Source organism: Variovorax sp. DAIF25 (assembly GCF_050711835.1).
Taxonomy (GTDB): Bacteria; Pseudomonadota; Gammaproteobacteria; order Burkholderiales; family Burkholderiaceae_C; genus Variovorax.
Genome location: NZ_CP136636.1, coordinates 5,339,022 through 5,390,861 on the forward strand (window position 1 = coordinate 5,339,022; position 51,840 = coordinate 5,390,861).

General features: G+C 67.1%; 71 protein-coding genes and 1 tRNA gene (2 of these 72 running past the window's edge). 30 read left to right on the forward strand and 42 right to left on the reverse strand.

The annotated features are described in order from the left end of the window. The 3 genes from R0232_RS24625 to R0232_RS24635 form a co-directional block, all read right to left on the reverse strand. A protein-coding gene (locus R0232_RS24625) for an MATE family efflux transporter (protein ID WP_208513011.1) crosses the window boundary here: on the reverse strand, positions 1-106 show its start. Its footprint begins 1,310 nt before the window's first position; the window shows 106 of its 1,416 coding nt (coding positions 1-106); the start codon lies at positions 104-106; its stop codon lies off the left edge, out of view. Positions 107-134: 28 nt separating this feature from the next. After that, positions 135-1,469, reverse strand: coding sequence for an MFS transporter (locus tag R0232_RS24630; protein WP_431509729.1), 1,335 nt, complete (start codon positions 1,467-1,469; stop codon positions 135-137). Between the two features lie 111 nt (positions 1,470-1,580). Further along, on the reverse strand, positions 1,581-2,036 hold the full coding sequence (locus tag R0232_RS24635; protein WP_431509730.1) for a MarR family winged helix-turn-helix transcriptional regulator: 456 nt from the start codon (positions 2,034-2,036) through the stop codon (positions 1,581-1,583). Positions 2,037-2,092: 56 nt separating this feature from the next. Here R0232_RS24635 and R0232_RS24640 point away from each other — a divergent pair, with 56 nt between their 5' ends. Continuing rightward, positions 2,093-2,641: a PaaI family thioesterase gene (locus tag R0232_RS24640; RefSeq protein WP_431509731.1), complete on the forward strand. Its 549-nt coding sequence runs from the start codon at positions 2,093-2,095 to the stop codon at positions 2,639-2,641. A 27-nt stretch (positions 2,642-2,668) separates the two neighbouring features. On the opposite strand, the gene argC is transcribed toward R0232_RS24640, so the two are convergent. Continuing rightward, positions 2,669-3,598 (reverse strand): N-acetyl-gamma-glutamyl-phosphate reductase, encoded by a 930-nt coding sequence (argC, locus tag R0232_RS24645; RefSeq protein ID WP_431509732.1) that lies wholly within the window; start codon positions 3,596-3,598, stop codon positions 2,669-2,671. 82 nt (positions 3,599-3,680) lie between these two features. Between argC and R0232_RS24650 the strand changes: the two genes are divergently transcribed. From R0232_RS24650 to R0232_RS24680, 7 genes are all read left to right on the forward strand, one after another. Continuing rightward, complete coding sequence (locus R0232_RS24650; RefSeq protein ID WP_431509733.1) at positions 3,681-4,580, forward strand: LysR family transcriptional regulator; 900 nt, start codon at positions 3,681-3,683, stop codon at positions 4,578-4,580. Between the two features lie 124 nt (positions 4,581-4,704). Continuing rightward, positions 4,705-5,751, forward strand: a complete 1,047-nt coding sequence (locus R0232_RS24655; RefSeq protein WP_057595618.1) for a Fe(3+) ABC transporter substrate-binding protein — start codon at positions 4,705-4,707, stop codon at positions 5,749-5,751. Between the two features lie 37 nt (positions 5,752-5,788). After that, positions 5,789-7,501 (forward strand): ABC transporter permease, encoded by a 1,713-nt coding sequence (locus R0232_RS24660; protein WP_431509734.1) that lies wholly within the window; start codon positions 5,789-5,791, stop codon positions 7,499-7,501. Further along, a complete protein-coding gene (locus R0232_RS24665; protein ID WP_431509735.1) occupies positions 7,498-8,181 on the forward strand; it encodes an ABC transporter ATP-binding protein in 684 nt (227 codons plus the stop codon). Before R0232_RS24660 ends, R0232_RS24665 begins: the two co-directional genes overlap by 4 nt. Before the next feature lie 90 nt (positions 8,182-8,271). Further along, positions 8,272-8,967 carry a glutathione S-transferase family protein gene (locus tag R0232_RS24670; protein ID WP_431509736.1) on the forward strand — a complete coding sequence of 232 codons (696 nt, stop codon included), beginning with the start codon at positions 8,272-8,274 and terminating at the stop codon, positions 8,965-8,967. Between the two features lie 62 nt (positions 8,968-9,029). Beyond that, positions 9,030-9,476, forward strand: coding sequence for a lactoylglutathione lyase (gloA, locus tag R0232_RS24675; RefSeq protein ID WP_431509737.1), 447 nt, complete (start codon positions 9,030-9,032; stop codon positions 9,474-9,476). 62 nt (positions 9,477-9,538) lie between these two features. Beyond that, positions 9,539-9,862: a hypothetical protein gene (locus tag R0232_RS24680; protein ID WP_431509738.1), complete on the forward strand. Its 324-nt coding sequence runs from the start codon at positions 9,539-9,541 to the stop codon at positions 9,860-9,862. 4 nt (positions 9,863-9,866) lie between these two features. Here R0232_RS24680 and R0232_RS24685 read toward each other — a convergent pair whose 3' ends face one another. The 5 genes from R0232_RS24685 to R0232_RS24705 are packed head-to-tail and all read right to left on the reverse strand — an operon-like array spanning position 9,867 to position 12,412. After that, complete coding sequence (locus tag R0232_RS24685) at positions 9,867-10,388, reverse strand: DUF2514 family protein (protein WP_431509739.1); 522 nt, start codon at positions 10,386-10,388, stop codon at positions 9,867-9,869. A gap of 5 nt (positions 10,389-10,393) precedes the next feature. Then, positions 10,394-10,636 (reverse strand): hypothetical protein, encoded by a 243-nt coding sequence (locus R0232_RS24690; protein WP_431509740.1) that lies wholly within the window; start codon positions 10,634-10,636, stop codon positions 10,394-10,396. Beyond that, positions 10,633-11,145, reverse strand: a complete 513-nt coding sequence (locus tag R0232_RS24695) for a lysozyme (RefSeq protein WP_431509741.1) — start codon at positions 11,143-11,145, stop codon at positions 10,633-10,635. Before R0232_RS24695 ends, R0232_RS24690 begins: the two co-directional genes overlap by 4 nt. Then, on the reverse strand, positions 11,142-11,432 hold the full coding sequence (locus R0232_RS24700) for a hypothetical protein (protein ID WP_431509742.1): 291 nt from the start codon (positions 11,430-11,432) through the stop codon (positions 11,142-11,144). Before R0232_RS24700 ends, R0232_RS24695 begins: the two co-directional genes overlap by 4 nt. Beyond that, a complete protein-coding gene (locus R0232_RS24705) occupies positions 11,429-12,412 on the reverse strand; it encodes a tail fiber domain-containing protein (RefSeq protein ID WP_431509743.1) in 984 nt (327 codons plus the stop codon). Before R0232_RS24705 ends, R0232_RS24700 begins: the two co-directional genes overlap by 4 nt. An 80-nt stretch (positions 12,413-12,492) precedes the next feature. On the opposite strand from R0232_RS24705, the gene R0232_RS24710 reads away from it, so the two are divergent. Continuing rightward, on the forward strand, positions 12,493-12,636 hold the full coding sequence (locus R0232_RS24710) for a hypothetical protein (protein ID WP_431509744.1): 144 nt from the start codon (positions 12,493-12,495) through the stop codon (positions 12,634-12,636). On the opposite strand, the gene R0232_RS24715 is transcribed toward R0232_RS24710, so the two are convergent. From R0232_RS24715 to R0232_RS24865, 31 genes are all read right to left on the reverse strand, one after another. Then, on the reverse strand, positions 12,587-15,217 hold the full coding sequence (locus tag R0232_RS24715; RefSeq protein WP_431509745.1) for a hypothetical protein: 2,631 nt from the start codon (positions 15,215-15,217) through the stop codon (positions 12,587-12,589). The two genes, R0232_RS24710 and R0232_RS24715, sit on opposite strands and share 50 nt — an antisense overlap. Beyond that, complete coding sequence (locus tag R0232_RS24720) at positions 15,217-16,752, reverse strand: hypothetical protein (protein ID WP_431509746.1); 1,536 nt, start codon at positions 16,750-16,752, stop codon at positions 15,217-15,219. Before R0232_RS24720 ends, R0232_RS24715 begins: the two co-directional genes overlap by 1 nt. A 10-nt stretch (positions 16,753-16,762) precedes the next feature. Beyond that, entirely contained in the window at positions 16,763-17,302 is a 540-nt protein-coding gene (locus R0232_RS24725) for a hypothetical protein (RefSeq protein ID WP_431509747.1), read from the reverse strand. A gap of 1 nt (position 17,303) precedes the next feature. Continuing rightward, positions 17,304-17,843 carry an aspartyl/asparaginyl beta-hydroxylase domain-containing protein gene (locus R0232_RS24730; RefSeq protein WP_431509748.1) on the reverse strand — a complete coding sequence of 180 codons (540 nt, stop codon included), beginning with the start codon at positions 17,841-17,843 and terminating at the stop codon, positions 17,304-17,306. Next, on the reverse strand, positions 17,840-18,214 hold the full coding sequence (locus R0232_RS24735; RefSeq protein WP_431509749.1) for a cupin domain-containing protein: 375 nt from the start codon (positions 18,212-18,214) through the stop codon (positions 17,840-17,842). Before R0232_RS24735 ends, R0232_RS24730 begins: the two co-directional genes overlap by 4 nt. 9 nt (positions 18,215-18,223) lie before the next feature. Further along, on the reverse strand, positions 18,224-18,952 hold the full coding sequence (locus R0232_RS24740) for a hypothetical protein (protein ID WP_431509750.1): 729 nt from the start codon (positions 18,950-18,952) through the stop codon (positions 18,224-18,226). A gap of 15 nt (positions 18,953-18,967) precedes the next feature. Continuing rightward, positions 18,968-19,162 (reverse strand): hypothetical protein, encoded by a 195-nt coding sequence (locus R0232_RS24745; RefSeq protein ID WP_431509751.1) that lies wholly within the window; start codon positions 19,160-19,162, stop codon positions 18,968-18,970. Next, complete coding sequence (locus R0232_RS24750; protein WP_431509752.1) at positions 19,159-20,607, reverse strand: hypothetical protein; 1,449 nt, start codon at positions 20,605-20,607, stop codon at positions 19,159-19,161. Before R0232_RS24750 ends, R0232_RS24745 begins: the two co-directional genes overlap by 4 nt. After that, positions 20,604-21,227, reverse strand: coding sequence for a phage adaptor protein (locus R0232_RS24755; protein WP_431509753.1), 624 nt, complete (start codon positions 21,225-21,227; stop codon positions 20,604-20,606). The genes R0232_RS24750 and R0232_RS24755 overlap by 4 nt, the downstream gene beginning before the upstream one ends. Positions 21,228-21,236: 9 nt before the next feature. Beyond that, entirely contained in the window at positions 21,237-24,119 is a 2,883-nt protein-coding gene (locus tag R0232_RS24760) for a hypothetical protein (RefSeq protein ID WP_431509754.1), read from the reverse strand. Further along, positions 24,119-24,406 (reverse strand): hypothetical protein, encoded by a 288-nt coding sequence (locus R0232_RS24765; protein ID WP_431509755.1) that lies wholly within the window; start codon positions 24,404-24,406, stop codon positions 24,119-24,121. The genes R0232_RS24760 and R0232_RS24765 overlap by 1 nt, the downstream gene beginning before the upstream one ends. Positions 24,407-24,492: 86 nt before the next feature. Further along, positions 24,493-25,419: a DUF5309 domain-containing protein gene (locus tag R0232_RS24770; protein ID WP_431509756.1), complete on the reverse strand. Its 927-nt coding sequence runs from the start codon at positions 25,417-25,419 to the stop codon at positions 24,493-24,495. 11 nt (positions 25,420-25,430) lie between these two features. Then, positions 25,431-26,423: a hypothetical protein gene (locus tag R0232_RS24775; RefSeq protein ID WP_431509757.1), complete on the reverse strand. Its 993-nt coding sequence runs from the start codon at positions 26,421-26,423 to the stop codon at positions 25,431-25,433. Positions 26,424-26,518: 95 nt separating this feature from the next. Continuing rightward, positions 26,519-26,698, reverse strand: coding sequence for a hypothetical protein (locus R0232_RS24780; RefSeq protein WP_431509758.1), 180 nt, complete (start codon positions 26,696-26,698; stop codon positions 26,519-26,521). Positions 26,699-26,754: 56 nt separating this feature from the next. Then, on the reverse strand, positions 26,755-27,315 hold the full coding sequence (locus R0232_RS24785) for a hypothetical protein (RefSeq protein ID WP_431509759.1): 561 nt from the start codon (positions 27,313-27,315) through the stop codon (positions 26,755-26,757). Continuing rightward, positions 27,312-29,717: a portal protein gene (locus R0232_RS24790; RefSeq protein ID WP_431509760.1), complete on the reverse strand. Its 2,406-nt coding sequence runs from the start codon at positions 29,715-29,717 to the stop codon at positions 27,312-27,314. Before R0232_RS24790 ends, R0232_RS24785 begins: the two co-directional genes overlap by 4 nt. Before the next feature lies 1 nt (position 29,718). Then, positions 29,719-29,880, reverse strand: a complete 162-nt coding sequence (locus R0232_RS24795) for a hypothetical protein (RefSeq protein WP_431509761.1) — start codon at positions 29,878-29,880, stop codon at positions 29,719-29,721. 2 nt (positions 29,881-29,882) lie between these two features. Next, positions 29,883-30,152: a DUF7681 family protein gene (locus tag R0232_RS24800; RefSeq protein ID WP_431509762.1), complete on the reverse strand. Its 270-nt coding sequence runs from the start codon at positions 30,150-30,152 to the stop codon at positions 29,883-29,885. An 18-nt stretch (positions 30,153-30,170) separates the two neighbouring features. Beyond that, positions 30,171-31,460: a phage terminase large subunit gene (locus R0232_RS24805; RefSeq protein ID WP_431509763.1), complete on the reverse strand. Its 1,290-nt coding sequence runs from the start codon at positions 31,458-31,460 to the stop codon at positions 30,171-30,173. An 11-nt stretch (positions 31,461-31,471) separates the two neighbouring features. Next, positions 31,472-32,011 (reverse strand): terminase small subunit, encoded by a 540-nt coding sequence (locus R0232_RS24810; protein WP_431509764.1) that lies wholly within the window; start codon positions 32,009-32,011, stop codon positions 31,472-31,474. A 181-nt stretch (positions 32,012-32,192) separates the two neighbouring features. Then, positions 32,193-32,270, reverse strand: a tRNA-Gln gene (locus R0232_RS24815). Between the two features lie 88 nt (positions 32,271-32,358). Then, on the reverse strand, positions 32,359-32,856 hold the full coding sequence (locus tag R0232_RS24820) for a hypothetical protein (RefSeq protein ID WP_431509765.1): 498 nt from the start codon (positions 32,854-32,856) through the stop codon (positions 32,359-32,361). 10 nt (positions 32,857-32,866) lie between these two features. Next, positions 32,867-33,205, reverse strand: coding sequence for a DUF1064 domain-containing protein (locus R0232_RS24825; protein ID WP_431509766.1), 339 nt, complete (start codon positions 33,203-33,205; stop codon positions 32,867-32,869). Positions 33,206-33,445: 240 nt separating this feature from the next. Then, entirely contained in the window at positions 33,446-33,928 is a 483-nt protein-coding gene (locus R0232_RS24830) for an HNH endonuclease (protein ID WP_431509767.1), read from the reverse strand. 247 nt (positions 33,929-34,175) lie between these two features. Continuing rightward, positions 34,176-34,928, reverse strand: a complete 753-nt coding sequence (locus R0232_RS24835) for a hypothetical protein (protein WP_431509768.1) — start codon at positions 34,926-34,928, stop codon at positions 34,176-34,178. An 8-nt stretch (positions 34,929-34,936) separates the two neighbouring features. Next, positions 34,937-35,800, reverse strand: a complete 864-nt coding sequence (locus R0232_RS24840) for a ParB/RepB/Spo0J family partition protein (protein WP_431509769.1) — start codon at positions 35,798-35,800, stop codon at positions 34,937-34,939. A 39-nt stretch (positions 35,801-35,839) separates the two neighbouring features. After that, the gene (locus R0232_RS24845) at positions 35,840-36,250 is read right to left on the reverse strand and encodes a hypothetical protein (RefSeq protein WP_431509770.1); all 411 of its coding nucleotides are present in this window, start codon (positions 36,248-36,250) and stop codon (positions 35,840-35,842) included. 256 nt (positions 36,251-36,506) lie between these two features. Further along, positions 36,507-36,701 carry a hypothetical protein gene (locus tag R0232_RS24850; protein ID WP_431509771.1) on the reverse strand — a complete coding sequence of 65 codons (195 nt, stop codon included), beginning with the start codon at positions 36,699-36,701 and terminating at the stop codon, positions 36,507-36,509. A 46-nt stretch (positions 36,702-36,747) separates the two neighbouring features. Further along, complete coding sequence (locus tag R0232_RS24855) at positions 36,748-36,972, reverse strand: hypothetical protein (protein WP_431509772.1); 225 nt, start codon at positions 36,970-36,972, stop codon at positions 36,748-36,750. Between the two features lie 3 nt (positions 36,973-36,975). Continuing rightward, positions 36,976-37,221, reverse strand: a complete 246-nt coding sequence (locus tag R0232_RS24860; protein WP_431509773.1) for a hypothetical protein — start codon at positions 37,219-37,221, stop codon at positions 36,976-36,978. A gap of 3 nt (positions 37,222-37,224) precedes the next feature. Beyond that, a complete protein-coding gene (locus R0232_RS24865) occupies positions 37,225-37,473 on the reverse strand; it encodes a hypothetical protein (RefSeq protein WP_431509774.1) in 249 nt (82 codons plus the stop codon). Here R0232_RS24865 and R0232_RS24870 point away from each other — a divergent pair. The 19 genes from R0232_RS24870 (at position 37,472) to R0232_RS24960 (ending at position 47,005) form a co-directional block, all read left to right on the forward strand. Continuing rightward, positions 37,472-38,017: a hypothetical protein gene (locus R0232_RS24870; protein WP_431509775.1), complete on the forward strand. Its 546-nt coding sequence runs from the start codon at positions 37,472-37,474 to the stop codon at positions 38,015-38,017. The two genes, R0232_RS24865 and R0232_RS24870, sit on opposite strands and share 2 nt — an antisense overlap. Before the next feature lie 158 nt (positions 38,018-38,175). Then, positions 38,176-39,036, forward strand: coding sequence for a hypothetical protein (locus tag R0232_RS24875; RefSeq protein ID WP_431509776.1), 861 nt, complete (start codon positions 38,176-38,178; stop codon positions 39,034-39,036). 142 nt (positions 39,037-39,178) lie between these two features. Further along, the gene (locus R0232_RS24880) at positions 39,179-39,364 is read left to right on the forward strand and encodes a hypothetical protein (protein WP_431509777.1); all 186 of its coding nucleotides are present in this window, start codon (positions 39,179-39,181) and stop codon (positions 39,362-39,364) included. Continuing rightward, positions 39,361-39,606: a hypothetical protein gene (locus tag R0232_RS24885; RefSeq protein WP_431509778.1), complete on the forward strand. Its 246-nt coding sequence runs from the start codon at positions 39,361-39,363 to the stop codon at positions 39,604-39,606. The genes R0232_RS24880 and R0232_RS24885 overlap by 4 nt, the downstream gene beginning before the upstream one ends. A gap of 61 nt (positions 39,607-39,667) precedes the next feature. Continuing rightward, positions 39,668-40,291, forward strand: coding sequence for a VWA domain-containing protein (locus tag R0232_RS24890; protein WP_431509779.1), 624 nt, complete (start codon positions 39,668-39,670; stop codon positions 40,289-40,291). Positions 40,292-40,338: 47 nt separating this feature from the next. Continuing rightward, a complete protein-coding gene (locus R0232_RS24895; RefSeq protein WP_431509780.1) occupies positions 40,339-40,470 on the forward strand; it encodes a hypothetical protein in 132 nt (43 codons plus the stop codon). Positions 40,471-40,479: 9 nt separating this feature from the next. Next, positions 40,480-40,875, forward strand: coding sequence for a DUF7673 family protein (locus R0232_RS24900; RefSeq protein WP_431509781.1), 396 nt, complete (start codon positions 40,480-40,482; stop codon positions 40,873-40,875). 136 nt (positions 40,876-41,011) lie between these two features. Then, the gene (locus tag R0232_RS24905) at positions 41,012-41,542 is read left to right on the forward strand and encodes a nuclease domain-containing protein (protein ID WP_431509782.1); all 531 of its coding nucleotides are present in this window, start codon (positions 41,012-41,014) and stop codon (positions 41,540-41,542) included. Further along, entirely contained in the window at positions 41,539-41,844 is a 306-nt protein-coding gene (locus R0232_RS24910) for a hypothetical protein (protein ID WP_431509783.1), read from the forward strand. The genes R0232_RS24905 and R0232_RS24910 overlap by 4 nt, the downstream gene beginning before the upstream one ends. Then, the gene (locus R0232_RS24915; protein ID WP_431509784.1) at positions 41,837-42,187 is read left to right on the forward strand and encodes a hypothetical protein; all 351 of its coding nucleotides are present in this window, start codon (positions 41,837-41,839) and stop codon (positions 42,185-42,187) included. Before R0232_RS24910 ends, R0232_RS24915 begins: the two co-directional genes overlap by 8 nt. Further along, a complete protein-coding gene (locus R0232_RS24920) occupies positions 42,180-42,476 on the forward strand; it encodes a hypothetical protein (RefSeq protein WP_431509785.1) in 297 nt (98 codons plus the stop codon). The genes R0232_RS24915 and R0232_RS24920 overlap by 8 nt, the downstream gene beginning before the upstream one ends. Continuing rightward, a complete protein-coding gene (locus R0232_RS24925; RefSeq protein WP_431509786.1) occupies positions 42,469-44,040 on the forward strand; it encodes a hypothetical protein in 1,572 nt (523 codons plus the stop codon). Before R0232_RS24920 ends, R0232_RS24925 begins: the two co-directional genes overlap by 8 nt. Next, positions 44,037-44,330 (forward strand): hypothetical protein, encoded by a 294-nt coding sequence (locus R0232_RS24930; RefSeq protein ID WP_431509787.1) that lies wholly within the window; start codon positions 44,037-44,039, stop codon positions 44,328-44,330. The genes R0232_RS24925 and R0232_RS24930 overlap by 4 nt, the downstream gene beginning before the upstream one ends. Beyond that, positions 44,330-44,509: a hypothetical protein gene (locus R0232_RS24935; RefSeq protein ID WP_431509788.1), complete on the forward strand. Its 180-nt coding sequence runs from the start codon at positions 44,330-44,332 to the stop codon at positions 44,507-44,509. Before R0232_RS24930 ends, R0232_RS24935 begins: the two co-directional genes overlap by 1 nt. Then, positions 44,509-45,423 carry a DNA cytosine methyltransferase gene (locus R0232_RS24940; RefSeq protein WP_431509789.1) on the forward strand — a complete coding sequence of 305 codons (915 nt, stop codon included), beginning with the start codon at positions 44,509-44,511 and terminating at the stop codon, positions 45,421-45,423. The genes R0232_RS24935 and R0232_RS24940 overlap by 1 nt, the downstream gene beginning before the upstream one ends. Beyond that, positions 45,420-45,773 carry a hypothetical protein gene (locus tag R0232_RS24945; protein ID WP_431509790.1) on the forward strand — a complete coding sequence of 118 codons (354 nt, stop codon included), beginning with the start codon at positions 45,420-45,422 and terminating at the stop codon, positions 45,771-45,773. Before R0232_RS24940 ends, R0232_RS24945 begins: the two co-directional genes overlap by 4 nt. Beyond that, a complete protein-coding gene (locus R0232_RS24950) occupies positions 45,766-46,026 on the forward strand; it encodes a hypothetical protein (RefSeq protein ID WP_431509791.1) in 261 nt (86 codons plus the stop codon). The genes R0232_RS24945 and R0232_RS24950 overlap by 8 nt, the downstream gene beginning before the upstream one ends. Beyond that, positions 46,016-46,729 carry a hypothetical protein gene (locus R0232_RS24955; RefSeq protein WP_431509792.1) on the forward strand — a complete coding sequence of 238 codons (714 nt, stop codon included), beginning with the start codon at positions 46,016-46,018 and terminating at the stop codon, positions 46,727-46,729. The genes R0232_RS24950 and R0232_RS24955 overlap by 11 nt, the downstream gene beginning before the upstream one ends. Then, the gene (locus R0232_RS24960; protein WP_431509793.1) at positions 46,730-47,005 is read left to right on the forward strand and encodes a helix-turn-helix domain-containing protein; all 276 of its coding nucleotides are present in this window, start codon (positions 46,730-46,732) and stop codon (positions 47,003-47,005) included. Here the strand turns inward: R0232_RS24960 and R0232_RS24965 are convergent. After that, the gene (locus R0232_RS24965) at positions 46,953-48,170 is read right to left on the reverse strand and encodes a site-specific integrase (RefSeq protein WP_431509794.1); all 1,218 of its coding nucleotides are present in this window, start codon (positions 48,168-48,170) and stop codon (positions 46,953-46,955) included. The two genes, R0232_RS24960 and R0232_RS24965, sit on opposite strands and share 53 nt — an antisense overlap. A gap of 241 nt (positions 48,171-48,411) precedes the next feature. Between R0232_RS24965 and R0232_RS24970 the strand changes: the two genes are divergently transcribed. Beyond that, positions 48,412-49,020 carry a DUF1697 domain-containing protein gene (locus R0232_RS24970; RefSeq protein WP_431509795.1) on the forward strand — a complete coding sequence of 203 codons (609 nt, stop codon included), beginning with the start codon at positions 48,412-48,414 and terminating at the stop codon, positions 49,018-49,020. A 109-nt stretch (positions 49,021-49,129) separates the two neighbouring features. Next, a complete protein-coding gene (locus R0232_RS24975) occupies positions 49,130-51,325 on the forward strand; it encodes a gamma-glutamyltransferase family protein (RefSeq protein WP_431509796.1) in 2,196 nt (731 codons plus the stop codon). A gap of 60 nt (positions 51,326-51,385) precedes the next feature. On the opposite strand, the gene R0232_RS24980 is transcribed toward R0232_RS24975, so the two are convergent. After that, positions 51,386-51,840, reverse strand: partial view of a haloacid dehalogenase type II gene (locus R0232_RS24980; protein WP_431509797.1) — the 3' portion only. 277 nt of this gene lie beyond the right edge of the window; the window shows 455 of its 732 coding nt (coding positions 278-732); the start codon falls outside the window, past its right edge; it ends in the stop codon at positions 51,386-51,388.

Here is a 51,840-nt window from a genome sequence, read left to right on the forward strand (position 1 = left end):
CCATCACGAGGACGTTGGGCGCGGCCAGCTTCAGCAGCGTGGGAACGATGGGCGCCTCGAGCAGGCGGCGGGTGCGCGGATCGAGATCGGCGGCGGAAGCGGTCATGGCCGGGGGCTCCGTGGCGTGGGAACGATCAGGCGCGGGCCGTGGCGGGCTGGCCCGCGGCGGAAGGCGTCGCGGGTGCGCCGCCGGCCTTGGGCGCCGCCGGACGGCGGATCGCCATCACCATCAGCGCCGCCAGCAGGCAGGCCGCGCCGGCGACGTAGAGCGCCGGGGTGTAGGTCAAGAGCAGCGTGCGCGCGAAGCCCGCGCCGTAGGCCGCGGTGGCGGCGCCGAGCTGATGGGCGGCGAACACCCAGCCGAACACCATGCCGACCTTGGCCGGGCCGAAGGTGGAGCCAGCGAGCTTGACCGTGGGCGGCACGGTCGCGATCCAGTCGAGGCCGTAGAACATCGCGAACAGGCCCAGGCCGTAGATGGTGAATTCGGAATGCGGCAGCCAGAACAGCGAGAGCCCGCGCAGGCCGTAATACCAGAACAGCAGCTTGCGGTTGTCGTAACGGTCGGACAGCCAGCCCGAGAGGATCGTGCCCACGAAGTCGAAGGCGCCCATCATCGCGAGCACCGAGGCCGCGGGCACCGCGCCCATGCCGTTGTCGCCGCACAGCGAGATGAAGTGGGTCTGCACCAGGCCGTTGGTGCTCAGGCCGCAGATGAAGAAGGTGGCGGCGAGGATCAGGAAGGTGCGGTTGGTCGCGACCTCCTTGAGCACGCGGAACGGCGTGGCGAAGGTGATCGCCGCGGCGGGCGCGGCCGGCGCCTGCGGCGCATCGGGGGCTTCACCGAAGGGGCGCAGGCCGACGTCGGACGGCCGGTTGCGCATCAGGCACAGCGCCAACACGCCGATCAGCAGGCTGCCGACCACGATCGGCACGATGGCCGAGCGCCAGCCCCAGTGCTCGATCATCCAGGCCGCGACCGGCAGGAACGCGAGCTGGCCGGTGGCCGAACTCGCCGTGAGCATGCCCACCACCAGCCCGCGGCGCGCCACGAACCAGCGGTTGGCCACCACCGCGCCGAGCACCAGCGCCGTCATGCCGGTGCCCAGGCCCAGCATCAGGCTCCACAGCACGAACAGCTGCCACAGCTGCGAGGCCATCGTCACCAGCGCCATGCCCAGGCCGACCAGCGCAAGGCCGGTGCAGATCACCGCGCGCAGGCCCCAGCGCTCCATCAGCACCGCGGCGAACGGGCCCATCAGGCCGAACAGCGCGAAGCGCAGCGCGAGCGAGGACGAGATCTGCTCGGTGCTCCAGCCGAACTCCTTGCCGAGCGGCTGCAGCATCGCGCCGGGCAGGCCCAGCGCGGCCGACATCGTCAGCATGGTCAGGAAGGTGATGGCGGCGACGATCCATCCGTAGTGGATGCCGCGGCGCTGCAGCCATGCGGAGACTTGGGTGGCGAACATGGGACCTCTGGAGGAATGGGTATGGAGGAACGGGAGAAAAGAGGGGCCTGGACCGCGGGGCCTGCGGGCGAATGGGGAGTGCGAAGAAAAGGAAGCGGGTGCGGCTGCGCGTCAGTCCAGCTCGCAGGCCTGGTCGTCCGCGCCGAGCAGCTCGAGCGATTCGTCGATCAGCAGGTGCAGCGCGAGCACGCGCTCCACGCCCAGCAGCGCATTGAGCTTCTGCTGCGCCGTCTTCCAGTGGGCCAGCGCCTCGCGGCGCTTGGCCTCGCCGGCCTCGGTGAGCTGCACCAGGCGGCTGCGCGCATCGGCGCCCGCGCCCTGCGCGATCCAGCCCGCGGCGATCAGCGGCTGCAGGTTACGGCTCAGGGTCGAGGGCGTCATCTTGAGTTCGCCCGCCAGGTCGACCGGGCGCGAGGGACCGAGCCGCGCCAGATGCGACAGCAGCGAGTACTGCGTGGTCTTGAGTCCGCTGCGCGACACCTCCGCGTCATAGTGCTGCGAGAGGCGGCGCGAGAGCTGGCGCACCTTGAAACTGGTGCAGCCGCGGGGCTTGGTGGGGGCGTCCATGGGCTATTATTGTAGCTGCAACTATTGCATATGCAACCAATTGGAGGAATGACCGCATGACCGAACCCCAGAACCTGCTCGAGACCTGGCTTGCCGAGGAGCGGGACATCATCGCGAAGCTCGAAGCCGGCCCGGGCCCCGGCGTGGCCCGCCCCGAGCAGGTGAGCGGCAAGACCGGCCTCGAGATCATGCAGGCCATGCTGCGCGGCGACATCCCCTATGCCGCCATCGCCAAGACGCTGGACTTCACCGTCATCTCGGTCAGCCCCGGCGTCGCAATCTTCCAGGGCACCCCGCTGCCGCAGCACCTGAACCCGCTGGGCACCATCCACGGCGGCTGGGTCGCCACCCTGCTCGACTCCGCGCTCGGCTGCTCGGTCCACACGATGATGCCGCCCGGTCGCAGCTACACCACGGCCGAACTCGGCGTGAACTACGTGAAGGGCCTCACGCCCAAGGTGCAGCGCGTGCGCGCCGAGGGCAAGGTGATCCACTGCGGGCGGCAGCTCGCGACGGCGGAAGCGCGGCTGGCGGGCGCCGATGGCACGCTGTATGCGCATGCCACGACGACCTGCTTCGTGTTCGAGATCCCCGCGGGGCGCTGAGCTTCGGGGCCCGGGCGCTCACCGGCCCTACAGCGCGGGCGCCAGCGCCCCCGCCATCAACCGCAGGTTCTGCACCGCCGCCCCCGCCGCCCCCTTGCCCAGGTTGTCGAGCACCGCGCTCAACACGACCTGCCCCGTGCGCTCGTTGAAAGCCACCGCCAGGCTCATGTCGTTCGTCCCGTTGTGGATCTGCGGATCCAGCTCGGTCGAAGGCGCATCGGCAGACATCGGCAGCACCCGCACATGCGCCGCATCCAGATAGCGCTCGGCCAGGCATTCATGGATGCGCGCACCCGACACGCCGGCGGGAAGCAGCCGCGCATGCAGCCCGATCGTCAGCACGATCCCCTGCCGGTAGCTGCCGTAGGCCGGCACGAAGAGGGGCCGCTGCGACAGGCCGGCGTAGGCCTCGATCTCCGGCACATGCTTGTGCTCGAGCCCCAACCCATAGACCGTCAATGAATGCGCGCCCGCCCCGGCCTCGTGCGCTTCGGCGCCCGCCCTGCCCTGGCCCGAATAGCCCGAGACGGCGTGGATGACCAGCGGATAGTCGGCGGGCAGCAGACCCGCATCCGTCAGAGGCCGCAGCAGCGCGATCGCGGCCGTGGGATAGCAGCCGGGATTCGTGACCCGCGATGCCGAGGCGATGCGTTCGCCCTGCCCCGCAGCCAGCTCCGGCAAGCCATAGACCCAGCCGGGGCTGGTGCGATGCGCCGAGCTCGCATCGATGACGCGCACCGAGGAGTTCTCGATCATCGCCACCGCATCGCGCGCCGCGGCATCGGGCAGGCACAGGATCGCGATGTCGGCCTCGTTGAGCGCGGCGCGGCGCGCGGCCGGGTCCTTGCGCAGATGGGTGGGCAGGGTGCGGATGCGGAATTCCCCGCCGCGCAGCCGGTTCTGCAGATCGAGGCCGGTGGTGCCCTGATCGCCGTCGATGAAGAGGTTGAGGTCCATGGAGCGCGATCGTAGGGACGAGGCCGCGATGGCTCCAGCTAAATATATGGAACCCCAGATTCAAAAAAGATAAATTAGCGCGATGCGGGAACTGAGCCTCGACCATCTGCGCACCCTGGTCGCCATCGCCGACCTCGGGTCGCTGGCCAATGCGGCGCGCGCGCTGCACCTGGCGGCCCCCACCGTCACGGTGCAGATCGCGGAACTGGAGTCGCGCCTCGGCGGCCAGCTGCTGGTTCGCGGGCGCGGGCCCGCGCAACCGACGGCCCTGGGCGAGCGCTTCATCGCGCGCGCCCGCCGGCTGCTGGCCGATGCCGACGATGCCGTGGAGGACGTACGGCGCCAGCTCGCGGGGCAGACGGGCCGCGTGCGCGTGGGTGCCTCGACGGGCGCGATCGCGCACCTGCTGCCGCCCGCGCTCGAACGGCTGGCGCGCGACCATCCGGGCATCGAGGTCAACGTGCAGGTGCTGACCTCCAACGACAGCATGGCGCGGCTCGCCGCGGGCAGCCTCGACCTCGCGGTGGTGGCACTGCCGCAGCCGCCGGCGCGCGGCGTGCATGTCACGCCGCTGCGGCGCGAGGCCGTGCTCGCCTTCCTGCCGGCGGCCTGGAAGGCGCCGAAGCGCCTCACGCCGCAGTGGCTGGCCGAGCGGCCGCTGATCATGAACGACGCCTCCACGCGGCTCTACCGGCAGACGGCCGAATGGTTCTCGGCGGCCGGCGTGCATTGCCGGCCGCGCATCGAGCTCAACTACAACGACGCGATCCGCACGCTGGTGGCCGCGGGCTATGGCGCGGCCCTGCTGCCCGAGGAAGCGGACGGGCGCACGCCCGATCCGCGCATCGCGATCCGGCCGCTGAGCCCGGCGCTGTGGCGGCAGCTGGGCCTCGCGGTCGGCGACCGCGACGTCGGCGGCCCGACGCGCTTCGTGCTCGAGGTCCTGCAGGCGTCGAAGGCTCGCGGCGGCCCGGGCGAGTAGGCCTGCGGCTTGTAAGTCCAAACGACGCGCGCCTCCCATCCCTGTTGATAATCGTTCGCATCGGCGCCGCAGGCCGGCCGCCGCATTGCCCCGAGAACACATCACCGACCTGGAGGATCCCGTCATGACCCAACGCATCGGCGCGCGCGCAGCACACGCCCTGATCGGCGCCACCGGCGCCTGGCTCGCCCTCGCCGCCCTGCCCGCGCATGCGGCGGAAGAGCTCACGCTCTACACCACGCGCGAGCCGGCGCTGATCCAGCCGCTGATCGCGGCCTTCAGCGCGCAGAGCAACATCAAGGTCAACACGGTGTTCGTGAAGGACGGCCTGCTCGAGCGCGTGAAGGCCGAGGGCGCGCGCTCGCCGGCCGACGTGCTGATGACGGTGGACATCGGCAACCTGGTCGACCTGGTCGACGGCGGCGTCACGCAGCCCGTGAAGTCGGCCGCGCTCGAATCGGCGATCCCCGCCAACCTGCGCGGCGCCGACGGCCAGTGGTTCGCGCTCTCGATGCGCGCGCGCGTGCTCTACGCCGACAAGGCGCAGCCGCTCACCAATTTCCGCTACGAGGACCTGGCCAATCCCAAGTGGAAGGGCAAGGTCTGCATCCGCGCCGGCCAGCATCCCTACAACACCGCGCTGGTGGCCTCGCTGATCGCGCACGACGGCGAAGCCAAGGCCGAGCAGTGGCTGCGCGGTGTGAAGGCCAACCTGGCGCGCAAGGCCACCGGCGGCGACCGCGACGTGGCGCGCGACATCCTCGGCGGCATCTGCGACGTGGGCTTGGCCAACTCCTACTACGTGGGCCAGATGAAGAGCGCCAAGGAAGGCACCGACGCGCGCAAGTGGGGCGATGCCATCAAGGTGGTGCGCCCGACCTTCGCCAAGAGCGGCGGCACGCACGTCAACATCAGCGGCGCGGCGGTGGCGAAGAACGCGCCGCAGCGCGCCAACGCGGTCAAGCTGCTCGAGTTCCTGGTGTCCGAGCCGGCCCAGTCGCTGTATGCCGACGCCAACTACGAATACCCGGTGCGCAAGGGCGTCGCGCTCGACCCGATCATCGGCCAGACCATCGGCGAGCTGAAGGTCGATCCGCTGCCGCTGACCGAGATCGCGAAGTACCGCAAGCAGGCCAGCGCGCTGGTCGACAAGGTCGGCTTCGACCAGTGAGGGGCACCGCCGGGTGCCCTGAGTCCAGGACATCCGCATGCTGATGAGGGCCTCGCGCGGCCCCCGCACGCTGCAGGCGGTGGGCCCGCTGTGGCGCGGGGCCGCGTTCCTCGTGGCGGCCGGCGTGCTCGCGCCGGTGCTCGCCCTGCTGTGGCTCGCGCTCGGGCCTGGCGCCCAGGGCTTTGAGCACTGGCAATCGCTGTTCGCGCACGTGCTGCCGCAGGCCACGCTCAACACGGCCATGCTGCTGGGCGGCGTCGGCCTGCTGGTGCTGATCGTGGGCACCGGCTGCGCCTGGCTGGTCACGGCCTGCGACTTCCCGGGCCGACGCGTGCTGCACTGGGCGTTGCTGCTGCCGCTGGCCATGCCGACCTACATCGTCGCCTTCGCCTACCTCGACCTGCTGCATCCCATCGGCCCGGTGCAGGGCGCGATCCGCTGGCTGCTGGGCTACGACAGCCCGCGCCAGTTCCGCCTGCCCGACCTGCGCTCGATGGGCGGCGCGGTCTTCGTGCTCGGCTTCGTGCTCTATCCCTACGTCTACATGACGGCGCGCGCGATGTTCATGAGCCAGCCCGCGCACCTGATGGAGGCCGCGCGCATGCTCGGCGAGAACCGGCGCGGCGCCTTCTTCCGCGTCGCGCTGCCGCTGGCGCGCCCGGCGCTGGCCGTGGGCCTGAGCCTGGCGCTGCTCGAGACGCTCAACGACATCGGGGCGTCCGAATTCCTCGGCGTGCAGACGCTCACCGTGGCCGTCTACACGACCTGGATCACGCGCTCCGACCTCGCGGGAGCGGCGCAGATCGCCTGCGCCATGCTCGCCATGGTGATCGCGCTGGTCTGGCTCGAACGCAACGGCCGGCGCCACCAGCGCTACGGCTCGGCGCAGCGCATGCGCGCGCTGCAGCCGCGGCCGCTGCGCGGCGCCACGGCCTGGGCCGCCACGGCGGCGGCCTCGCTGCCGGTGCTGATCGGCTTCGTCGCGCCGGCGCTCTACCTGGTCTGGGAAAGCGCCAAGCGGCTGCGCCAGGGCGGCGGCATCTCGCACGGGCTGCTCGCGAGCCTGGGCAACACCATCGCGCTGGCGGCCGGCGTCACCGTGGCTGCGGTGGCGGCCGGGTTGCTGGTGGCCTGGGCCGCGCGCAACCCGGGCGGCCAGGGCGGCAGCGCGCGGCGCGGCCGCTGGCCCGCGCGCGTGGCCACGCCGGGCTATGCGGTGCCGGGCACGGTGCTGGCCATCGGCCTGCTCACGCCGGCGCTGGCCTTCGATGCCGCGCTCGCCACCGCGTTCGGCTGGCAGGGCCTGCCGCTGATGGGCGCGGGCGTGGTGCTGGTGGCGGCCTGCACCATCCGCTTCCTCGCGATGCCGGTCGGCAGCATCGAGGCCGGGCTCGCGCGCATTCCGCCGGCCATCGAGCAGGCCGCGCGCCTGCTCGGCGAGACCGCCCTCGGCGCGCTGCGGCGCGTGCACCTGCCGCTGCTGCAGCCCTCGATCGCCGCCGGCGCGCTGCTGGTCTTCGTCGACGCGATGAAGGAGCTGCCCGCCACCCTGCTGCTGCGGCCCGCCAACTTCGACACCCTCGCGACCTGGCTCTATGCCGAGGCCGCGCGCGGCACCTACGAGGAAGGCGCGATCGCGGCGCTGCTGATCGTGGCGGCCGGGCTGCTGCCCGTGATGCTGCTGGCGCGCAGCCAGCTCGCGGCCGCGCACGCCGCCGATCCCCTGCCCGTATCCTCCGCCACGCCATGAGCGCCAACCTGCACATCGACGCCCTCCGCCTCGCCTACGACACGCCGCGCGGCCCGCACGTCGTGGTCGACGGCTTCTCGCTCGCGCTCGCGGCCGGCGAGATCGCCTGCCTGTTCGGCCCCTCGGGCTGCGGCAAGACCACGGTGCTGCGCGCCATCGCGGGCTTCGAGCCGCTGCGCGCGGGCGAGATCCGGCTCGGCGAGCGCACGCTGTCCTCGACGCATCAGCATCTGCCGCCCGAGGCGCGGCGCGTGGGCATGATGTTCCAGGAGTACGCGCTGTTCCCGCACCTCGACGCGGCGCGCAACATCGCCTTCGGGCTGCGCCGTTTGCCGCGCGCCCGGCAGCAGGCACGCGTGGCCGAGATGCTGGCGCTGGTCGGGCTGGCCGAGGCCGGCGAGCGCTATCCGCACGAGCTCTCGGGCGGCCAGCAGCAGCGCATCGCGCTGGCCCGCGCGCTGGCGCCCGCGCCGGCGCTGCTGCTGCTCGACGAGCCCTTCTCCAACCTCGACGGCGCCACGCGCGAACGGCTCACGGTGGAGGTGCGCGCGATCCTGCGCCAGGCCGGCCAGACCGCGATCCTCGTGACCCACAACGAGGCCGAGGCGCAGGCCATGGCCGACCGCATCGGCGTGATGCATGGGGGGCGCATCACGCGCTGGATGGACACGTCGGCCTAGCACAAGACGCGCTTTTGCCGAATGGGCTTTTCGGGAAAAGGTTGTTCGCCCCCGGAAGAATCCGGCCCCACCGATTCATCCGGAGCGCCCATGTCCCAGCCCCTCACCCTCGTCAGCCACCTGCTGTGCCCCTACGTGCAACGCGCCGCGATCGCGCTGCACGAAAAGGGCGTGCCCTTCGAGCGCGTCGTGATCGACCTCTCGGCCAAGCCCGACTGGTTCCTCGCGATCTCGCCGCTGGGCAAGGTGCCGCTGCTGCGCGTGCAACGGCCCGGCGGCGGCGAGACCGTGCTGTTCGAGAGCAACGTGATCTGCGAATACCTCGAGGAGACCCAGCCCGGCGTGCGGCTGCATCCCGAGGACCCGCTCGCGCGCGCCGAGCACCGCGCCTGGATGGAGTTCGGCTCGGCGATCCTGGCCGACCTCTGGGGCTACGAGACCACGAAGGACGCCGAGGTGTTCGCGCAGAAGCGCCAGGCCCTGACCGACAAGTTCGCGCGCGTCGAAGCGGCGCTCGGCGACGGCCCCTTCTTCGCGGGCGAGCGCTTCAGCCTGGTCGACGCGGTGTTCGCGCCGGTGTTCCGCTACTTCGAGGTGTTCGACCGCCTCGTCGACTCGAAGCTCTTCGACGCCCTGCCGCGCGTCGATGCCTGGCGCACGGCGCTGGCCGCGCGGCCCAGCGTGCGCGCGGCGGTGGTGCCCGAGTACCCCGAGCACCTGATGGACTTCCTGCGCAAGCACGAGTCGCTGCTGCTCACGCGCGCCGAGGAAGTCCGAGCGGCTTGATCGGGGCGCCGGGAGACCGACAATAGCGGGCTCCCCACGACAACACCCACGGACTCCACGCGATGAGACTCCTCCACACCATGCTGCGCGTCGGCAACCTGCAGCGCTCGATCGACTTCTACACGAAGGTGCTCGGCATGAACCTGCTGCGCACCTCCGAGAACCCCGAGTACAAGTACAGCCTGGCCTTCGTCGGCTACGACGAGGGCAACCCCGGCCAGGCCGAGATCGAGCTGACCTACAACTGGGGCACCGAGAGCTACGAGCTCGGCACCGCCTACGGCCACATCGCTCTCGGCGTGCCCGATGCCTACGCGGCCTGCGAGAAGATCAAGGCCGCGGGCGGCAACGTCACGCGCGAGGCCGGCCCCGTGAAGGGCGGCACCACGGTGATCGCGTTCGTGACGGATCCCGATGGCTACAAGATCGAATTAATAGAAAAGAAATCAACGACTTACGCAGACGGCCGCCAATCGGAAGCCAATTCCGACGCTTTGAGAGCGGCATAGTAATTTTCTCAGGTTGCGTCGCACTGTATGCTCATACAGTGTTCTACGCAGTTGTCACCCCCTTGCTCGCCGAAGACGGCGAGCGCATCCCGCCGAACCAGCGCTTGCAACCGATGCGCGGCATGGTCGTGTTCGGCGAGATGAACCGCATGCACGAGTCCGAGCCCTACGCCGCGGTCGCCGACCTCTGGGAGGCCTACGGCACAGCCAGGATGCGCAGCATGCTCCACATGTCTTCGCCGACCATCCTCCCGAACGGGAAGGCGCCGGGCATGCTCATCTCGGGCATCCAGCGCGAGTGCTGGCACGACGAGGGGAGGCTGCGGATCAAAGAGCACCGCCAGGTCTGGCAGGTCATCCCAACGCAGCGCGACGGCTCCGAGTAGCCCCCTATTCCGCCGTCAGCGCGTCGGCGGCCCGCTCGCAGGTGGCACCGGCCGCGCCCCTTTCGTCAGCGATTCGCGCCAGCTCTCCCGCTCGAGCGTCAGCCCGTCCGAACAGGTCGGCAAGCAGATCGAGGGGGTCGGCGGCTGTCGGGCTTCCTTGGGCAGCGCTGGGCGCCTGGCCGGCTCGGATGGCGGCACGGTAGGCGGCGACTTCGTCACGCAGCCGGCGCTCAGCAGCGCCAGCACGACCAGCGGCATCACGCGCCGCAGCGACTTGGGCTTGTCCATCTCGGGTCACTCCATCGACGCGGTCGCGCCAGGTCTGTTCTTGAGCTCGGGCCGCGCGCTCGGCCAGCCGGCCAGCCTCGGCCACGGAGGCGCGGTAGTCGGCGAGGTCGCGCCGCGCGGTGGCTGCATCAGCCCGTGCGCCGGCCGCGCGCGTGCGCTCGATGCCGGCGGTAGCCAGGGCGGCCACGAGCCCCAGGCCCAGCACCCACAGCAGGGGTGTTTTCAGGTCGGGCAGCATGGCGATCAATCGATGTTGCGGCGGGCGAACTCGTACTTCACTGCCTCGAGGGCGCCGAGAACGGAATACGGACGCACGCCGACGGTCGAGCTCCACCCATCGATGACTTCGCCGCCCCGCGCCTGCGCGACGACGCAGGCGAACACAATCTCCCCCGCCTTCGCTTGCGACAGCATCCGCTCGAGCATCTCCACCAAGTGCTGGCTCGGTGCGGGCGGCGGCAGCAGATCGACCACGGCGGCGCTCACGGGGCGCTCTCCTGCGCCAGCGTGAGGCACCAGTTCGCCTCGTACTGGCGCCGGTTCTGTAGACCGCGCACGAACACCCCGCCGGCGTAGCTCCACACCGGACGGCCGTCGGGACCGGTCGCCAGCGCGCGGCAGCCGGCCTCGCGCTGGCCGGCGCGCAGCAACTGCGCCGCGCGCGACCCGCACGCGCCGGCCTTTCCGACGTTGATCGCGAACAGCGTCATCGCGTCGAAGCTGTTCTGATCGAGCCTGTCAGCCGGGATGCAGGCGAGGATCGCGCGCCCGTACTCGGTGGCGGTCTGCGCGTCGACCTCGTCGCACTGCGCCCGTGTCAGGCGTTCGCCCACGGGCCGCGGCGGGAAGGTGCGGCCGCTGCAGTAGGTCGGCAGGCCGCCGGCCAGTTTGTCGGCGTAGACCGTGAGCTCTTGGCTCTCCCACTGGTGCATGCCGGCCAGCAGCGCAGCCCCGCCCAGCACCAGCGGCGTGGCGATTTTGGCGAGGCGACTCATTTCAGCGTCGTCCCTGCCTTGAAGGCCGTCCACAGGCTGATGATCGCGGCAATGGCGCCGGCGATGTAGCCCAGCGGCTTGGCCGCGCGGCCGATCCAGTTGAAGACTTTGAACGCGCCCTTCAGGTTGCCGAAGGCCTCGACCATGTCCGAGGTGTTGCTCTCCACGCGCGCAGTCGCCTCGGTATTGACGCGCAGAGCATCTTCCATTCGCGCCATACGCTCGTCGCCAGAGTTGAGACGATCGTGAATCGCCTGCAGGTCAGCGGGTTGGGTGTTCTGGCTCATGCGTTCTCCAGGGAGTGGATGCGGTCGCGCAGGTCGCTGATCAGCGCCTGCTGTTGCTGGATGGCGTGCAGCGCCGCGTACAGCAGCGCCTGCTGGTCGGGGGCCTTCCACGTGCCCGCATCGCTCACCCAGGCTGGATCGAGCAGCTCAAGTTCCTGCGCGATCACGCCGAGTCGGTGCAAGCGGCCGTCGTCGATCGGGGCCTGCGTCGCGTCGGTGCGAAAGCGGAACTGCCGGAAGTCGATCTGCGAAATCTTGTAGAGCGAGTCCTCGCGCGTCGGCTCGATCTCCTTCTTCAAGCGCTCGTCCGAGGGTGTGACGCCCCATGCCACGAAGCCGAAGCCGTTGATGTTCGCGCGCAGGGCACTGCTGCCGACGTTGCCGAGCTGGGTTACCGAGTCGATTCGCTGCACCGCGTAGTTCGAGACGTCGCCCGAGGTCTGGTAGCCCGGCCCGTTCGCGAACTGGTTGAGGTTGGTAGGCCGGTCGGGGATGGCATTCCAGACGGTGTATGCAGGTCGCCCCACCCCATCCACGACGATGACGCCGCGGCTGTTCGGACCGTCCCACTGCAACTTGAAGTCGTTGATGCTGGCCCGCTTGACGTACTCCGCCGGGACCGCGCCCCCGAGTTGATTGGCATTCGTCGCCGTCGTCGCCGTGTCGGCCGCCGTCGCGGTGTCGGCCTTGCCCGAGATGTCGATCGGCCACTTGTTCGCGAAGCTGTTGCCGTCGTTCGTCACGATCAACTTCGACAGCGACGTGCTGTAGCCGATCACCAGAGAGTCGGCCGTGTTCTGGCCGACCTTCACCGGGCCGCCGATGCCGACCTTGAAGCCGACGCCGTCGCGCAGCTGGGCGATGAAACTCAGCGCATAGCGCAGGCCATCGTCGAGGATGGCCGGCGGGTCGGTCGCGCCGTCGGGCCCGTTGAGCGCCGCGTTCTGAGACAGCGACGCCAGGGTGGTATTGATTGCCATGAAAGGGACTCCAAGAACGAGAAAACCCGCCGAAGCGGGTTTGCAGGGGGGTTGCAGGGGGTGCGGCCTAGAATGCGGCCATGGAAAGCACCAGCGTGTTCGGCGAGTACCTGATCTGGAAGGCCATCGGCCTCGCCGTGATCGTTGCCGTTGGCGGCTTCGTCTACGGGCTGGTCACCGGCCGGACACTAGGACAGGGGCGGCGCGATAAAGATAAGGACTGAGCGCGTCGGCCGCGGGCAGTAGCGGCGTGGCGCGTACCCGGGTCCGCTCGAGCTGCGCGATCGCCTCGGCCAGCGCGTCTGGATCCGACAGCAGGCCGCCGATCCGCCCAGCCTTGCCGCGCTTCGCGGACTCCTTCAGCGCATCCAGGATCGGGCCCGTGAAGCGGCCCACCACCGGCGTGCGGCTGGCCAGCACGTTCACCGCCCGGCTATCAAGCAACCCGAGCCCCAGCGCGTTCTGCACGTTCTGCGAGGTGTTCGAGCCGGTGGCCCGGCCGAGCCCCAGCGCGTCGGCCGCGCGCTGCACGTCCTGGCCCACGCCGGCCAGCCGCGCCTGCTCGCCCTCATTGAACAGGCCGCGGATCGCGCCGGCGTGCGAGTCCAGCCACTTGTTGTATTGCGCCGCGCTCAGGGTGCCGCCGGCGGTGACCTTGCGCGAGGCGTCGGTGGTCGCGTAGCTCTTCAGCGAGTCGAGCACGTCGTCGCCCAGGCCCATGCGGCGAAGCGCCTCGATGTCCTCGGCCTGCGAGCCACGCGGCGAGAAGAACTTCGGCGCGAGCTCGCCGCCCTCCACCGAATAATTGCCGTCGCCGCCCTTGCGGAACATGCCGGCCTGCGGCCCGCGCGCGAAGCGGTTCTGCTTCTCGGCGTGCATGTCGATCGCCTTGCGCCACTGCGCCACGATGTCGGGCGGGAAGAACTCGCCGGCCTGGCCCTGCCCGCGTGCCACTGCGTCGACCCGCGCGTCGATGTCGGCCTTCATGCGGTCCAGCGCGGCCGCTTCCTTGTTCGCACCCTTCGCGCGGGCCTGCTCGGCGGCCTCGCCTACCGAGCTGCGCAGGTTCTGCACGGTCTGGAAAGGCACGGCCTTCGGAATGACCTCCGCGCCAGGCGCATCGCCCATCGACGCCTCGAGCCCCGCCTGAAAGGTGTTGCCGCGATCGGCGCCCATCGCGAATCGCTTGTTGCCCGAGGCATGCTCGCGCAGCACGTTGAACAGCGTCGATGCGTCCGCGTCGGGCAAGAAGCCTTGCGCGTGCATGGCCTCGGCCAGCGTGTCGGGCGACTGGCCATTGCCGCGGCGAAAGATGCCGCCGACGCCGTTCCCGGCCTTGCGCAGGTCGCGGATCTCGCCCCCGAGCTCCTGCGCGCCGCGCGAGTCCACGCGCAGGCCGCCCAGCGACTTGATGGCGTCCACGATGGTCTGCCCCTGGCGGTTGACGCCGGGCATGCGCGCGGCGGTCACGGCCGGCAGTTCCTCGGTGCCCACGCGCCGGGCCGTGTCGACGGCGGCCTGCGCCTTGCTGCCGGTGCCGAACGTGCCATCGCCCAAGAATTTCGCCTGCGCGGCCTCCATTTCCGCGATCGGGAGGAAGAAGCGCGTGTCGTCCATGGGGTCGACCGCGTTGAACGCTTGGTTCACCTGCTTCGTGGCCTCGGCCCGCGCGGCCTGCGCGCGCGGCGCGATGGTGTTGCCGAAGTTGGTCCGCGCCGCCGGCAGGTCGCCGGCCACCGGCGCGATGCTGTCCAGCACGCCCAGCCGAGCCTCGTTCTGCGCCTGGTCGCGCGCCAGCAGCGCAGGCCCGCCGCCCGGGGCATTGCGCACCGAACGCTCGAGCTGCGAGATCTCGGGGTTCATGAGGACCTGCGAGACCGTCGGCGGCTCGGGCACGATGCGCGGGCCCTGCTGCGTCAACGCGGCGCGCACCATCGGCAGGTCCGCCGTCGAGTAACCGCCGGCGTCCAGCACCGCGCCAGCATCCCGTGCCACTTGAGGCGTGAGCATCCGCCGCACACCGACTCCCAGCGCGCTAGTCCCGAGCCCCAGAGCCTGCAGCCCCGGAGGCAGCACGGCCCCCACGAGCGCGCCGAGCCCGGCATCGCCAGGGTTCACGAGGCCCGCCGAGGCGCCACCGGTGCCCGCGCCGCCAAGCGCGCGCATCGCGACGTTCCCGGCCCGGCCCGCGAGCGAGGTCGGCGCAAGCCCCGTGCGGAACCCGCCGGTGGCCAGCGCGTCGGCCAGCGGGCCCAGCGCCGGCGCCGCGGCGCGCAGCGGAGCCGAGATGGCGCCGCCCACCGGGTACGTGCCGATGACGTTGCCGGCCAGGCGGCCGCCGGTGAACCACGGGCTCGCGTTCTCGCGGTTGAAGTCCTCGAGCGCGCTCGCGCGGGCCGCGTTGTCGCGCTCGGCCTGCGACATGGGCGCCTGCCCCGTCACCAGGTTGGTGATGCCGGCGCGCGGGCGCTTCACGCGGTCGGGCAGGAGACCGAGCCGATCGTCGACACCCGCGAAGGTGTCCGCGCCAGCCTTCGTGCCGGAGTTGATGAGCGTGTTCCCGATGTCGGCGAGCCCCGACAGCAGGCCCTTGCCGATGCCGCGCGCGTCGACCTCCACACCCAGGGCTGCGAGCGCCGGGCCCACCAGCGGCACCGCGGCCGTCTCGGCCAGGCGCGGCAGCGACTTGCGCTTGACCGGCTGCACGTCGAGCCCAGCCTCGGCGAACAGGTCGCGCGGGCCGGTGGCCGCCGGCGCCGGTGCGTCTCGCGGGGCGATGCCCGCCTCTTCGAATAGGTCTCGCATCAGTTCATCCCCAGTCGCTTTTTCACCTGGTCGACGGTCATTCCGTACCGCAAGGCCGTGTTGCGCAGATCCGCGTCCGAGGGCGGCGCCTTCAGCCGCGCGACCGGCGGCTGCTCGGCCGGCGCGGCGCTGGTGCGCTCGGCGGCCATGCCCCGCTTGGTGCCCGCAATGTCTTCCATCATCTGCGTGATGCTGTCGAGCGCGGCACGGCGCCGCTCGAGCGGCAGCGTGTCGTTCGCCACGTCGGCCGCCATCACCTGGTAGTTCGCAACGTCGAAATTCGACTGTGGGCCTTCCATGCGCGGCACGTTCGACACGAGCCAGCCGCCAAGGGCTTTTAGGCGCTGCGCGGCCACCGAGCCCGGCGTCGCGTAGCCGCCCAAAGCGGCCACCCGGTCGACGGCCGAGCCGATCCCGCTATCAGTCGGGCCTTCGCCGAACACCGCCCGCGCCCGCTTTGCTACGTCGAGGAACTTGCGTGCCGTCTTCACGTCGGCTTGCGCCGCCGTGTCGCGCACGACGTCGGCCTCGGCGGTCTTCACTGCTCGAGCTCGGTCTGCGTCCTGCTGCTCTTTCTCCCGCGGCGAGAACTCCAGACCGCCACCCGGCGTCTCGCGCGTGCTGCCGGGCGAGCGCATTTGCTGCTCGAACGCGGCCAGCGCGTTCGCGCGCTCCTGCGGGTCGCGGATGCCTGCGATAGCTGCAGAAACGGCTGCAGGGTTGCCGATGAAGTTGCCCGTCACGCCGGCCTGCGCCTGCGGCAAGTCTCCGAACGGCGATGGAGGAGCGCCGCCGATCTCCTGCAGTTGCGATTGGCCGCCCATCCGGCCGCCAGGGAGGATCGTGGGCCGCCCCGGGGTGTAGGAGGCTTGGGAGCGATTGCCGACGTCCTGGAAAGCGCGGTAGGTGTCGATCGCTCCCTCGGGCGCGCCCATCACCACGGATCCGTCAGGCTTGCGCCGCCACATCGTCGCGCGGCCGTCATTGCTCACCGAGATGCCATCTTGAACTCCGCCCGTGAACCCCGGCGCCTTGGTGTTGACCAGATTGCCGTTCACGTTGACCCAGTTCGGCTCGGTCAGCTTGTAGATGTCCGTGAGATCCGGCAGTCCTGCGATTTTCGCCATCGCGAGATCGGTCGGCGAAAGCGGGAAGGCGCCGGCCCCGCCGCTTCCCGAGGTCGCGGTCGCACCTCCGGCGCCGCTGCCACTGCTCCGTGCGGCCGCGCCTCCCATACCAACACCGCCTGTTCCGCCGCCGTTAATGCGGTCGGCGAAGGACTGCAGAAGGCTGCCTTTGCGCTGCAGTGCCTCTACCTGCGCCGAGCGGTACAGATTCTGGTTGTCGTTCTCGCCGATCTGCGACTGGACCAGCTTGCGGCGCAGGTCGTTGTCGCGCTGCGCGCCCACGCTCTGCACGGCGCCTGCGATGCGCTGGCCGATGCTGGTCGGCTGCATGCTCGGGCCGGCCGCGGCCAGCAGCGCCAGGCCGAGGCGCCCGTCTTCGGAGTCGAGAAGGTCGAAAAGTCCGGGCATGATCGCTCCCTTATTGCTTGGGCTTGAGGTCGCCGTAGGTCAGGCCGAGCGGGAAGAACCGCGTGGTGTCGCGCCGGCCGGCGATCAGGTCTTCGCTCTCGCGCTGGTCCTGCGCATCGATCGCGGCCTGGCGCCCCTGTGCGTCGCGCAGGCTGGTCTGGCCCAGCGCACCGCCGCCGGCGTTGAAGTTCCAGGCCTGCGGTCGCGCGGTCGGGTTGTTGCGGTCGAAGCCCACCGGCTGGCCCTGAATCTGGCCGAGCAGCTCGGGCACCAAATTCCGCAGGTAGTCGTTCAGCGCGAACTTGTTGTCGTAGGCCGCCAACTGCTGCTGGTTGAACGGCATGGCCGTGTACTGGTTCTGCAGCGCGTCCGCCTGCATCGCATTGCGGGCGAGCAGCGGCTGTGCCGCGGCCCACGGGCCCGAGTCGGTCGACGTCGTGCCGCCGCCGGCCTCGGCGCTGATCAGCGCTCCACCGATGCCGCCGACGGCGGCGCCCCACGGCATGCGAAAGCGCTGGGCGCCCGAATGGTGCTTGGAGAAGAGCGGCATATCAGTTCCCTTCCGTGCGGATGCACACGATCATGGTGATTCGGTCGCGCTGGCTGTCGTTCGTGACCCAGTGCGTGTGAGCGTTGTCGAACCAGTAGACGTCGCCCGGGCGCGTCACCAGCTTCTCGCCTTCGAAATGGAACGCCTGCTCGGGCGCGGCCTCGATCTGCACCGCGAACTTTTCATAGTGGCGCGCGTGCCAGCCCGGGTCAGTGTGCGGTTTGCAGATCTGGCCCGGCCGGATGCGCGTGATCAGCACGCCGCCAAGGCGCGTACCGCGCACACCGGCCATGAGCGGAAACACGATGTCGCGCACCGGGAGCACGTCGGCGGGCGGATACCAGATCGAGTCGTGCGATCCGTCCTCGCGCATGGTCGCCGGGTCGGCGAAGCGGGCCCAGATGTCGGAGAGGCCGTGGTGCGGCGACTCGGCGGCCGCGGTGCGCTCGGTCCGCTGGTTCCAGAGCTCGGGATGCGCCTCGAGCGCGGCGCGCAGCGGCTCGACGTTGAGCCCGTGCCAGAGGAGACGAATGCGGCTCATCGCGCCAAGGCCTCCGCTATCGCTTGCATGTCCGAGGCCCGACTGTCGGCTGCGATCAGCATGCCGTCCACGGTCTCCGCATCGGTGCTGTCGGTCGCGTGGATGCAGTACCAGACCGCCTCGGTGATCGCGCGCACGCCGTGGTGCTTGCCGGCCTCCACGGTCACGCACGCCGGGCCCACAAGGGTACGACGCTCGCCGTCGACCTCGAGCACCACCGTGCCGCTGGCCAGGATCGAAAGATGGTCGTGCGCATGCTTGTGCTGCACCAGCACGAGCCCGGCCGGGATGATGGTTTCCTTCGCATAGACGCCGCCGCCGAAGTGGTGCTGCAGCTGCAGGTCTGCGAGTGCAATGCTGTTTTCGTTCATGGTCGTGGATCAGCCGTAGGAGACGTTCGGCGAGTAGCCGTTTTGCTGAAAGGTGTTGCCGTAGCCGTTGGAGGCCGCGCTGTTGTTGATGCCCTGCCAGGTGTTGCCCCCGCCGAACAGGCCGCCGAGCGTGCGTCCGAGCTGCGCGCCGCCGAGGGCGCCGGTGATCGGGCTGCTGGTGCCGGTCTGCGTGGTCTGCTGGGTCTGCCCGCCGCGGCCGATGGTGCTGCCCAGATTGCCGAACTGGGTCAGGTAGTTGAGCGGCGTGTCGCGGATCGCACCGCCCGCGGCGAGGTCGCTGTCGTTGGCTCCCGAGAGCAGGCCGAGCAAGCCGAGCCCCGTCTGCAGGTTCTGCTGGTTCTGGCCAAACGCATCGTTGTAGGTCGCCCGGTCGAAGCCCAGGTCGAACTGGCGCCCGTTCTCGTCGAAGCCCTTCTGCCACTTGTACATGTCCTGCTGCTGCGTGTAGTCGTTGAAGCGCAGCTTCGAAGACAGGTCACCCAGGTTCGTCTGCAGGCCGCTCGCCGCGCGCGCGTTGGCCGCGTCGATCCCGCTGTTTCCGAACGAGCCGCTGCGCACCATCGCCGCATTGAAAGCCGGCTGCGTGGTGGCGTTGAAGTTGTTCACCAGGTCGCGCGAGGACAGGTCGATGATGTCCTGCAGGTAGGGGTTCGTCTGCCCCGGCTTGGACAGGAAGGGATTGCCTCCCATCCCGAGATTGGAGGTGTCGATTGCCATGTGTACTCCTTCGGATCAGGGGGTTTCGAGTGCGGCGACGCGAGCCTCGAGTGCGGTGTTCGCGGCCTCGAGGTCAGCCGTGCGCTTCATCAGCGCCGTCACGTCGTCGTCGTGGCCGTTGAGCGCTCGCGCGTACTTGCGCAAGATGTCGAGCAGCGAAGCCAGGAAGCTCGGGCCCGCGGTCAGCCGCGGTTCGTTGTTGACCTTCATCGCCAGCCCACCACCGTGTTCTTGCTGTCGAAGGCCGTCTCGCGGTGGTCGCCCGTCAGGTCGACGCGCACACGATGGAAGCGGCCCGACTGGCGCAAGTCGAACTTGCCGTCGTTGATGTCGCTCACTGCGCCCACGGCCAACGCATCGCCCTCGTTCATCTTCACGAGGCCGGTAGCCGTAGCCGTGGCCGGCGCCTTAGTGAACCGGACGCGGAAGCGATCGATCATGGTCACCGCGTCGTCGTCGCCGAGATCGCCGGTCGTGAAGCTCGAGGCGCCCGTCTCGCCGCTCAGGGACACCAGCTGGTTCGCACTGTTGAAAAAGGCCGGCGACTGCCCGCCGCCCATCCAGTACTGCGAATCGAGCGGCACGTTCGGCAGCGCGTCGATCGTGGCGGCGATGGTGTTCAGGCCGTCGATGGTCAGACCGGGCGCGATGTAGGTCAGCGGCGCCTGCACCACCTGGTCGGCCAAGCCCCACTGCTTGCGCTTCGTGTGGTAGACGAGGCACCGGTCGACCACGCCACCCGAGTTGCGCGACGGGAAAGACACGCGCACCAGCGAGTTCTGCTTGTCGTAGGTCGCCTTCGTGAGAAAGCGATAGATCGGGTCCGCATTCGTGCGGAACCACTCCCGCACAGGCTCTCCGATCGACTGCGGCCGCGTCCCGTCGAACAGCCAGAAGTCGCCGTCGCCCACCATGAAGTGCACGCCGCCGATGTCGCACACAGCCTCTTGCCCAACCGCGCCGGCCTCGCCGCCGATAGCCGGCGCCCATGCCCACATTTCCGGTGCCGCGACGAAGGTCCCCACGTAGACGGCGTGTTCCTTGTAGGCGATCACGTAGTCGCCCAGCGGCAGCGCCGCCTTGATGGCGCCTTCGACCGACACCAGGCGCCCAGTCGTCGGGCCACCCTCGGCCGGTGTCCAGTTGGTCTGGTCGCTCTGCGCGCAGCACCACCAGCGGTCGGGAGAGGCCCCGAAGGTGCCGTCATCCGTGTTGAAGGCAATGACGAAGTTGTTCGAGGCGCTGACCACGATCAGAGCCCGTGGCGCGGTCGGCACGTCTACGAAGACGCCAGCATTCGATTGCTGCATGGCGTCGACCAAGTTCGTAGCGATCGTCGTGTCGCCGAACTGGCAGAAGCACCACCGCGACTCCACGCTACCGGTGTAGCCGCCACTCTTGCTGCGATCCGTCCACACCGCGCCGGCGAGCTCGTACAGCGCGGTCTGAGTGCCGGCGAAGATCCGGCGGGTCCCGGCGAGTTGCGTCGCAACGACGGCGCCGCGGCAGGCCGACGCCAACGTCGCCACGCCGACTGCAACGGGAGACGGCGCCCCCTTGAATCCTGCATCGAAGGGGATGAGGTTGGCGCAGTCGGTCAGCACGCCGATGGTGGTCGGATCGACATCCGGCCCGAAACCGAGGATCGGACTCATCCTGCACGCACCCGCAAGGTGCCCCCGCTGTGCGTCGCCTGCGCATCCTCGAGCTTCAGGGCTTCGACGATGCCGGCGTACAGGCCGCCCCAGTAGTTGGCATCGTCCGGCTTCTTGACGAACAGCGATGCCTCGGCCAGCGCGGCGTAGAGATAGAGGTTCGGTTTCGCGGTCAGCAGCCAGTTCGTGGCACTGCTGGCGAGCGGCTCGAGTTGCTTGTAGTAGCTGGCGTCGATCGAGTAGGCGCCATCGGGCGACGGCCCAAAAAAGATCTGCTCGCCTTCGATCGAGTAGCAGGCCGGCACGCCACTGCAGTCGCGAAATCGCCCCGTCAGCTGCCGCATGGGCATGAAGTCGAGGTCATCGCCGTTGAGCGAGATGGTCGCGAACTCGAGCCAGCCCTCGGGCAGCGGTGCGGGGTCTCCCAGAGTCACGGGAAAAGCAGTGCGCACGATCATGCGGCGCAGACGCAGGTCCGTCGCAATGCGCGCCTCCGCGTTGACGATAAAGTCGGGAATGAACGCGGTCAGGTCGCCGCGGTTCATCCACTTCGCGACTTGCGTGAGCAAATCCGAATAGGTGCGACCGCTCGATCCGCCGGTGTCGATGATGATGGCCATACTTGCCCCTCAAACCACGTTGGCAACCCATGCCGTCACAGCCGTACCGTACTGCGTCCGGCCCACGGCACCGAAGTGCACGCGATCCGCGATCGTGTTCACCTTCGTGTTGTTGTTGGCCGAGAGGTCGGGCGGCGAGCCCGTGTAGGGGTAGACCCAGTCCTCGGACATGAACGGCCAGACGCCGACCACGAAGAGATTCGAGTAGGTCCCCGACAGCGCGGCCACATCCTTCATGCACTGCTCGACCCACGGCGCGGTCTCTGCCAACCAGCGAGGATCGTTGACGCTGTCCGAGCACCACGACGGCGCCGGGATGATGCCAATCTTCACGCTCGGCAGATCTGCCTTGATCGACTTCACCATGATCTCCAGGCCGAGACGCATGAATTGCAGCCGCTCGGCCTGGCTGTAGGTGCCACGGTCGAGATTGATGTCGTTGGTCGATAGCGCGATCGTGATGATGTCCGGCGCGGGCACGCTGTGCTGCGTGCGATACCAGCCGAAGTCGAAGATGTAGAAGTTGCCGGTCTTGTCGGGATCGTCGGTGTACGAGAGTTCTTTCTCTGCCCCGGTGTTGCGGAAGCACCAGGTCGGCGTGTTCGTCGTGTCGGTGCCGGTCGCGAGCCGCAGGAAGGGATTGGCGAACTTCGCCGTGTCGGGGCCGGCCGGCGCCAACGTGTGAGGCGTCGGCGTGCCGCTCACGTTCGACAGGTTGTCTTTCCCGATGAAGTTTCGGTAGGCCCAGAAGCCGCGCCCTTCGCCGCGCAGGCTGTTGGTGCTGGCCGAGAAGTAGGTCCCGACCGGCGTGACCGTGGCGCCTTGCGCGTCGATCTGGGTCTTGAGCTCGGTGACCATGCCTTCCTCGGTGAGCGAATCGCCGAAGGTCAGCAGCTTGATCGCCTTGCCGGTCAGTGCGCCCGGCGCGGCAACCGCAGCCGTAATCGTCTTGATGTAGCGCTTGTCCGGCTGGGCGTTGTGGCGGTAGCCGAGCCGGAACATCGAACCGAGCTGCGCGGGATCGATCTTGATGGAATCGCCCACGGGCTGGAAGCGATCCACGATAGAGGTGCCGCCGGTGTCGAGCCAGAACGCGATGTCCGTGCGGATCATGTTCTGGTAGTCGGCGAAGCACGGCGCGCGGAACAAGCGCATCGGCGTGCTCGGCAGGAAATACATCGTGTCCGGCAGGATCATGCGCTGCACGAGCGGATCGAAGGCCGCGCCGCTACTGCTGGGCACCTCGTTGCCGTTCGTGTCGATGAGCTTGATCTGCCGGCGCGTATCGAGGGGCGCATCGAGCTTCTGGCCGTAGACCTCGGCAACCACCGCGCTCCCGACTGGCGGCACGCCACTGCCTGCGGCCACAGCGCCGAGCGCTCCGGTGGACTTGTTCACGTAGACCCACAGAAGCCCGTTCGGAAATGGCATCGTGAATGCCACGCTGGCTTGCGAGGTCACCGAGCGGTATCCATCGTTCCAGACCGCGATGCCGCTGGAGCTGACCAACGAGAGCGTCAGGGTGGCCAGGTTGATCGTCAGCGTCGCGTCGGAGAAATACGCACCCGCCATCGTCCGGGCCGGGTCTGCATATTCGGCGCCGGTGGTGGTGATCAGCGTGATATTGCTGCTGGCAGGCTTGTACAGAACGTTGCTCAGCACGATCGCAAGCAGCGGCCAGTTCGTGGGAGGCGAGGCTCCCGTGTTCCAGGCCGACAGCGCGCCCGTCGTGGGATGCGCGTGGATCATCACCAAGCCCGAGGGCGCGGAGATGGCCACGTCCTGCGCCGTGGGGATCGTGAGGAAGCCGCGCTTCGTCGGCACGAAGCCAGCCGCGCTGGTCGTGATCTTGAGGTTGCCTGCCTGCGTGTTGATGACCACCGCGCCGCCGATCAGTGGACGGAACGCCTCGATCGGTCCGGTCAGCCGCTGGGCCTGCACGATCACGATCCTGCCGTCAGGATCGTTCGCGATGACGTGCTCGCGGTAGATGTGGGCCAGCACCACGACGCCGCCAGGCATGGCCGGGCCGCCGGTGACGGCCACACCACCCGCCCCGGTGTTCGGGTCGTAGTACAGGCGCATGTAGACGCCCGTATCGGCCGCAGTGAAATTGATCGTCTGCGCGGCGATCACAACGCGGCCGGCGCGGTAGAAGAAGGCAGAGCCCGCGCCGATGACAACGGTCTTCGCCGTCATGTCGATCGTGATAGTCGACTCGGGACTGATTGTGACCAACGGTCCGAACAAGACCGCTTGCACAGACGGGTACTGGCTCAAGGGCGTGGAACTCGCGCTGTTCACGCGCCGAAATTCGAATGCCGCAACATCGCCGGCACCTTGAACTTTGAACGCGACGCCGTCGGCCACTGCCGCACGGCCAGTTGGCTCATCGACTGCCACGCCCGCCTGAACCAACGCCATAGATTGCGCACTCTCGGCGCCCGTGCGAGCCGTGGTGGCAATGGTGGCCTGCGTCGTCGCTGTATTCGCTCCGGTCGTGGCAATCAGCGCCTGTGCGGTAGCGGTGGCCGCTGCTGGAACAGCGGCAGAGGCGGCAGTTTCGGATGCAACCCGGTCGGCGGCCGTTTGCGTCGCGGCTGCTTGTGCTGCCGAAGCGGAAGCGGCGGCGGCGCCAGCGATCAGCACGGTGTCGGCGATCAGCACGTCGTGGTAACCACCGCCTGGCGCGTCGATGTTGTAGCGGCCGTCGGCCGCATAGAACTCGAAGTAGCCGTTCGCGTCCGTCGTCAGCGGGTTCGGCGCAACCGCGCCGGCGTTGTCGCTGTAGATGGTCGCGAGGCCGCCACCAGCCTGCAGCGTGACCGTCACGGTCAGGCCGGCAACGGCGTTGCCGCTGCGGTCGGCGATGTTGTTCTGGTACTTCTGCATCAGATCTTCCCCGGCCAGATCCGGAAGTGCGCGAGCGCCGGGTCTTCCAGCATGCGGCGGATGTGCGACTCGTCGCAGCACCACTCGCGGTACGTGATGCCCTGCTCGAGGCAGTACTTCTCGATCATGATGTTCGGGATCGACGCGGCGAGCTTGACCTCGCTCGAGCCGTGCATGCCCGCACGATGCATCTCCTTCGCGCGTTCGGCGATAGGCGTGCAGTCCTGCGAGCGCTGGATGAACAGCTGCTCGCCGACGAACACGGGGCGGGTGGCGATCTCTTGCATAAAAGCCTCCGGCGTCTCGCGACGATGGGAGAAAAAGAAAAGGCCCGAAGCGGTGCGGCTCCGGGCCTGGCCCTGCGGCGTCGGTATCAGCTCAGGTCGAGGATGCCGCCGTGCGCCGTGGGCGCGCGATTCTCGAGCGCGTACTCGGCCAGCAGCATCACCGCTTCGGAGTCGCCGGTCTTCGCCAGCGGCGTCTTCTGCAGGGGACGCAGGTAGGCCACGGCGACCTTGTCGTTCTCGATGACGAACGCATCGCGCGGGCGCTGGATGCGGTTCGGCACAGCCTTCAGGGCGCCGAAGTCGGTCACGTAGATGTCCGTGGCCGCCACCACCTTCTTGTCCTCGCCCTCGTCGAAGCGGGTGCTGTTGCCGAGGAAGGTCGAGAAGGTCTGCTTCTGCGTCGGCCCGAGCATCAGCGTGTTCGGGTTGCCGCCGGAGGTGAAGATCTTCTGCGCCACGTCCTTCAACTGCGTCTCGGTGAAGGCGCGCTGGGTGCCGTCGGTCTGTGCGACGTTGTTGATGTAGTCCGGCGCCACGTAGCCTGCGCCGGCATTGACGTTGGCCGCGTCCATCCAGCCAACCATGCCGCGGGTCTTGCGCGGGGACGTGGCCGCGACGCTGTTGCGCGTGATGGCGAACTCCATGTCGCGCTTGAGCTCGAGGCTCTTCAGCGAAACCTGGTAGGCCAGTTCCTTCTTGCGGCCGGCGGTGTTCACGGCGTCTTGCGTGCCCGAGACACGCGCGGTCTTGCGCGAGATCTGGGTGCGGTTGCCGAGGCGCACGGTCGGCACGGCGGCGTCGGCAGTGGCGTCGTCGCCTTCGACCTGGGCGTTGTCGGCCGGGGCCGCGAGAGCCTGCGTCTGCCATTCGTGCAGCGTGTTCTCGGCCTTGACGCGCTCGGCCAGGCTGAGCAGCGGCGTCTCGGTGGGCGAGATGCGGTAGATGACGTCCGTGAGGTCTTCGCGGTTGCCCACGGCGGCCGTGGACGTGAACGTATTGGTTGGTGCAGCCATGCTGCCTCCTATCAGAGAAGAGTTTCGAACACAGCGGCAGCGTCACGAACGCTGCCGGACTGCTTAAGGCGCTTGAAGGGCGCCACACGTTGGTCGACCGCGCCGGTCTCGGTGCTGCCAGGGGTCGCGACCCGCTTCGGGGTGTTGGCGATCTTCTTGGCGGCCTTCGCAGCATCCGCCATGAGGCGGTCGTACTGCATGGCCTTTCGCACGTTCAAGATGGCCCGATGGTCTGCGACGTTCTCGATCTCAGCGGCGCTGTAGCCGTTGGTCGTGAGGTACTCGCGAATCTGGCCCATCTCGGCCTTCAGCACAGCTTTGTCTTTCCACTCGGGGATCTTGGCGAGGAGCTTTTCCTGCTGACCCTTCAGGTGTTCGACGAACTGCTGTTGCTGGTCGGATTGGTCGAGCGCGCGAATCTGTTCCTGGGCCTGGAGGGTCTGCTGCAGCGCCGCTTGCCTCTTTTGGTAGAGGTGCTGCTGCCGCATGGCTTCCTGGGGGTCGGAGGCGATGAGCGCGTCAAAATCGATCTGCTGTTGCTCCTGCAGCAAGCCTTCGAGCTGGTGCTGAATACGCACGAGGCTCTGGGCGTGGTGCTGGCGCTCGCTGCGCGCCTGGGCGATCTCGGTTTCCGCGGCCTTTCGGGTCTCGGCAGCCTGCATCGTCTTGCGCGTGGCGTCCTGCTGGCGCTGGTAGCCCGCGATGGCCTCGGACAGCGGCACCTCGATTTCCTTGCCGTCGATCTTGACGGTGACCATCTGAGGATGCGCGTCGGGGTCTCCGCCGGCGTCGCCGTCGGGCTGGTCGCCGTCATCGTCGCCGGCGTCTTCGCCCGCATCGGTGTCAGCTGCAGCGCCGGCCGCAGGTTCCTTCTTGGGGTCGACGCCCGAATCGCCGTTGTCGGCGGTGTCCGGATCGTCCAGAAGCGAGGAAAGCGCTCCTGCTGCCTGATCTACGCTCAGGCCTTCGCTGGGTCCCGCGTCGGGGGTGTCCAAATCGTCCATGTTCTCTCCATGCCGGCTACCCGGCGCAGCGTCTCTCGACGGATGCAGGCGGTTGAAGGGGAATCCCCGTCAGGCGGGCCGCCTCCCGCCAGATCTCACAGCTCGACGAAGTCGCCCGAGCTCAGTTGATACCGGGCATTGCCCACCATCGCGCGCACGTTGCCCTGGCCGGTCGCGATGAACTCGCCCGCGGCGTCCGGATGCCAGACGGTCACGATCTGGTGGTCGGGCGCGTTCAGCATCTCGATGTGCGCGCGCAGATCCTTCCAGGACACGGGCGCCTTCTTCGACGGCGGGGGCGCCGGCGGCGGGCTGGTGGGCGCGGCGGCGGTCAATCCAGCCACGCCTTCTGCTGCTGCGCCACCTTCGCCCGGTGCTTGAGCTCCAGCGCCGCCAGCTTGCCCGTCTCCAGCCGTTGCACCAGGTGCGCCTGCACCCGATCCAGCATCTGCAGCGCCAGCCACAGGCGCTCCCGTTCCGGCGCGTTGGCCGCGAGTGTTGCTTGCCATGATTCGTAGATCTCCGATTTGGTGGTTTCGAAAGCCCAGGCGAACGCCTCGTTCTGAAGCACTTCGCGGGCGCGGTCGCCGCGGTACACCCGGCCTTCGGGCGAGTGCGCGGACTCCTCGGGCGCGCGCGGGTCCAGCGCGCGGGCGATGCGGGCGGCGTCGACGGCCGGCGCCGGCGCGGGGGCGATGCCGCGCAGCACCTGCATGCGAAGCACGGCCGCGCGCAGGGTCGCCAGGCGATCCAGCACCGCGAGGCGGCCGAACTGCGCCCGGCAGACGACGAACGCACTGCCGGCGGCGACCGAGTCCTCTTCGCGGATGCTCCATGCCGGCACGAGCCACGCGCGCGCCGCGCGGGCCAGGTTCAGGAGGCGGTCTTTCACTGGGTCACCTCCGTTGCGATCTCGTTCGTCGCTGCGGCCGTCGCTGGATTGTCCAGCTTGGCCTTGCTGCCGATGTTCGCCACCTCGATGCGCGTGGCCGACTCGAGCTGGTCCTTCCAGCGCCGGTATCCGTCATCCAGCATGCGGGAGCGTTCCTCCATCTCCATGCGGATTGCATCCAGGCGGGCCTTGTTCTCGGCCTCCATGCGCGCCTTGTCGGCTTCGGCCTGTTGGCGCACCAGGTCGGTCTGCTGCTGCATCTGCGCACGCAGGTGGTCGACCTGCGCCTGCTGCTGGGCCTTCATCGCCTCGATGCGCTCTTGCGACTGCATCTTCTCGCGCTCGATCTGCTGCATGGCCTGCAGCTTCATCTGCTCGACCTGCATCTGCGCCTCGAGCGGGTTCGGCTGCTTCGGCGGCGGGTTCTCCTTCGGATTGTTGAAGAACCGGGCGCCCGACTGGAAGCCCATCGTCTTCGCGATCTCGACGTCGAGCTCGTAGATGTTCTCCGGCGTCGCCGTGCCGTTCATCAGGCCCTCGACGGCCAGCGTGCGCAACCCCATCAGGTGCGCCACCTGCTGGTCCTTGTCGCCGACACCGAGCCCCACGGCCGGCGAGATGTCGAACTGGTTCGACCACTCGCGCGGGTCCATGTCGACCCACTTGCCCGCGACCTGGATCTGCTCGGCCTTGTCCTGGTTCTGACACACCAACTTCAGCATCAGGCGGAAGAGGTCGACGAAGCCCTGCGCCATCATGCGCGTGACCAGGTCGGTGCGCATGTCAGCCTTGTTGGTGATCAGCTTCACGCCGCCGAACGTCTCGTTCAAGCCCTTGCCGTCGTTGCCCTGGCTGTAGCGGGTCCAGCCGGTGGAGTTCTCGAGCGCGGCCTCCTCCTGCTCGAACATCGCGGCTGCGCCGGCCATGTCGCCGATGCCCTGATCGAGCCGGCCCGCCGCGCCCGTTTCCTTGATCCGCACCACACCCCCGGGGCGGCTGTCGAGCAGGTCGTCGAGGTTCACTTTCCCCTCGAGCGCGAAATAGCGGCCGTTGACCTGCAAATACATGTTGTCCAGCTGCCCGCGGCGGATGCTGGTCTTGGTCTTCTGGCCTTCCATCGCGAGGTCCGCGATCGACATGCCGAAGAACTTGTGCGGGATCGGCACCGGGCACCAGGTCACGAACGGCGCTTCGTCGACCACCTCGTTGTCGAGGATCTCGCTGCCGCAGCGCGTGATCTTGCGCAGCTCGGCGATGCCGTCGCCGTCGTAGTCGACGCGCATGTAGAGCTCGCGCACCGTCACGCGCGTCTGCGAGCTGTCGCTCGTGGTGTCGTCTTCCTCCGGGCCGCCGCTGCTGTCGTCGAAGCTGTCGCGCTCGATCTTCTCGACGTTCGAGTCGCCGTCCGTGTCGTTGCCGTCGGCCAGCCTGTCGACGTTCTTGTAGCCCATCGAACGCAGTTCAGACAGCGTGCGCTTGAACTTGTGGCCCACAAGACGTGCGGTGCCGATGGTCTTCGCCTCGCGCGAGATGATGAACTCGTCGCTCGGGACCGGCTCGATGGACAGCTTGCCGCCCTTCTTGCTGCGCTTGAACGCCACGTCGTAGACCACGGCCGGCGGTAGGGCCGAGATCGCGGCGATCTGCTGCTGCAGATGCTGGACCGCGGCGAGCGCCGGATTGCCCTGCGGCGGGCGGGGCGGCTGGCCCGGCTGCATGGCGCCCTCGGACTCGGCCGGCGGTTGGCCAGGACCGCCGGACCCGGCGCCGCCGCCCTGCTGTGCCGCCGCCCAGGCCTGCTGCAGTTGCTGGGTCAACTGCTCGAGCATCTCCGCGCGGCGCTGCGCCTCCGCCTCGTCGGGCCGCTCGGACTGTTCGATGGGCTCGATCTCGGGATCACGCATCAGCAGCGCCAGCTGCACCGGCGTCTGCCCCTTGTATTCCTCGCGCGTCTCCTCGGTGCGCGTGTCCCACCACACCTTCAGGATGCCGCGCTTCTGCAGCATGCCGTCCTTCGCCCACGTCGTCGTGAGCATCGTCGCGTCGTGCTTCTTCAGGAAGATGTGGTTCAGGTACTTCGTCGCCGCGTCGGCTTTGCTTTCGTCGCCCGGCTTCGTCGGATCGAACTGCACCACCTTGTCGCCGCCGATGAACTTCACCACGATCTGCGGCAGCATCGACTCGATGGTGTTGCGAACGTCCGGCGAGACCACCTTCGAGCGGCCTTCGATCTCGGGCGGCGCGAGATCGCCTTCGGGCTCCGCGTAGTAGTACGCCATGGCCTTGCGGCGCTGTTCGGACAGCTTGCTGCTCTCCACGCCCAGGGCGCGGCGCAGTTCGGAGTCGACAAGCGCCTTCAGGTCGGCGTCGCTCATGCGCTTGGGTGCGTTCGGTGCTGCCATGTCAGGGTGCAGGTGCTGGTGCGGGAGGAGCCGGCGGCGGCGCGGGCGGTTCGGGCTGGCGCCCCTTCACGTAGGTGCCGCCCCGCTCCTCGATGTAGACCTTGCGCACGAGCTTGTCCGGGCCCGCGCGCCAGCCCTTGGGGAGATAGAGCGGCTTCGCCATGGTCAGAACGTCGATGGTTGCGCGATGCCGCGGATCACGGCCATGAAGCCCTGCTGCAGCTGCGTGGCGCCGATCGACACCCAGCGCTGATCGATGAAGGGATCGCCGCCGGCGTGATCGCCAAGGGGCAGGCCGAGGGTCGGCGTGGCGGGCAGAGCGCGCAGCTTCGCGACGAAGGCGCCGCACTGCTCGGCCAGGGCCTTGCCCTCGTTCATGAGCGCGACTTCTTCCTCGCTCAGCTTGCGGTAGCCGGTGATTTTGGGTTGCTGCATGGTTTCCATGGTCTTCCTTCAGGCGTTGTTGAGCTTGCGGTACTTCATCGGCTTGACCTCGACTGGCTCCTCGTAGGCCACGCACATCAGCCCGAAGGCGTCGGCGCCGTGGCTGGCCCAATCGTGTTCCGGGCCCAAGCCGATGTTTCGGGCCTCGTCCTTCTTCTCGTGATACCAACCGAGAGCGGCCACGCCGGCCTCGGTAGTGGCTTCGTTGAACCACATCAGCGAGAACAGGCGCCGGGCCGCTTCGATCCGTGCAGCCGCGGCACCCTTGCCTTGGTTCGGCACCACCGTCACCGTGTAGCCGGCAGCCTGCAGGGCGCTCTCATAGGAGACGTCATGCACCTTGTCCTGCGTCGCACCGTCATGCGGCAGCCAGATCTGCGCCTTCTCCGGCGTATAGGCACGCGAGCGCAGCCATGCGAGGTGCACCGCGAGCGGCTGGCCGACGGCCTCGTAGTAGTCGAGGACGCGGATTTCCTTGCCGACGAACTGCGCCACCCACATCGTGAAGGCGTCAGCCCGCGCGCCAGTGCCTCCGATGTCGACGAACACCCGGTAGGTCATCAAAGGGTCGGCACCCACACGGCCGAAGCGGTTCTTCAGCCGCGCGTCGGCAATGTTCTTCGCGTAGTAGGCCCCGGCCATCACCGTGACGTAGCCGCCTTCCCAAATGTGGTTGTACTGCTCAGGCTGCATGCGCAGGCAGTCCAGCCGCTCTTGCTCGAGCTCGGCCGTGAACCACGGGTTGTCGCGCCAGTTCGCCTTGACCACCACCGAACCCGTCGGGATCTCAGCGCCCCGCAGCATCACGTCGACCGCATCGGTGCGCCGGCGCGCGTTCCAGCTGAACCAGAGCTCCGAGCCAGGCGCGCGAATCGTCGGGCGCAGCAGATTCAGCGAGTGATCGGTCGCGGTCTGCGCCTCCTCCCACCAGGCACGCTTGAAGTTCTCCAGGGACTTCACGCTCTCGGCGGTGTAGTCCTGCATGCCCTTGAAGATCATCAGCCCGTCGCCGGGCGTCTCGATGCAGTCCCGGAAGACCTTGAAGCCGTCGGCCTCGCCAATCCGGTGCGCCTTCAGCTTTGCCTCGATCAGCGCTTTGGACGACTGCGCCAGATCCTTCTGCACCTCACGGATGCACACAGCCCGCATGCCCTCACCGCCGGAATCGCCCGGCTCGGCCATGCAGTCCTCGATCAGCTTCTCGCCGAAGAAGTGCGACTTTCCCGATCCCCGGCCACCCCATGCGCCCTTGTAGCGCGCAGGCTCACACAGCGGCACGAACACGCGCGCCGTGGGCAAGCTCAGAGTTCTCACGTCGCAGCCGAGGGATCGACGATCGTCCGCTGGACCTTCTGAACGCGAACGGACAGATCGACCTTGTCCTTGAACATGCCTAGGTGACGCATCGCCAACCCGAGGGCGCCAACCTTGTCCGGAATCTTTACCTTCTTCGTCTGGAACGCGACGTTGTCGACACCGCCATCACCTCCGACTGCCGCCCCGCCGACCTCTTGCACATCAACACCAGCCAGAACGGCCGCAGCATCGTCGTCGAGCTCCTGCATCGCCTTAAGCGTGCCGTCACCCCGGTAGAGCTTGCGGATGTCGAAGAACGCGATCCGTGCAAGTTCCTGCAACACGCGGTCCTGAGTGATGTGAGTGCGCTGCTCACGCGCCTTCATCGCAATAGCAATCGCGGCGGCAATTTCAGGTTTCTTCAGGTTCTCAAACCCGACTGCACCAGCAGTTTTCGCGCTATAGCCCGCGCGGATCGCCGCCTGAGTGGCATTCAGGTCGACCAGGTACTCGGCGACAAACCGCTCCTGCTTCGCAGTCAATTTCTTGGTCATAGGGGTCTCCGGGTGCCTCGCGGCTTGTCCAGAACGCCCCATCCGGCTTACGCGCACGACGCGCGCTGGGGCATGCGGTTCTCACTCTTGCGCGGCCACCACCGAGTGCGGATGGCGAAAACCCGGCGCGGGCGTCAACCGCGCAGCACGCAGCGCTGATGCAGCCTCAAAATGGATGAATTGGCAGACCCCCAAGGATTCGAACCTCGGAATGCCGGAATCAAAATCCGGTGCCTTGGACCAACTTGGCTAGGGGCCTAGAACGACAAAGCCGCCTCAGAGGGCGGCTTGAAAAAGTGACAGGCAGGCTTCGCCCACCGGAGCGGAATGTAGCGCGCGAGCCCCGCTCATGTCAACACCCCAACCCGACGAAGTTCAAGCAACAGCAAATTTCTCGCTTCCAGCGTCAAGACCTCAAGCTCAGCGCCGGCGGGTAGTCGCGACGAAGACCAGACCTGGGCCTCCGCATGTAGGTTTCTTGCTTGCACCTCGAGAGCAAGACGCCAAAGCCGCGGCGTGTTCGGCACATGCTTGATGGCCGCGTCCACCCCCCGCATACGCTCCACGTCCGCGCGCTCATCCTCGGCACCGTTGCGCCAATCCCAATGCGTCGGCGTGCTGTAGTCCCGGCAGGTGCTGTCCGAGGCGCTGTAGCCGCGCGTGTGCGAGTAACCGCACGTCCATTCGTACCAGCACGCCAATAGGCGGTTGAGCTTGCCGTCGAGCGCCTCCACCGCAGCGCGCTCGCGCACGATGTGTTGCGTAGGCTCTGCGCTGGCTCGCACCCGGCTAGCGCGGTTGGCGGCACGACGCACCCGCCAGATGTCAATCAGCGCAGTTGTCAACATCCGGTCCTCACTTCGAAATGCGCACGTCGATACCGTGCAAATGCTTCATCAGGTGCAACTTGATACGGAAGGCCGCGAGGTTGGCTGTCTCGCCCCCCTTGACGTCCTCGACCACACGAGCCCCGTTCTCAATGTAGACAAAATCCGCGATGTATCGCAGCGGCGGCTTAGGTCGCGTCGCGCCGGCCAGCCGGACAGAGGGCGCGAGCTCAAACGCGACCTGGCACTGCAAATCCGAGATCCGCCCCGCCTTCTCCAGCGTGCGAAGCAAACTCCAGCGCCGCGCCTCCCGCATGCTGTCGAACTTCAACCCGTCAACCACCGTTTTTTTATTCAGATACTTCAACCTGCTCTCCCACTTCTTCGCCCGCGGGCGCCTCGTCTCGCATCTTGCGCGTTCGGCCGGCGAGCCAGTCTTCGCGAGCCACCACCAAGTCGGGGGCAAGCGGCACATGCCGCGTGAACATGAACTCGGAACTGATGAACCGATAAGGATCGAGATGCGCGCAGGGTGCGAATCCCTGCCTGGCCATCTTCTGAGCCGAGCGGAGCTGCCAGTGCTTGCAATCGACACATGCCATCTCCGCTACCTCCGTGGCGTTGGAAACGGCGACGGCTCTACCCAAGTCTGCCCGCGAAGCACCATACTGATGGCTGCGCGGCTGACATCGAAACGCTTTGCCAACTGCGTAGGCGTCTCGTCGCTGGCTCGGATGTATCGGGCCTTCTCGAGCGAAAGTTTCGCGAGCCCGTTCAAGCCCCCCGGCCGAATGACTTTCGGCCGTGGACGATCGGCCGCGAGCTCACGCCGGCGCAGATCCGCTGGGGTCTGCTTGAGGTGCTCGGGGTTGCAGCAACGCGGGTTCTCACAGGTACGAACGACCTCGAACCCGTTTTTCACCGGGCCGCAGGCGGCCTCATAGACGATTCGCCGCACCGCTCTGCTGCGCCCTCGATCCTTCATCACCGGCGTGCAGCCGCGGTTCATGTGGCCTTGCCAAGTCCAGCAGCCTCCGTCGTCCTCGCACCGGGCGCGGGCGCGCTCAAGCAGATTACAGGGCTCGGTCATAGGATGGCCTTCAAGATGTGTCGGACCTCAACGCCTGTCGGTATCAAACACTCGTGTGTGACAGCGAACGCATACGAGCCCCGTTTTCCTGACCGCCGGAGGTACCCCATGCGGTAGGCGACGGAAATCGTGGGCGAGATACGGTTTCGCGGCAGATGCAGTAACTTGGCCGCGATCTCGCGGTAGCTCACGGGGCGCTGCTCCTCCAAGATGGCGAGCCAGATCGTGCTGATGACCTCGGCAGCCATCAGTGCAGCCCTCCTGAAGCGCCGCGCTCGGCCGCCTGGGCCTTTCGCACCTTCGCAAGGTAACTCGGCCACTGCTCGGTCTGCGTCCAGATCCCGAGCCCTAACCGAACGCCTTCCGCCTCGATGGCGGGCTGGGAGTCCGCAGGCGGCGGTGCGGCGCCAGGCGCCTCGAACCCCGCGTCCTCCCAGCGCCTGCCGCGCAGCCAATTGGCCAGCAGCGGAACGAACTTGCCGTTGCTCTTCGTCCAATCCTCGCTTCGGCGCTGGGCCTCGATGGCTTTCAGCAGGTCTTCGACAGGCGCTGTGACCTTCGCCCACTCGGCCTCGGCGTCCTTCATCGCGTCCTTCTTCGGGTAGGCAGTTCGAATTTTTTCGAAGTCGCGCGCCCTCTCCTCTCTCTCTTCTCTTCTCTGTCTCTTCTCTAGGGCAGCAGGTCGCTCGCCTCCTGCTAGCACGCCGCTAGCAGACTGCACCACCTCGAAAAAGCCGGCGTCGATGAGTGGTTGCAGCGCCTCCATGACTTCCCTTTCGGTCGTCCGCAGACGGAACGAAAGCACGTCGAGGGCGGCGTTTATCTCCCCCTGTTCGTGGTCACTAGCGAGCAGCCAAAGCATCGGCGCCAGCGCTCTGCTGGCTACGGGCAATTTCTGGAAGTCATAGCTGTCCAGCAGCTTGCGGTGGAGCTTGATCCACGGCGGGGATCTGTCCTTGTAGTGCTGGAAGTCGGCCCAGTTCCTGGGAACGATGATCATGCGAGCACTCAGGCGGCAGGCGACTCAGCGAAACGCGCGGCGATGTCGGCGAGCGGCACCCCGGTCAGATGGGACAGCAGCCCGGCGACTTTTTCGTCGAGGCTATCGTCAGCCTCCTTGTTCGCCTCGATCCAAGCTACGCCCTCGGCCACCAAGTCGCGAGGAGCCGGCGCCAATGACTTGCGCGTTACCTTGGTCTTGCCCTTGGATTTCGCCTCTTCGATGCGGCCCGACAGATGGGCAGCGGCACCAGCGCCATGCGCCCGAATCGCGCTGATCGCATTGGAGGCACTGATCTCGTTCGATGCCACCATGGCCTTGATCGCCATGCTGGCGCCGGCCAGGATCAACAGGCTGGCGACGTAGGAGCGCGTAAAGCCGAGGCGCTCGGCGATCTGCTCCTCCTCGAGGCCATAGCCAATTAGGCGCTTGCACACCGTCGACTTCTCGAGCGGGGTTAGAGGCCGGCCGGAGTTCTTCGTGACGAAACCGACCGTGATGTCGGCCATGGAGGTTCCTGCCGGCGACACCAGCACGGGGAGCACCTCGATCGCTGCACCTCGCTCCATGGCCCAATCGACACCGCGCAGGCGCGAATGACCATCCGTCAGGTAGATGAAATTCTCTTCGCCTTCCCGCACCACATAGCCGGCCAGCGGCTCGGTTTGGTCATAGCCGTTCGAGAGGATCGAGCCCCCGATCCACTTGATATGAGCCTGATAGGCAGGGGTCTCGGTGCGGGGGTTGAATCCCGGGAGCACGCGGATGTTCTTCCGCGGCACCTTCCAAAGGTCGGAAGAGCGAGCCCCAGCCTCGCGCATGGCGGCTTTGACGTTGCCCGGGTTGAGTTCAATTTCTGCTTGGTCTGTCATGGTGGTCTTGAGGTAGAGGAGATCAGGAAAGAACACCGATCAGGCTTCGCCCTTCGCGAGCACGCGCATCTCCACTCGGTGCCAACCAGCCTTCTTGGCCATGTCGAAACAGAGTTGCGCAGCCTCGGGCACCTCGAACGGCTTTGATCGGGCAGGCTTGAGCGGCGCCGACTTGATCCATTCGGACTCGTCGAAGGGGGGGGGCACAGCGGCGCGTCCCAGCCGCGTGTTCGTGCCGCGCTCGTAGTCGGCATTGCGCTTTTTCGCGGCCTGAATCGCGCGCTCGCGTTCGTCCTTCGCCGCGGCAATCGCTTCGGGCGACACGCCGATGACACGCCAGCCCTTGTGGTACTTCTCAGGCCCTGTCGACTCGCGCTTCGCGGGTTTGATGCGCTTCGTCGTGTCCACCTTGTCGCCGAAGATGTTCACGAACTCGAGGTCTTCGCTCATGGGTTTTCTCCATCGATTGCGTCTGCCCAATTCGCACCCGCCTCGACGCGTTCGGCGATGCGCACGCGCGCGGCGTGGTCGTAGGTCTTCCAAAGGCAGCAGTGGGCCGCGTGGTGGATCTCGTCGGGGTCGGTTTGCGGGCCCCAGGGGAAGTCGAATGCATCGTCTTCGGGGCGGCTGTGGTCCCTGCCGCAGACCGGACATTCAACGGGCGCGCACTGAGCCAGAAGCTCTTGCGCAGTGGTGTATAGAGCGCTCACCGCCTCTTCTCCCGGATCGAGTACAACCGCGCCTGACCGCGGCCCGTGTTCTGGCGGAATCGGCCCTCGATGGCCTCGTGGATGAGTTGGTTGGCGGCCTCCTCGATGGAGATGCCGCGCTGTCGCGCAACCTCCTGGACGAGCTCCATGTCGCGATCGCTCAGGACCACAGGCGTTTCTTCTGAGGGCATTTTGAGTTACTCAAAAGTACCGAATTAGTCCCTGAAGAAGCACTGATCAGGCCGCCGAAAGGAACTGGTTTGCACCTCGCAATGCGATGACGGCACCACCAGAATTTCCCCCATGCAACACCTCCACAGCCTTGCGCAACAGCTGCTCGCGCAGCAGCGTCGCCTTCTGCTCGCCCGAGAACGCGACATACGCGTTGATCAGGTCCGCTTCGAGGTCATTCAGGTTCAACTTGATGACGTGCTTCCGGATCAGGGATGGATCGGAGTACATGGGTCAGTCTTCGAGTGGGTTGGACAGGGCGCCACGCACCATGGGCGCAGCCGCGGGAATGGATGGGTGCATGCGCACGAAGCCGCTCTTGTCGGGATCGGGCGCCTGGTGCAAAGCCTCCTCGTCGAAAGGACTGTCGTCGACGAGGGCGGCGAAGGCCGGGCTTATGGCGCCGATCACGATCACCGCCAGGCAGATCACAATCGCGACCTGCTCGCTGAAGGAGAAGAAGGACCAGATCTCGGGCATGGCTCAGACCCCTTCAGGCTCGGTGGTGAAGTGGGCCGGAGAGGTCGATGGAATCTTTCGCTCACCACGGTCGACGGCGTCAAAGAAATCGATCAGGGGCTGAACAGTGAGAACACGGGGGTTCTCACGGTCGCCGTAAACGATCTTTCGGGGCAGCGACTTCGCAACGCCGGCTTGCTGTGCGATCCCCTCCCACTGGGAAGGTCCGACAGCACGAAGACGGTCAATCAGCGGTTGGAGGATATTGCTCATGGATGAGCATGATACCCATATATGGGAGAAAAACAACCCACACATGGGAAGGCGGACTTGTGACAATCCCATTTGCGGGATGATCGATAAAGAACCACTTTCGGCTCGAGCCTTGCTCGCCGCCAACCTAGCTGCCCTCATGGAGGGCAACCCACGCTTTCGCACCTCCACTCTGATTGAGAGCGCAACGTCTAAGCGAATAGGGCACAGCACCGTCGATCGCATCCGAGCCAAAAGCACCAACGCGACGATCGACAACGTCGAACTTTTAGGCGAACTTTTTGGGCTACAAGCCTGGCAAATGCTTCATCCACACAGGGGTGAAGAGAGCAGCCAGCCGCCAAGCCCTTCAGTGACGCAGGCGCTCCAAATCATCACGGAGCAGCTTTCCAAAATGAACGATGAGGCGAGGCGCTTTGCCTCTACGGCGTTGCAAGATCTGATGCGCTCCCCGGACAGCCTCATCCAACTTCGCGCAGCGCTAAATGCATTGGGGGAGCTCCCAGCCGACTTGAATCCCGCCCACCGGGGCAAGGCGGCGTAGCACAGACCGCAGCCTATACATCTGTCAAGTTAGTGTTAACGAACGTTACAGATAGAGCAGTAGGACTTTCCACTACGCGCCCACAAAGAGTTGTCAGGCTCGACGACTACAGGCGGAAGGCCTGATGTGATGTCATCAAATCTACTTGCCAAGAAGAAATGAAATTCACTGAAATGGGAGGCGGACGTGAATTGGAGTTCACCTCCGGCGAAGTGACCGAGATTTTCTATAGGTCCCCGCATCTGCCATTTACAATCGAAAACTTGGTCGTCACCGAGTTCATAAATGGCCGCATGGAGCCCGGAATGACTCTCTCGAACGAGATGATTATCCGTGGCACGGCAGTGTTGAATCAAAGATCTCTTTCGGTCATGGGCAGGCCAGAGATAAAGGTTCACGCCGCCAGTGCTATCTTAAAAGTTGCGCAGGAAACTTTAGATCCGAACAAAATGCCACTGGCAGCGCCGACCGACCAGTTTATGCTTAGCAACCCCATAGGCGCTGTCTACCTCGGCTTCAACCCTTCGGACTGGGAAGCCGGAAGCGAAGATGAATGGTATTTAGAGATATACATACCAGAGAATAGTTTCAGATCATTTTTACAAAGAATTATTAAAGGCGAAATCGAAAATATCCAGGGTCGCGCTTCGGTTTGGGGCCTATATAGCCCAGATCATTGGATGGATCCGGAGATAGGCCACAGAGATTTGATGCTTCGCCCAGAAAGTGCCGCATCAGACAAAAGAAAATCGGCAATTTCTTCGGGGCCGCTCACATCATTTTCCGCTCAAATTGTTCCGAAGAACGCCGACGGTAAGATTGCCGTTGCGCGTGCAAACGCAGAGAGTAATCAATTGGAAGGCGATGACCCGGCGCAACCCGAAACAATCACCCCCAACCGCACGCCTCTCGCATTCGATGCGAGTCCTCTAGCAGACCAACTAGGGAAACTTCGTTCCACGATCGTTTGGGTTGGTCTTGGGGTCGCCATGGCAGTGCTGTACTCCGCGCATCGGTAGGAAACTACCCACTCCCTTGAATAGCCCGCATGCGCGGGCTTTTTCTTGGGCGTCACACCCGGCCGTCGACCCCTCCCATACATGGGTTGACTCCTCCCATTTATGGGTTGATAATCCGTCTCACCTCAACACGGAGATGGACATGCAGGGCGTCAAGAACAATCTCAGTCACGCGGCCGGCGTGCTCATCGGCCTCACGCTCCTAAAGGCCACCGGCCTCCGGTACGGCAAGGAGCACCGCGGGCGCCACTGGTTCTCCCATGTCGCCGCTAATCTGGCGGCCGACGGCTGGGTGCAATGGTTCCCCTATGCCTGGCGGTCGGCATGAACACAGCCGCTCAAGAGCGCTATTCGCGCGCGTTCCGCCCTATGCCAACCGAAGAGTTGGTGGCGGATCTAGTTCCCGCACACAAGACGCCACCGCTCGAAGGGCGCAATTCCCGGGCCCAGCTGAACCGAGCGCCCGCGAAGCCCCGTCGCCTGTCTTTGGCGCGCATCGCGGTGCACGCCCTGCTCTTCCCTATCTACCTCCTCGCTCTCGCGCTGCGCGCGCTCTGGCGCTGGGCCTGACCCGTTGCGGCATTGGCAGCGGGCCGCCCTCAATCGCTGCCGAATCTCAGAAGGTATTTCCATGAATCAAGCAGTTGCAACCGCCAACGAAGCCAAGCTGTCCGAATACGACTTCGTCGTGTGCATCGACACCTCCGGCTCGATGGGCGACCCGGTCAAGGCCGGCCAGACCCGCACCCGCTGGGAAGCGGTGCAGGAGAGCGCCATCAGCTTCGCCCGCGACCTCGAGAAGTTCGACGCCGACGGCATCGACATGGTGCTGTTCGGCGGCGCACAGGGCGTGACCTCGCACCAGGGCGTGACGGCCGACAAGGTGCGCGAGGTGTTCGCCACGCGCAGCCCGCGCGGCAGCACGCCGCTCGCCGAGGCGCTGACCGCGGCGCTGGCGCTGGCCGGCAAGTCCGACAAGAAGGACTTCATCATCGTCTTCACCGACGGCGTGCCGGACGATCGCCAAGCGGCCGCCCGCGTGATCCGCGAGGCATCGAACAAGCAGCTCACCGACGACGCGCTGACCATCCTCTTCGTGCAGATCGGCGACGACGTGGCCGCGAGTTCCTACCTGAAAAGCCTCGACGACGACCTGCAGGGTGCCAAGTTCGACATCGTCGACGCGAAGACGCTGGCCGAGGCCGAGCAATTCGCCACCACCGCCGAACTCGTGCTCGCCGCCATCGCCGGCTGATCCTCAACCCCAAGGCCGGGCCCTTCGGGGCCTGGCGGGAGATGCACATGGTCGATGCCATCCTCTTCATTTTCACCGTGGGCGTGTTCGCCGCTGGCTTCTGGCTCGGCAAGACGTTCGGGACGATCAAGGCTGCAGTCAGCGCCGCAGGCACCTGGGTCAAGAGCCTTTTCCAGTGACAAGGCGCCATGAAGACCGACGCCCTCATCCGTCTCTGGAACATCACCCAGATCCATCAAGGGACCTCCGGCGCCCGCGCTGCGGTCGGCGTGCTCCTTGGTCTCTACAACGGCAGTCGATTCCCGTTCGACCTCACCGATCTACGTCTTCTCGACGACGAGAACCTGCGTGCAGCCCTCGACGTGATCACGAGCGACGCATCGCGCTGCCAGATGGAAGTGCACGAGTGGCTCAACCGCTTGACTGGGCGCCATGACTTCGGCTCCCGCTTTGAGCGCCTCGCCTACGACTACCGCAAGAAGGGCCGCTGCAAACGCGAGTTCCTGTCCGAAGTCTCGCCGCTGACGCTTCGCATCTCGCTCGAGCCCCGCACCGCGAAATCCGCAGAGGAGTGCGCAGCGTGAGGCTCGAGGGAATCGTTCTGGCGACCTTCATCCTATTGACGTACGGTGTCGGCGCACTGCGCGATGCGGCCGACGATCTGACGCATGGCGCTGCCTCTGAACTCGTTTCTGCGGCTTGCCAGGCCGTTTCGAAGCCATGAGCTACAGCACGCTCAAGCAGACCGGCTTCAAGCGCCCGCAGCGCGAGCGAGCCCCGCTGCCGGCCCCCACGCGCGCAACGCGCCGGGCGGTCATGGCCAACCTAACGAGCCCGGCGGCAGCAGTCCCGAAGTCCGAGCGCGGATGCAACAAGCATTTGCTGGCGATGGCGAAGGGAAAGCCTTGCCTCATCCGCAGCCCGCTCTGCAACTACGACACCGAGACGACGGTCGCCTGTCACGGCGGCGGCGTCGCCAACGGCAAGGGCATGTCATACAAGGTCAGCGACGCAATGACCTGCTGGGGATGCAGCGGCTGCAACCACTACACCGATGCGTACGGCGGTGCCACCCGGGCGCAGAAGACCGAGGCCTTCATGCTTGGGCACCTCGCGCAGGTCTGCGAGTGGCGGGCGATCGCGACTAGCACGCACGCGAGCCCCAAAGACCGCGCAGCGGCCAAGTGGGCACTCGACACCCTCAATGCGCTCGCTGCAGCGCGCAACCCATCCGAGGAGAAGAAGGCATGAGCACACCAGCACGGTTCTTCTTGCACCAGAACAAGACTTGGGCCGAGAACGCTATCGAGCACTGGCTCGAAATGGAGCCTTCGGACGAGTCGGCAGTGTTTCTCGCGGAAATCATCAACGCGCACCGATCCGAGGTTATGTCCGTCGCGCCTCGTCGCCTTCGCAGCGGGATGGTTCAACTTCGCCGCGTGATGGCGAAGGAAAAGCGCAGGTCTCGCCTGCGCGCCATCGAGATGCATCGCTACTACGGAGAGAGTCCTGTGCGCGCCCTCGCCTCTGCCACGGGAGCCCGCCATGGGTAAGCGGGAGATGCTTGAGAGGGCGGCGAAGGCTGCGGGGATCGATCTGTTCTGCTGGGACACCGAGCGCCAGGGATTCAAGAACGAAGGCGGCAAACACACGCGCTGGAACCCGCTCACCGACGACGGCGACGCTTTGCGGCTGGCTGTGAAGCTCGGCTTTACGGTCGCCATCGATGTCGATGACCCCGATGACGCCTGCACGCGCATCTTGAACAGTTTCGGCGGCGTGTTGCTGCGTCACATGCATCACGACGGCGGGGCCGAAGCAGCCACCCGTCTCGCGATCACCCGCGCCGCAGCATCCCTGACACCCGCACCCGCACAAGGAGAGAACCATGGCTGACAAACTCAAGCTCGTCGTGAGCGAAAAGCGCACGGCTCCACATCCCGCCTTGCAAGACGCGCTGTTCATGTACGCCACGTTCAGCGATGGCGTGGACGCAATCCAGATTCGCGGCTGGTCCGCCCTCTTGTCCAGGATCGAAGACGAAGTGGGCGGCGATGACTGCGAGGAATGGCTCTCCGACATGGACGACTGGCAATGCGACGCATCGGGCGACCCCACGCTGTACGAGCGCCGCCTCGATGAGTTCTGCGTCTACCGCGTCCGGGAAGGAGCTACCCATGGCTGACACCAACATCACCCTCGATTTCAAGCAAGCCGACGAGATCCTCGCCATGTTCGGCGGCGAGCCGGGCGAGGTCACACTCATACTCGGCGATGGGCACAGCGGGCGCGGCCTTTACGCGCACTACAGCGACTATCCCGAAGAAGGCGCCGAGTTCCTGGGCGTGAGCGACGAGGAAGCAATGCCCGTTGCTGATGCGGCCAATCCCGCCCTCCAGACCGTGAAGCCGCAGGCCGGCGAGGTGGTGACCGGAGGCGATGCGGCATGGCAGATGGAGATGGCTCACCGCCAACTCGACCGCATGGGCATCCCGCGCGCAGACGACGAGTGCTACTTGTCGGCCTGGGGGCGCTTCAGCCTCGCGTTCCAACAGATCGCAGGCCTGCGCATCACCATTCCGCTGAACGGCCCCGCAAGGTTCGACCCTGCCGCCCCGGCGCAGGCCGCTATCGATGCGGGCGAGCAGGAGGCGAAGATTCCGAAGGGTTGGCGCATCGCGTGGGAGCCTCGCAACGTGCTCGCCCTCCGCCGGGAAGGGACTGCACAGCCGTATCGCTTCTCCCCCGGCGAGGTGGTCCATAGTTTGCTGCTTGATCTGCTGGGCGGTTGCCCCGAGTGCGGCGGCCGACTGGAGTTCGAGGAAGGCGAGGCGTGGGAAGGCGCGAGCATCGGGTGCATCGCCTGTGGCACCGCCCTCGCCTCGCGCGATGCCGCCCCGGCACCCGCTGCGGCTGGGGGATACGAGCACTACGCTGCGATTCGTGAGGGGCACCGCAATGCCGCCGAGGCTGCATGGTTCTCGGCCATCCCGAACATCGAGCCGCGACGCGCGTTTCAGGCTGGCTTCGATGCAGGCTACAACAGCCGAGACGCCGCCCTCGCACAGCCTGCGCCCGTGCAGCCTAGCGACGAAGAGATGGGCGCGCTGATGTTCAAGCTGGAGTGCTTCATCGACCACGCGACCGGCGGCAAGCTGTCGAAGTCCTCGTGGGCGCTCGAAACGTTGAAGGCCGCGGCCGACGAACACCTGCGCGCTTGCGTTGATGAAGCGCTTCGCGAGGCCGCGCCCGTGCAGCAGGAGGCGGCGGTTAAGTTCACATGCGAGGCGTGCTCAGACTCTGGGGTGGTCGTTGACACACGAGGCGTGTCGTGGCCTTGCTACAAGCACTGCGCCGCCGTCAGTGCGCCGGCGCAGCAAGAAACAGCGGCCGAGAGTCTGGATGTTTGCACGGACTCCGATAACTGTACTCGATGCAAGACCGCATCGAAGCACAGAGGCGACCTTTACCACGCGGGTATTCCTGTCGGTCGTAGCTTCGGAGCGAAACCACGGGAAGAGAAAGAGGCTCCGCTTCGCGACCGGTTGGTCGACTTGCTCGCGACCCATCTAAGCGGGACCTATCACTGCACCCGAGTGTGGTCTGCGTGGCATGTCGGGACAATGAGCGAAGATGATTTCGAGGATGTCGGCGAATCCGACACGCCCACCGAAATCGCAGACGCCATCCTCGCAGCACTCACGCCCCCGGCCGTGGCAGCACCTGCGCAAGCGGGGGAGACGAAGTGAACGCGAAACGCCGATTCATCGATGCCCCCTACGAGCAACGCTGCGAGTGGACGATCACGCTCGCCGACGGCAGCAAGGCCCAGTGCGGCCGCGCCCACACTGACGGCCAACTTTGCACCCAGCACGCCAAGATGCATGCGAAGTGGTCTTGCGAATACTGCGGTGGCAACGACGAACTGCCGCCCGATCACTGCATGGACTGCGCGCGGCCCGCAAGCGCAACGGCTTGCCAGAATGACCGCACCGCCCTCCAGGCATCGGCATCGGCAGCGAAGACGGGGGAGGTGTGATGGCTGACCCGATCCGCTGCTGCGACGGCTGCAAGCGCTCCGTTGCCGACCAATCCGAGGCCGAGGCGAAGGCCTGGGCACTCCTCGAGATCTCGAAGCGCTGGCGCTGCCCGGCCTGTGCGCGCGAGCTGGTGCAGGCGAATGCGGCGCACGCTGCGAGCCCGGGAGGTGAGGCGTGATGCGCGCAATCGACCTTTTCGCCGGTGCCGGCGGCTTCTCGACCGGCGCGCGCCAGGCCGGCTGCGAGGTGGTCTGGGCCGCCAACCACTGGCCGGCCGCCGTCGACATCCACGCGGCCAACCATCCCGAGACGGCGCACGCATGCCAAGATCTCCATCAGGCCGACTGGCGCAACGTGCCGGCGCACGACATCCTGCTGGCCTCGCCGGCATGCCAGGGCCACAGCCCGGCCCGCGGCAAGGAGAAGCCGCACCACGACGCGCAGCGCAGCACCGCGTGGGCGGTGGTGTCGGCTGCCGAGTACCACCGGCCGGCCGCCGTGGTGGTCGAGAACGTGCCCGAGTTCATGAACTGGGCGCTGTTCCCGGCCTGGGCCAGCGCAATGGGCGCCCTCGGCTATGCGCTGGCGCCGCACGTCCTCGACGCAGCCGATCACGGGGTGCCGCAGCACCGTCGCCGCATGTTCCTAGTGCTCACGCGCAGCAAGCATCCGCTGCAGCTTGAGCTCGAGCCGCAGGCCCACGTCGGCGCTGCGGAGATCATCCGCTTCGACCTGGGGAAGTGGTCCCCGGTCGACAAGCCCGGCCGCTCCGCCAAGACGCTCGCGCGTGTGGCCGCCGGCCGCGCTCGCTTCGGCCATCGCTTCGTCATGCCCTACTATGGCAGCGGCTCTGGGCTCACCGGTAGGTGCCTGTCGCGCCCGCTGGGCACCATCACCACGCGCGCACGGTGGGCCGTGGTCGACGGCGATCGCATGCGGATGCTGATCACGGATGAAGAGCGGGCCGCGATGGGCTTCCCGGCCGACTACAAGCTACCGGCCAACCCGCGCGAGGCCACGCACATGCTCGGCAATGCGGTGCCCCCGCCAATGGCTTGCCGCGTCATCAGAGCGATCAGGGAGGCCGCATGACCGCCCCCGCCTTCGAGGAAGTGCCGATGCCTCCCAGCCGGCAGCAGACGATCATCGACCTCTTCTACACCGAGCGCGGGCCCTGTTGCGCTGGCTGCGACCACTGGAGCCACGCCAACAGCCTCGCGGGGGAGTGCCGGCGCGGTCCGCCGGTGCCGGCCGAGCAGCGCTTCCAGATGCTCGGCATCACGGGTCACAGCCTGCGCCGCAACGTCGGAGCGGGCCACGTCATGACCCTGCGCGACCACCACTGCGGCGAGTTCGTGGACACCTTCGATTGGTCCACCCTGCCGCCCGACTACCTGCGCCGCATCGGACGGGCGCTCAAGAAGGAGAACGGCGATGCGTGAACTGATCACACGCTTCAAGGCTTGGCGAGAACGCAGGTACTGGCAGAAGCGCCACCTGCAATTCATCCGCAAGAACGTGATGCTGGACTGGCGCTGGCTGGCCGTCGATCCCGTCGGCAAGGCCATCACCGACCGCTACGAGAAGCTGACCGCCTCCGATTGGTACAAGCTCGACCACGAGCCCATCGAGCAGTTTCGGAAGCGCATCGGCATGGAGCCGAACTACAAGAAGGACCCCTCCCATGACCACTGACATCCACGCCGCCACCCAGGCGCCGCCGCTCGCGGACATCGTTCATGACCTGCGCGGGCTGCACGCTCAGGCCACGCCGGGCGTTTGGAGCAAGGGTCAGACGACCCACCACACCGTTAGTCGCGTCGACGGCCTGCCACCCTACCGGATTGCCGAGTTCCACCATGCCAAGGACGCATCGTTTTGCGACGCAGCGCACATGTTCTTGCCCACCATCCTCGCAGCCCTTGAGGCACGGGACGCAGAGATTGCGGCGCTCACCAAGGAACGTGACGATGCCCGCAGAGCGAAGACGGGGCACTTCTCGCCGGCCTATCTGCTGGAGAACGCTCGGCGCCTCGCCGCACCCGAGTACGCAATGATGCCGAACTGGGCGCTCGCTACGCAGATCTTCGCCGTGGGCAGCACAACCGCACACGCCATCTGCCGCGAGAACGGGATCGACCCCGATTCGAAGTCGGCCCATGAAGCCGTCACCGTTGACGCCACCCCAGCACCGCCCACCTTCCTCTGGCGCGAGCCACAGCGCATCGCTCGGCAGATCAGGGAGGGGACGACCCAAGAGCAACGCATCGCCAAGGCCCAGGCCGAAGTCGCATCATGGCCGCCCGAGAAGCTCAGGAGCATGCAACTCCAGGGCGAGGACTCCTACAAAACGAAGGCGACCCGGGGCGACGGGAAAGAGGGGAGGGGGGTGAAGTAGATGGCGAGCGAAACGATCGATTCCGAGGAATGCGCAGAGATCCTGCGCTGCACAGCAGAGCGCGTCGAAGAGATGGCCAGGGCCGGCGACATCCCAGGCCTAAAGATTGGGCGCAACTGGCTGTTTGTGCGCTCCGACCTGCTTGCCTACTTGGCCGAGAAGGCCCGCGAAGAGGCGCAGGCGCGACGCTTGAAGCGCAGCCCGCACGCGCCTGTGCCGCTAGCTAGGCCGCGCCGCCAGACGCCCCCGGTGCTGCCGGTGCCTTTCCAGCGGTAGACCACATGCGTTCGGCCAGGTCGCTCCCGCGGAAGCTGGCGTAGCGCTGCGCCATGGTGCTGTTGGATGACCAGCCCATGATCCGGTTCACCTCCTCGAGCCGGAACATCCAGTTGCCCGAGGCGTCGCGCATCTCGAGCCACCGGCACGTTGCCTCGTGCCTGAGATCATGCTCGCGCAGGTCTTCGCACTTCGCGTATTCGAACGCGGACTTGAACCTGGCCGAGAGTCGCTGCGAAACCTTCGTGAGCGTGAGGCCCTGCTCTTCTTCGATGAAAGGGAACAAGAGGGCGGCCGGGAGCATCGCTCGGGTCGACAGGTAGCGCGTCAGGGCGGCGTGCACCTCCTGGCGCATCGGCACGTCGCGATAGACCACCTTCCCTCTCCACTGCTTCGAGCTCTGCACGCGCATCACCTTGGCATCGAGGTCGATCTGCTGGCGACGCAGCGTGTAGGCCTCGCGCAAGCGAAGGCCCGAATACACGATCAGCACGAACATGGTGAGCAACGCATTGCCGCCCGGCAGCAGCAGACCGCGCTCTCGATCATCGCGCTGCTTGCCGGACAAGGCCGCGATGATTCGCTCCTCCTCGCCGCGGTGTAGTCGGCGGTCGCGCTCTACGTCCTCTTTGACCTTCTTTCCGGCCTCAAGGGCGAGCTTGCGGTCGACATCGGTATAGGTGCTGTAACCCTTCGGCAGCAGGCGCACAGGGTTCTGGACCACGAGCTTGGGATTGCGTCGAGCGAACTCATCGATGGCCCTGCCAAGGGCCTGCACGCGGTGGCGGATTGAGTTCGGCGCCAAGTTGTTGGCCACCTTGAGCCGTTGGACGTAGCCGGCAAGCCATGCGTAGTCGGCATCCACCAGCTTCACCGCACCCACTTCGGAGATCAGTGAGCCCAGCGCAGAGTACTGCGACGGCGCGGCCAGTCCGCTGTTCGACCACTCGCGCACCACGAGCCCCAGAGAATGATTCGCGCCTGTCGGCCGCAGCAGCTCGGCGGGAGGCTGAAGGCCGCCCATTTTCATGGTCTTCCACTGCTCGCCGAAGGCGTTGGCCTGCTCTTCAGTTTCGAACGTGAAATACTTTCGACCATTGGGAAGAGACGGATGGCGCACCCCAATTTCCCACATCCCCGATGGTTTTTGCCGCGCCTTCGCCATTGAATTCCCCGTCTCAATCGGACGGCTATTCTATCGACCAAGCGGCGGCTCAAACGCCAAATTTCGGCGGCTGGCTTAGGGTTGAGCGCCCACTTTGAACGGCCGAATCCCAACGGCATTTACCTAAGTTCTTGATTTTTCTATGTTTTCTTCATATCCGAGAAATACCATGAATGGCTACAAGATCGAATTGATCCAGCGCGCCGAGCAAGCGGCCGGCGGCGGACTTCGCTGATCGGCGATGGCCACCGGCGCCGCGAAGAAGAAACCGGCCGCGAAAAAGGCCGGTGCCAAGGCCAGCAAGAAAGCCGGCAGCAAGGCCGTGCGCCATGTCGCGCTGCTGCGCGGCGTCAACGTCAACGGCATCACGATCCGCAGCGCCGAGCTGCAGGCGCTGTTCGTCGAGCTCGGCTTCGGCGCGGTGCGCACCGTGCTCGCGAGCGGCAACGTGCTGTTCGACACCGACGAGACCGACACCGCCGCGCTGCGCCAACACATCGAGCAGGCGCTGCGCGAGCGCTTCGGCTACGAGGCCTGGATCGTGCTGCTCGCACAGGCCACGGTGGCGCGCATGGCCGCGGGCTATCCCTTCGAACGCGTCGACGAGGAACGCCATCCGTACATCGTGTTCGGCTCCGATCCCGCGATGCTCGACGAGGTGATGGCCAAGGCCGAGGAACTCGAGACGTACACCGACCGACTGCAGCGCGGCGACGGCGTGCTCTATTGGGAGCTGCCGCGCGGCGAGAGCACCGACACGCCGGTGGCAAAGCTGCTCGCGAAGACGCGCTACAAGTCGAGCACCACCACGCGCAACCTGCGCACGGTCGAGAAGCTGATCGCGGGTTGAGCCGCCCAGGGGCCACGGCATAGGGGCAATCGCCCCTGCGCAAGGCACGGGATTTGCAATAGATTGAAAGGCCGACCGACGCGTCGGCCTTTTTCATTCGAGCGCCACGATGCACCCCTCCAGAATCATTCCAACAGTCCTGCTCGCCGTGACCGCGGCGACGCTTTCCGCCTGCGGCGGCGGCTCCAGCGGCGGCTTCGCCGCGCTTCCCATCGGCAGCGCGCCGCCGCCACCTTCCGCGCCCCCGCCGGCCCCGCCCGGCGCGCGCTTCGATCCCGCGCTGTGCGTGCAGCAGGCCGGCACGCCGCACGGCCAGACGGCCGGCATCAGCGGCACCAGCCTGATGGTGACCTCGGCCCACTACGAAGCCTCGAAGGCTGGCTGCAAGGTGCTGGCCACCGGCGGCAGCGCGATCGACGCAGCCATCGCGGTGCAGGCGGTGCTCGGCACGGCCGAGCCCTTCGCCTCGGGCCTCGGCGGCGGCACGCTGATCACCTACTACGACGCGGCCACCCGGGCCGTGCGCACCTTCGACGGCCTCTCGGCCGCGCCCGCGGCCACCGGCGGCGCGACCACGCTCTACCAAGCCGTGGCGCAGGACGTGTCGAGCGCCGCGCCCTACAACGTCTGCAAGAGCGGCCTCGCGGCCGGCGCGAGCATCTCCTCGCAGCAGGGCAACACCAACATCTCGGCGCGCGCGGTCGGCATTCCCGGCACGGTGGCGGTGCTCGACCTGGTGCACCGCGCCTACGGCCGCAAGGCCTGGAACGCCCTGTGGGACGACGCGATCGCGCTGGCCGAGAACGGTTTCCCGATGACCAGGTACATGTACTCGACGCTCTATGCCGACAGCGCCGAGTTCGACGACGACGGCAACCCGGTGGACGCCGGCAGCGGCGTGCCGGCCTGGGTCAACTCGGCCGGCACGGTGCGCGGGGCGGCGCGCTGCAAGTATCCCGACATCGCGAAGCGCTACTGCGACCCGGCCGACGCCACGATGCAGAAGCCGCTGCCGATCGGCACGCTCATCAAGAACCCCGAGCTCGCCCAGACCATGAAGCTGGTGCGCGACGGCGGCAGCGCGGCCTTCTACGATCCGGCCCGGCCCACGGTGCAGGCGATCGTGCAGCGCACCACCGCCGGCAGCCTGCCCTGCCGCTCGGTCCTGCCGACCGCGGGCACGCCCGCCAGGCCGGCGGTGGCGACCACCATCGCCTCGATCCCGAGCCTGATGCAGCCGACCGACTTCGCGGCCTACCAGGCGGTGGAGCGCAAGCCACTCGTGGGCACGCGCTTCGGCACCACGATCTACACCCAGCCCGCACCCTCGTTCGGCGGCTTCGTCACGCTCTATTCGCTCGGCATCCTCGAGCGCAAGAAGCTGCAGGACGAGAAGGCGCTCGACACGCCGCGCTTCGTCTACTACGCCGCGGAGGCGAGCCGGCTCGCCAACGTCGACCGGCGCGCCGTGATCGGCGACCCCGCCTGGTCGAACGTCAACGCGCGCGCCTCGGTGCTGCTGAGCGAGGCCGAGCTCGACCGCCGCGCGGCGCAGATCGGCGACAAGGCCTTCGACACCGCACCCGCGGGCAACATCGGCAGCTTCGTGGCGGCTGACCCGGCGGGCTACGACACCATGGCCGCGCTCGGCAAGGGACGCGCCGCCGCGCCGGCCACTCGGCTGGCGCAGGCTCGCCCCACGGCGCGCGACGAGGACTGGAACACCACCAGCAACGTGGCGGTGGTCGATGGCTACGGCAACGCGCTGTCGATGACGACCACGATCAACACGCACTGGGGGGCGCACATGGAAGCGGCCGGCATCATGCTCAACGACGTGATGTCGAACTTCTCCGCCGGCTCGAGCGCGCCGCCGAGCACGGGCTCGGACGTCAACGGCTACCAGGGCACGAAGCGGCCGCGCACCTCGATCGCACCCGCGATCGCCTTCGATGCCGAGGGCCGGCTGCGGCTGGTCTGGGGGTCGGCGGGCGGCGGCCCGATCCCCGACTACATCGTCAAGAGCTTCATGGGCCACGTGGTCTACGGCCTCGACCTGCAGGCCGCGATCAACGCGCCCAACTTCACGGGCCAGAACGGTGTGGCCGAACTCGAGGCCGGCTCGGCGCTGGCGCCGCTGGCCGACAGCCTGCGCGCGAGCTACGGCTACGACACCGACACCCTGCGCGTGACGGGCCTGCTCAGCGGCCTGAGCGGCATCGCGGTGACGCGCGACGCGAACGGCCGCGCGGTCTACAGCGGCGCGGCCGACAACCGGCGTTCGGGCGCCGCCTTCGGCTACTGAGCCCGCGCGGCGCACACGAAGAAAAGCCTGGCGGTGCCAGGCTTTTTCGTGTGGCGCGGATCAGCAGCCGAGCAACTCGGCCAGCTCGAGAATGTCGCGCGCATGCAGGTTGTTGGCCGCCACCGGCGTCACGTCCTTGGGCTGGGCGCGGCCGAACTCGAAGGGCCGCTCGATGTAGCCGGTCTTGAGGCCGCAGGCGCGCGCGGCCGCGAGGTCGTCGTGGTGCGCGGCCGCCAGCATCACCTGGCCCGGCGTGGCGTCGAACACGCCGGCCACGCCGAGGTAGGTGCGCGGGTCGGGCTTGTAGGCCTTGAAGACCTCGGCCGAGAGGACGCAGTCCCAGGGCAGGCCCGCGCGCTTGGCCATCTCGGTCAGCAGGCCGATGTTGCCGTTCGACAGCGAGCAGATGGTGAACTTGCGCTTGAGGCGCGTGAGCCCTTCCACCGCATCGGGCCAGGCCGGCAGCCGGTGCCAGGCGCGGCTGAGTTCGCGCCGCGCGGATGCGTCGAGGCGGT

Coding starts and splice junctions, on each gene's coding strand:
- R0232_RS24840 (WP_431509769.1), bottom strand. CDS start 35,800: ATGACAGACCAAGCAGAAATTGAACTCAACCCGGGCAACGTCAAAGCC.
- R0232_RS24790 (WP_431509760.1), bottom strand. CDS start 29,717: ATGGCAGCACCGAACGCACCCAAGCGCATGAGCGACGCCGACCTGAAG.
- R0232_RS24915 (WP_431509784.1), top strand. CDS start 41,837: ATGGGTAAGCGGGAGATGCTTGAGAGGGCGGCGAAGGCTGCGGGGATC.
- R0232_RS24865 (WP_431509774.1), bottom strand. CDS start 37,473: ATGAGCAATATCCTCCAACCGCTGATTGACCGTCTTCGTGCTGTCGGA.
- R0232_RS24715 (WP_431509745.1), bottom strand. CDS start 15,217: ATGCGAGACCTATTCGAAGAGGCGGGCATCGCCCCGCGAGACGCACCG.
- R0232_RS24935 (WP_431509788.1), top strand. CDS start 44,330: ATGGCTGACCCGATCCGCTGCTGCGACGGCTGCAAGCGCTCCGTTGCC.
- R0232_RS24940 (WP_431509789.1), top strand. CDS start 44,509: ATGCGCGCAATCGACCTTTTCGCCGGTGCCGGCGGCTTCTCGACCGGC.
- R0232_RS24765 (WP_431509755.1), bottom strand. CDS start 24,406: ATGCAAGAGATCGCCACCCGCCCCGTGTTCGTCGGCGAGCAGCTGTTC.
- R0232_RS24960 (WP_431509793.1), top strand. CDS start 46,730: ATGGCGAGCGAAACGATCGATTCCGAGGAATGCGCAGAGATCCTGCGC.
- R0232_RS24740 (WP_431509750.1), bottom strand. CDS start 18,952: ATGGCAATCGACACCTCCAATCTCGGGATGGGAGGCAATCCCTTCCTG.
- R0232_RS24900 (WP_431509781.1), top strand. CDS start 40,480: ATGAAGACCGACGCCCTCATCCGTCTCTGGAACATCACCCAGATCCAT.
- R0232_RS24760 (WP_431509754.1), bottom strand. CDS start 24,119: ATGCAGAAGTACCAGAACAACATCGCCGACCGCAGCGGCAACGCCGTT.
- R0232_RS24710 (WP_431509744.1), top strand. CDS start 12,493: ATGGAAAGCACCAGCGTGTTCGGCGAGTACCTGATCTGGAAGGCCATC.
- R0232_RS24835 (WP_431509768.1), bottom strand. CDS start 34,928: ATGATCATCGTTCCCAGGAACTGGGCCGACTTCCAGCACTACAAGGAC.
- R0232_RS24705 (WP_431509743.1), bottom strand. CDS start 12,412: ATGGCAATCAATACCACCCTGGCGTCGCTGTCTCAGAACGCGGCGCTC.
- R0232_RS24855 (WP_431509772.1), bottom strand. CDS start 36,972: ATGTACTCCGATCCATCCCTGATCCGGAAGCACGTCATCAAGTTGAAC.
- R0232_RS24880 (WP_431509777.1), top strand. CDS start 39,179: ATGCAGGGCGTCAAGAACAATCTCAGTCACGCGGCCGGCGTGCTCATC.
- R0232_RS24965 (WP_431509794.1), bottom strand. CDS start 48,170: ATGGCGAAGGCGCGGCAAAAACCATCGGGGATGTGGGAAATTGGGGTG.
- R0232_RS24975 (WP_431509796.1), top strand. CDS start 49,130: ATGCACCCCTCCAGAATCATTCCAACAGTCCTGCTCGCCGTGACCGCG.
- R0232_RS24905 (WP_431509782.1), top strand. CDS start 41,012: ATGAGCTACAGCACGCTCAAGCAGACCGGCTTCAAGCGCCCGCAGCGC.
- R0232_RS24700 (WP_431509742.1), bottom strand. CDS start 11,432: ATGAGCCAGAACACCCAACCCGCTGACCTGCAGGCGATTCACGATCGT.
- R0232_RS24925 (WP_431509786.1), top strand. CDS start 42,469: ATGGCTGACACCAACATCACCCTCGATTTCAAGCAAGCCGACGAGATC.
- R0232_RS24630 (WP_431509729.1), bottom strand. CDS start 1,469: ATGTTCGCCACCCAAGTCTCCGCATGGCTGCAGCGCCGCGGCATCCAC.
- R0232_RS24640 (WP_431509731.1), top strand. CDS start 2,093: ATGACCGAACCCCAGAACCTGCTCGAGACCTGGCTTGCCGAGGAGCGG.
- R0232_RS24885 (WP_431509778.1), top strand. CDS start 39,361: ATGAACACAGCCGCTCAAGAGCGCTATTCGCGCGCGTTCCGCCCTATG.
- R0232_RS24945 (WP_431509790.1), top strand. CDS start 45,420: ATGACCGCCCCCGCCTTCGAGGAAGTGCCGATGCCTCCCAGCCGGCAG.
- R0232_RS24735 (WP_431509749.1), bottom strand. CDS start 18,214: ATGAACGAAAACAGCATTGCACTCGCAGACCTGCAGCTGCAGCACCAC.
- R0232_RS24695 (WP_431509741.1), bottom strand. CDS start 11,145: ATGAGTCGCCTCGCCAAAATCGCCACGCCGCTGGTGCTGGGCGGGGCT.
- R0232_RS24875 (WP_431509776.1), top strand. CDS start 38,176: ATGAAATTCACTGAAATGGGAGGCGGACGTGAATTGGAGTTCACCTCC.
- R0232_RS24950 (WP_431509791.1), top strand. CDS start 45,766: ATGCGTGAACTGATCACACGCTTCAAGGCTTGGCGAGAACGCAGGTAC.
- R0232_RS24870 (WP_431509775.1), top strand. CDS start 37,472: ATGGATGAGCATGATACCCATATATGGGAGAAAAACAACCCACACATG.
- R0232_RS24685 (WP_431509739.1), bottom strand. CDS start 10,388: ATGCTGCCCGACCTGAAAACACCCCTGCTGTGGGTGCTGGGCCTGGGG.
- R0232_RS24750 (WP_431509752.1), bottom strand. CDS start 20,607: ATGAGTCCGATCCTCGGTTTCGGGCCGGATGTCGATCCGACCACCATC.
- R0232_RS24665 (WP_431509735.1), top strand. CDS start 7,498: ATGAGCGCCAACCTGCACATCGACGCCCTCCGCCTCGCCTACGACACG.
- R0232_RS24795 (WP_431509761.1), bottom strand. CDS start 29,880: ATGGCGAAGCCGCTCTATCTCCCCAAGGGCTGGCGCGCGGGCCCGGAC.
- R0232_RS24635 (WP_431509730.1), bottom strand. CDS start 2,036: ATGGACGCCCCCACCAAGCCCCGCGGCTGCACCAGTTTCAAGGTGCGC.
- R0232_RS24755 (WP_431509753.1), bottom strand. CDS start 21,227: ATGGCCATCATCATCGACACCGGCGGATCGAGCGGTCGCACCTATTCG.
- R0232_RS24850 (WP_431509771.1), bottom strand. CDS start 36,701: ATGCCCTCAGAAGAAACGCCTGTGGTCCTGAGCGATCGCGACATGGAG.
- R0232_RS24890 (WP_431509779.1), top strand. CDS start 39,668: ATGAATCAAGCAGTTGCAACCGCCAACGAAGCCAAGCTGTCCGAATAC.
- R0232_RS24800 (WP_431509762.1), bottom strand. CDS start 30,152: ATGCAGCAACCCAAAATCACCGGCTACCGCAAGCTGAGCGAGGAAGAA.
- R0232_RS24920 (WP_431509785.1), top strand. CDS start 42,180: ATGGCTGACAAACTCAAGCTCGTCGTGAGCGAAAAGCGCACGGCTCCA.
- R0232_RS24955 (WP_431509792.1), top strand. CDS start 46,016: ATGACCACTGACATCCACGCCGCCACCCAGGCGCCGCCGCTCGCGGAC.
- R0232_RS24725 (WP_431509747.1), bottom strand. CDS start 17,302: ATGCCGCTCTTCTCCAAGCACCATTCGGGCGCCCAGCGCTTTCGCATG.
- R0232_RS24895 (WP_431509780.1), top strand. CDS start 40,339: ATGGTCGATGCCATCCTCTTCATTTTCACCGTGGGCGTGTTCGCCGCT.
- R0232_RS24970 (WP_431509795.1), top strand. CDS start 48,412: ATGGCCACCGGCGCCGCGAAGAAGAAACCGGCCGCGAAAAAGGCCGGT.
- R0232_RS24845 (WP_431509770.1), bottom strand. CDS start 36,250: ATGAGCGAAGACCTCGAGTTCGTGAACATCTTCGGCGACAAGGTGGAC.
- R0232_RS24655 (WP_057595618.1), top strand. CDS start 4,705: ATGACCCAACGCATCGGCGCGCGCGCAGCACACGCCCTGATCGGCGCC.
- R0232_RS24670 (WP_431509736.1), top strand. CDS start 8,272: ATGTCCCAGCCCCTCACCCTCGTCAGCCACCTGCTGTGCCCCTACGTG.
- R0232_RS24810 (WP_431509764.1), bottom strand. CDS start 32,011: ATGACCAAGAAATTGACTGCGAAGCAGGAGCGGTTTGTCGCCGAGTAC.
- R0232_RS24650 (WP_431509733.1), top strand. CDS start 3,681: ATGCGGGAACTGAGCCTCGACCATCTGCGCACCCTGGTCGCCATCGCC.
- R0232_RS24830 (WP_431509767.1), bottom strand. CDS start 33,928: ATGACCGAGCCCTGTAATCTGCTTGAGCGCGCCCGCGCCCGGTGCGAG.
- R0232_RS24860 (WP_431509773.1), bottom strand. CDS start 37,221: ATGCCCGAGATCTGGTCCTTCTTCTCCTTCAGCGAGCAGGTCGCGATT.
- R0232_RS24730 (WP_431509748.1), bottom strand. CDS start 17,843: ATGAGCCGCATTCGTCTCCTCTGGCACGGGCTCAACGTCGAGCCGCTG.
- R0232_RS24910 (WP_431509783.1), top strand. CDS start 41,539: ATGAGCACACCAGCACGGTTCTTCTTGCACCAGAACAAGACTTGGGCC.
- R0232_RS24775 (WP_431509757.1), bottom strand. CDS start 26,423: ATGGACGATTTGGACACCCCCGACGCGGGACCCAGCGAAGGCCTGAGC.
- R0232_RS24660 (WP_431509734.1), top strand. CDS start 5,789: ATGCTGATGAGGGCCTCGCGCGGCCCCCGCACGCTGCAGGCGGTGGGC.
- R0232_RS24770 (WP_431509756.1), bottom strand. CDS start 25,419: ATGGCTGCACCAACCAATACGTTCACGTCCACGGCCGCCGTGGGCAAC.
- R0232_RS24745 (WP_431509751.1), bottom strand. CDS start 19,162: ATGAAGGTCAACAACGAACCGCGGCTGACCGCGGGCCCGAGCTTCCTG.
- gloA (WP_431509737.1), top strand. CDS start 9,030: ATGAGACTCCTCCACACCATGCTGCGCGTCGGCAACCTGCAGCGCTCG.
- argC (WP_431509732.1), bottom strand. CDS start 3,598: ATGGACCTCAACCTCTTCATCGACGGCGATCAGGGCACCACCGGCCTC.
- R0232_RS24720 (WP_431509746.1), bottom strand. CDS start 16,752: ATGCCCGGACTTTTCGACCTTCTCGACTCCGAAGACGGGCGCCTCGGC.